Here is a 57,671-nt window from a genome sequence, read left to right on the forward strand (position 1 = left end):
TTCGGCAGCGCGAAGCCGTTTAAATCCTGCATAGTGTAACCTTACGTTTTACCATATAAGTGTTTTGTCTTACCGGTTGTACGCAGACGTATGTATTCAGAAAATCCAGCCCAAAAACCGGGCATGCGCAATATTTGACGCTGGACTCTTTTGGCATCCCGACACAATTCCAGATTATTCGTAGTCGATACGCCGCCCATGGAAAACTCTGACACTAAACCAGTCAGCTTTTTAAAAGCGAACCCGGACTTGTATAATTTTGCTGCCAGCGCATAATCCGATGATACTTTATATTGCAAGTCATAATTCCAGGTTTGCAGGCCCGTCAGCGGGAAAAATATTGCCTGATGACTGGCTGGCAAACTGTGGTAGATATACCAACTGGGTTTAGCCCGGCGCGTCATTTTTTTACCATTGCCAAAATCCAACAAAGCATCGCCAATCACCATCGTTTTATCACTCTGCGTTTTTAACTGGCGAATAAAATGTGCAGAATCAGCATGCAGAATATCTCCAGAGTTGAGAAAGAGTGCAAAACGCCCGTGTGCCATAGCGATACCTTTGTTCATTGCATCGTAGAGACCGTTATCAGGCTCGCTGACAAAACGTAACTGATGCTCTCCATTGAGATTCTCCAGGAACGCCGGCGTGCCGTCTGTAGACCCCCCATCAATAACAATCCACTCAAAGCTGATATCGCGCGCCTGCGCAAGATGCGCCAGTGACGCATGGGTTTTGACGATCCCGTCCAGATTGCGAAAAGCGACGGTGATAATACTCAGCAGCATGTAAATTACCTCGCGATATTCAGCGCTTTGCGCAAAATAAACGGACATACGATTAAAAATGCGTATTCCGGACTAAATACTGAACCGGTGAAAAACAACGACAACGGTGTAAAAAGATAAAGCTGCACCCGATAATTCTGATTATCACCAAACGCATTCATCATCATTTTCGTTACTTTTCCCAGGTACCACAGGGATAATATTACGGCGAACCACGAAAAATAGATAATTAACAGATACAAACCATTGTCTATCGTTTTACCTACATCTGCACCGTTAAAGATTCCGAATGATGCAACATATTCATAAAGTGAGCCAAATCTCACTACACCGTCGACATTCAGTAATGAATATCCAACCATAACCAACGGCCCGACTATGCGATAATAAGATGAAGAGCCTTCAGTGCCTAAATCACCAAGACGCGTCGCGATGTAGGGGAAGGCAAATATCACGCCCACCATAAACACACTCAGTGAGATAATCGCCAGGGGTAACTTCTTTTTTATCGCATCTTTATTCAGATACTGAAACGCCCACTCCAGCAGGTAAAACAAAATAAATGTCATTACCCCTGAAAACGATCCTGACAATATCACCCCAGTCAGAATCATAGCATCGGTCCTTGGCGTTTTGATACCAAACTGTTTGATGCTGAGCCAAATTGAGATTAACGCCAGAGCGAAAAATGCAGGTTCAAAATAGAGTGCAGTGGTACGTTTTCCACCAAATTTAATAAAGTTCAGTACATAGCTATTGCTGTAAATAAGATATTTCGAAATAGCTTCCATTATACTGCTGCCACCGCTGAGAATGATCTGTGCCATTTCCACAGCCGCCAGACCGACTACTAACCCCACCACCAGCCAGAATAAACGCAAAATCTTAGGATAGTTATGCGACGAAATGGTTTTGAAGCGAATGCTCCACACCATGCCAATAATGATCACGGTATAGATAAACAACATGGCAGACGTTACATACTTGCTGGCATCCAGCGATTGGCCAAACAGGTAGTTAAACACCGTCAGCCCCCCACCCACTCCCAACGCAATCAACAGCTTTTTAATATTGATACGGTCGACGAACAGTAGTAGCAACAGCGGTAAAAAAGTGACAACGGTGACAGGGAAACTTTCGCCCAGTTGCGCAAGCTTGACGTTAACCAGCAGATAAAGCAGCGGCAACACCAGATAGCTACAGACCCTGATAGTACGAGACATATTCCTCCAGCATCTGTTGTCCGCTGTATGCTGTCCGGCTCTGCTGGCTAAAGGTAGCCAACGTGGTGTCAAAGACTGCCTGTGCAATTTCTGATTTTTTCAGTTGTACCAGATGCAGAACATCCGCTTCACTGAATGTTTTGCCGCCTGATTTTGCCAGCACTTCCTGTGCCGCCTCACTGTGCGTGGCGATAACCGGTACACCGATAGAAAGCGCTTCGCACAAGATCAGCGGATAGTTATCAACCCGCGAACTGAACACCAGCCCATCCATCTGATTTAGCGACCCCATCAAGGTTCGTTTGTCACTTTCAAACCCATGGTTGACGACGTTTGATCCGGCAAACGGGGAAAACTTACCGAAGGTATGCAGCTCTATTTTGTCACCGAGCGCGATAAGCGCCTGGACCAGTTGCTGGCTGGTTTTGCCGTCATAGCGCAAATCGTGGGCTACCACGGCAATTTTCGGTCTGCCCAGCGGCTCATGCTGAACCGGCAAATCAGCAAGAATCGCTTCCGTCGCCACATCGATACCGTTATTGATGATGTGACAACGCCCGGCGCCGTACAGGCTGTTAAATGCTTCCGCCACATGTTGACTGGGCGAGATAAACTGGCAGCCAAGCGCCAGCATCGTGCGAAACATTTGACGTTTTTCGGGCAGTTGCTGATGTGCTTTGTCAACGTTAACCGGGGGATAGTTGCTTAACGTTGGGCATTTCTGGCAGCCCGTTTTCCAGCCTTCGCAGCCATCGGTAAAGGCGCAGCGTCCGGTAACACTCCAGTGATCGTGCAGCGTCCAGACCAGGGTGATATCGGGCTTATGTGCCTTCACCTTTTGGCAAAACGCCACCACCTCTTCGAGGTTCAGCCAGTAACTGTGCAGCACATGGAAATGCAGAACCAACGGGCCCGCGGTGCGGGTGATTGTGCGGTACATATTGTCGAGATTGCCAAACAGATCGCGGTTTGCGAGGCGAAACAGCGCAATATTCGCCGCCGACGTCAAACGCGGCGCATGTTTAATCACGTGCGGATAATTCCCGTGACTGGCGCTTTTCTTGCCTCCTTTGCCATAGCCGTATACAAACCGCGACGACCACCCTTTTTCCAGCGCGCGCAGGTGTAAATCCAGCGCGACCCCGGCCGCCCCGCCTTCGGCAAGCCGAACATTAAATTGCAGAATATTCATTGCATTACCTTTGCTCTCACATGTTGACTCAGCATACTTAACGTCCTCGCAGACCGTCAGCCAGGCGTTTGCCGTTACGGATGGAAAGCAGCGTCAGCAATGTGCGCCAGTTCATCCGCTTGTTACGAATCTGATAAAGGGTAAACAGCTGATATTTTTTACTCGCCCGGTCAAATTTACCTTTGTGCTTGCGATAGAACTGGAAATAACCGGAGAACTTATGTGGAGAGGAAGTAATGCGCATCTCGCCGTGATTCACATGCAGGATCTGCGTCGCCTCTTTTACCTTCCAGGGTTTACCGTAGGCCACCACCATGCGCAGAAAAATGTCGTAATCCTGCGCGGCTTTTAACGTCGTATCAAACAGGCATGCTTTGAAACGCCAGGCCCAGCTAAAGACCTGATTACCAATGATATTGCGTTTATAGAATCGGCGTCGTGAGTACATCGACTTTGGGTACAACGGCAGACTGGCTGGCTGTGAATAAACCTCACCTTCACAGACATAATCATCAGCATAGAGAAAAGCGTGCGTTACCAGTTGATGACGACACTGAAGGAACGTGCTCAGGCGATTCGGCGTCCACTCATCGTCATCATCAATCCCCGTAATGTACTGCCCACTGGCCTGCATGATGGCCTGATTGCGTACTGCGCACGCGCCGGAGTTAATCTCGTTATGCGTATAGCTCACGCGTGGATCGTTTAACGCCTCAACAAACTGTTGCAGTTGCTCATACTCGCAAGAGCAATCATCGACAATGATCATTTCCCAGTGGCTATAGTCCTGGCGCAGCACCGATTTAATCGCCCGGATAGCCAACTGCTGGCGGTTCCAGGTGGGCATATAAATAGAAATTAGCGGGTTGTCTGTCGTCATTTTTTTGTCCCAGATATCCCCGTCATACTTCAGGTTGCATGTACGTTGGCTTCCTGCAACTCGAATTATTTAGGGTATAAATATGTTTTTGTAGGTCGCCATCCGGCAATGTTGGTTCTTTATTTCGAATCCGAGGTGTACTCATATTCGTAATAGCCATAATCCTGATATCCGCTGGCGCGCCGGAAAATGGAGTTGAGGATCACCCCTTTCACCTGAATACCGTTTTGCCCGAAGCGATTCAGACTGGTTTCCACCTCTTTCAGCGTGTTGACCGCGTAACGCGCCACCATCAGCGTGGTGCCGACGTGGCGCCCTACGATAGCCGCATCGGTCACCGCCAGAATGGGCGGCGTATCGATCAGCACCAGGTCATAGTTCGCACTGGCCCAGGTCATCAGCTCGCCAAAGCGTTCGCTCATCAGCAGTTCTGAAGGATTAGGGGGAACCTGCCCGCGAGGGACCAGGTCAAAATGTGCAATTGAAGTCGGTTTTGCGCAGGAGGGAATGTCACCCTTGCCGCTCAGGATCTCAGACAGACCGTTGATGTTATTGGTCCCGAGCAGCTCATGGGTATAGCCTTTACGCATATCACAGTCGATCAGCAGCACGCGCTTGTCGGTCTGACTGATAACCGCAGCCAGGTTGGCACAGACAAACGTTTTGCCGATCGACGGGCTGACCCCGGTCAGCATCAGCACGTTATTACGTGATTGCATCATGGCAAAGTGCAGGCTGGTACGCAGGCTGCGCACCGCTTCTATTGCCAGGTCAGTCGGATTCCCCACCGCCAACAACTGGCTCTGCTTATAGCGCTTAACGCCTTTAATGGTCTGCACGTTATCACGGGCTTTTTGCCATTCCGACAGGGGAATGCTGGCATACACGCTGATGCCGTGCTCTTCAAGTACCTGCGGGCTTTCAATACCGCGATTGAACAGCGATCGCAGCAGCACGCCAACCACTGAAAGCATCAAGCCAAGAAGGATACTGCCGAGAATAATCAGCGCCGTTTTCGGTTTCAGGACACCGGGCTGGGCAATGGCGGGATCGACAATGCGCACATCGCCAACCGTACTGGCTTCCGTGATCTTCAGCTCCTGCTGTTTATTCAGCAATTGCATATAGACCTGCTGGCCAGACTCCACGTCACGCGTCAGGCGGACAATTTCCTGCTGCGTTTTCGGCATCGCCGTCACGCGCCCGTTCAGCTTGTTTTTTTCATCTTCCAGCGCCTGGCGTTTTTCCAGCAACGTGCGGTACGCAGGGTGCGCTTTGGTGAACAGTTTGGAGATTTCAGCTTCTTTAAAGGTCAGTTCATTTAACTGGGCATCAATATTGACCATCGAGTCCAGCACCGCTTTGGCCTCCAGCGGTAAATCGACGGAGTCTTTATCCTGACGAAATGCATTCAGCTTGTTTTCGGCAACGTCCAGACGGTTGCGCACCTCCGGTAATTGTTTTGCCAGAAACGCCAGGCTTTTAGCGGCCTCTTCAGATTTACGCTCCACATTTTGTTGCAGATAGTTGTGGGTAATACTGTCGAGGATCTGGCGGATTTGTTCACGATCTTCCCCCGTGAAGGTCAGACTCAGCACCCCGGTATCTTTACCTGTTTCCGTCACCATCAGGTTATTTTGCAGATTGTTAATCGTGCCAAGCGTGGAGAACTTGCTGACGGTAAATTCGCTATCCGGACTGGCATGAATCGCCTCAACCCGCATCATTACACCGTCATGGTTCAGTAACTGCCCAACCTGACCACGCGCGCTAAAGCCGCCGTCACTCACCAGTTGATAACTTTTGTCGTTCAGTACGCTCAACGTGAAGGCCTGTTCATTCATTGACGTTGGCAAGGTGAAAGTCTTCACATTGACCGTTTCATTCTGGCGGCCCATCAGACGGTCCCAGCCGGCACCAAAAAGAGGAAATGAATCTTTGGTGACGGAAATATCCAGATTGAGATCGTCTACCGTTTTGCCCAATACTCGTCGTGACTGAATAAGCTGAATTTCCGCTTCAGAAGCAGGTGGCTTGTTGGATAACGCCGAGCCAATATCCTGGACCAACGAGCTGCCGGTGTTTTGCTCAATTTGTACCAGCGCATCGGCACTGTAGATCGGCGTGGCAAACAGGGTGTAGACCGCCGCGCACAGCGCAAATGCGGCGGTTATGCCCAGCACCCACCAGCGTGCTTCGACTACGGTCCCCACCAGACGTCCGATATCGATTTCATCGTTGCCTGTTACCGGCGTGGCAGACTGTTTTTCTTTTTCTGTCATTGTTTTCCCTGCTCCGCATTCAGTGCCTGGGCCCATTGATGGGCAGACCGCTCAAGTAGTGCATACACCGCATCAAACGCATCACGGCTTTTACGATACGGGTCAGGTATTTCGCGTTCGCTGTCCCAATGGCCGAACAGCATCACTTTGCCGCGCATCTCCGGCACCATTTCACACAACGCCGTAATATGGCGTTTTTCCATGGTCAGGATCAGGTCATACTCCCGGCACATCCGTCCCGAAATCTGCCGTGCACAATGGTTTTCCAGCGACAAGTTATGTGCCTGCGCCACACTGATGGCGCACGGGTCGGCGCCCTTGCCTACCAGCGCGCCGAGGCCCGCGGAAGACACCGTCAACGCCGGATGGAATTGCCTTAACAAGCGCTCTGCCGTCGGAGAGCGGCAAATGTTCCCCACGCAGACAACTAAGATTTTGTTAAACATGGCGATTACCAGTTGTGAAGGTCGCTGGCCGTATCCGTCATATAACGAACACCGCTAATGGTCGGCAGCAACTGATTGATCAAACGGTTCCAGCGAGCAACCGGCGCGGTCGTCACATACACCACATCGTAAGGCTGGAGTCGGAAAGAGGTCGCCATCACCAACGATGTCGCATCGGACATATCAAGTTGGTAGATATTGGCTATCTTGCCGTTATGCCCCCCCTCGCCTTTTAATGGACGAATAACAAAGATACCGCTGGCATTGGAGGTGGTCAGGTCGATGCCCTCCGCATTACCCAGCGCTTCGGTGAGTGTCATACCGCTGAAGTCCATCTTGAGGGTGCTCTGTTTTTTCACTTCACCCATCACGAACACTTTCAGGTCGTCATTTCGCGGGACAAACAGAATATCGCCAGGATAGAGCAGACGGTTCTGGCTCAGATCGCCATTTTGCATTAGCGCTTGCAGAGAAATTCGTTGCTCCTGCCCTTTGTGGGTCAGCACAACATTGCGCCAGTCGGCCGCTTCAGTGAGGCCGCCTGCAGCATTAATAGCATCAAGGATAGTAAGAGGTACGTTGGTGATGGCCTGTTGACCGGATTTATTCACCTGCCCGGAGACATACGCCTTCTGCGAGCGGAATGCGGCGATATTAACGTCCACCTGCGGGTCTGCGATGTACTTCGCTAAGCGCCCGGTAATATCACTACGAATTTCTGCCAACGTTTTTCCCACCACGCTAACTTTGCCAATGTAGGGATAAAACATAGTACCGTCAGGTTGCACCCAGTTTCCCGTATCGCTTGAGCTACGATACTGTCCCGCAGGCGTGGTGAGTTCGGGATGATCCCAGACGGTGACATTCAGGACATCGCCGGGGCCGACCCGGTACTGATACCCGGAGATCTCCTGATCCAGCGACATATTAGGTTGAGCAACATTCGGTCGCGGACGCAATTGTTCAACCAGTCGAGGGGTAAGCGGATAAACATTCACCATCCGGTTGATATCAAAATCGGCATCCTGCTGCTTAATCACATCTTTGCCCATGGTAGACATATTGCTGCCCGGAAGCACGGTACAACCGTTGATCAATATTACCGACACCAATACTGGTATCAATTTAAGTTTGGATTTCATCATTGATTATTTATCACTTTGGCAGAGTCATTATCACGTGCGTTTTAAATAGCGATTACGCCTGTTTGCATTTACCTTGCCGTTAATTGAATAGGCATTTAACTGGCATCAGTCCTAAAAAAAATAAATTCATCTGCAGTCTCTTGACAGAATAATTTAGGTTTATCATCAGGCGACCAGGCACGCTACCGCCCCTGGCTTCATTAGCTACCAATGCACTGATTAATTTATATTTTTACCGTCCTCGCAATTTTCATCATATTCATAGCACCTGCCCATCAGAAATAGCATGGTGCGATACTGGCAACATATTTCTCTTTTGATTATTACGGGAAGAATTGTTGCAGCTAACCGAATAGCAGGCAAGATAACAAGTCCTGAAACGTAGTCTTTTAAGATTAATATTAAGCGTGAGATTTTTATATTTTTAGGATTTTATTGATGTTGACAATGTTAATATATAAATATCCAATCTGCGATATTTCCTAAATATAACTGGATGAATAAAGCCATTTCTTGCAGTTACCTTCAGGCTATTTTCTCGCCCCTGTCCTGATATAAAGGGCAGAGAAATCCCTTCTCGCCATTGCATTTTTCGTCGGTTTTACCCATGATCGAATTGTGACAATTGTCATATAACTATGGGTATAGCATTTACTATGGAATGGATTGCCGATCCGTCAATCTGGGCCGGACTCGTCACGCTAATCGTGATAGAACTCGTTCTTGGCATTGATAATCTTGTTTTTATTGCCATCCTCGCGGAGAAACTCCCGCCATCCCAGCGAGATAAGGCGCGTATTACCGGGCTACTATTGGCAATGGTTATGCGCCTGCTGCTGCTGGCGTCAATATCATGGCTGGTGACGCTGACCACGCCTCTGTTCAGCATTCGGGACCTCAGCTTCAGTGCCCGTGACCTGATCATGCTATTTGGCGGCTTCTTCCTGCTGTTCAAAGCGACGATGGAGCTTAACGAAAGGCTGGAAGGGAAAGACAGCGACAATCCCACCCAACGTCGGGGTGCGAAATTTTGGGGCGTGGTCGCGCAAATAGTGGTACTGGATGCCATTTTCTCACTGGACTCGGTGATCACCGCTGTTGGTATGGTTGATCATCTGGCGGTCATGATGGCGGCGGTAATTATTGCCATCAGCCTGATGATGTTGGCCAGTAAATCGTTGACCCGCTTTGTAAACAGCCACCCAACTATTGTTATTCTGTGCCTGAGCTTCCTGCTGATGATTGGTTTCAGCCTGGTCGCGGAAGGCTTCGGTTTTCGCATACCGAAAGGCTATCTGTACGCGGCTATCGGCTTCTCGGTCATGATAGAAGCCCTGAACCAGTTGGCTATTTTTAACCGTCGTCGTTTCCTGTCGGCTAACCACACGTTACGCCAGCGTACCGCCGAGGCAGTGATGCGCCTGATAAGCGGTCAAAAAGAAGATGCCGAGCTGGATGCCGAAACTGCCGCCATGTTGGCGGATCATCATGAAGGTCAGATTTTTGCACCACAAGAACGGCGGATGATTGAGCGCGTACTGAACCTTAATCAGCGAACCGTCAGCAGCATCATGACGTCACGCCATGATATCGAGCACATTGATCTCAATGCGCCGGAAGCAGAAATTCGCACACTACTGGAGAAAAACCAGCATACGCGTCTGGTCGTAACCGGAGAAGATGAGCAGGAAGAACTGCTCGGTGTGGTGCATGTGATTGACCTTCTGCAACAGTCGCTGCGTGGCGAACCGCTCGATTTGCGCGTCTTACTTCGCCAGCCATTGGTATTCCCGGAAACCCTACCGCTTCTTCCGGCGCTGGAACAGTTCCGTAATGCCCGTACGCACTTCGCTTTTGTGGCCGATGAGTTTGGTTCGGTGGAAGGAATTGTGACGCTGAGCGACGTGATGGAAACCATCGCGGGTAACTTGCCAAATGAAGTCGAAGAGATCGACGCTCGTCATGATATTCAGAAAAATGCCGATGGGTCGTGGACGGCGAACGGTCATATGCCGCTGGAAGACCTGGTGCAGTATGTCCCGATCCCATTAGATGAGAAACGTGAGTATCACACCATCGCCGGGCTGTTAATGGAGTATCTGCAGCGCATCCCGAAAACCGGAGAAGAAGTACAGGTTGGTGACTATTTGCTGAAAACCTTGCAAGTAGAAAACCATCGGGTGCAGAAAGTCCAGTTGATACCACTGCGCAGTGAAGAAGAGATGGATTACGAGGTATAAGCGATATGCCGGATGGCGCTAAAGCGACATCCGGCAATAGAGATCAGAGTTTATCCAGCAGCTTTTTAACGTCTTTGCCGTTGCGAGAGTCTTTGTTGCGATCGGCCCAGTCGTTCAATCGGCGTTTTGCTTCATCCTGCATATGCTTACGCAAGAGTTGGTCCACCTGCAGGTTATAGTTCAACGACTGCCACTTACCATAGACCCTGAGCGGAACCGGGGTCGCTTTGAGGAAATCGATTAATTTGCTTTCCCCATGCCATCCGCCCAGCACGCGTACGTTAAACTGAGTATCACAATTTTGCTCAACCAGATCTAACGTGCCCTTACCCGAAAGCGCCAACATGGCAGACTGCCCTTCCATGTTATCCAGCGTAACCTTACCGTTATCCAGCGTCAGATCGGTCACAAAGCGATCCAGCCGCGTCGCATTATCCAAATTCTGTTGTGAGCTTGCATTGCCGCCGCTACGTTCAACCGCCTGTTGCACCAGTTGCTGGAAGTTCATGCCTTCCATACGCGTGCCGCTCATCTCAACATTGGCCTGTCCCTGCCAGCTGTGACGAAATGCCTGCGCATCGATGTCAGAGCCCGAAAAATCGCCAGTCAGTGACAGCTTGCCAGTAAGGGCTATCGGATAGTCAAAGGCTTTCAGGATAGTGCCGATTTCTACGCCTTCCAGCCGTGGGTGAAAGACTGCCCGAGGAGAGCCTTTTCTGGCATCCAGCGAGCCAGGAAGCGAGATCAATCCACCGTCATTTTTTCCCTGCAACTCATTGATATTCAACAAGCCAGCCTGGTTGACGATTTTTGCAGAAACATTATCAAATGCCATTTTCCGCCAGAGAACTTTATCCGCCTGTAGTGCAATATTGGCGGAAAATCCTTGCAGTCCCTGATAAGAGACGGCATCAACCTGCGAGGCAATGACCGGTCGCGCCAGCGTCGACTGGCTCTGACTCTGCTGTGCCCCGGTATCTGTCGCCGCCAGCGCGTCATGCTGTACGATCAGATTATCCAGATTGAGCTGGCCGAATTTCAGATCGACGTCCCATGCGGGTTTCTCCGCCAGCGTCACCTGCGCTTGCCCGGCGAGTGAACTGTCATTGGCAGTTAAGTTAATCTGCGTAAAGTTGAGCTGTTTTTTCTCTTCCTGCCACCGGGCCTGAAGCTGACCCTGGCCGCGGATCCCCTGCGGCGGCAAGTCAGCGCCCTGTAACTGCCAGCTCAGCTGTTCAATGTTAGCGACTAAATCATGCGGATAGTCAGACGCATCGACAGCGCCGCTGATTGACAACGTCAGGTCGCGCTGGTCGCGGTTAACGCGGCCGGTGAAATCGAACGTTCCGCGATGCTGGGCATCCTGTTCCATATTCAGGTGAATATCACGAACCGTTATCTGTTCATCGTCTTCATGCTGGAATACCAGAACGCTGTCAGCCACGCGCAGGCGAGCGATATCGAACGACCATCCACGATCTTCTGCCAAATCCGGCAGTGTATTATCTTTTGGCGCAACAGGGGCATCGACTCCGCGCACAGCCTCGGTTTCAGGTATGAGTTGAATCACCGCGCCTTTGAGCATGACTTGCTTTACGCTGAGTTGGTGACTCAACAACGGCCACAAGGCGACGTCCAGACGCATATTGTCGGCACGAACCAGAGGTTCGCTGGCGCCTTCGGCCGTTAGCACCATACGCCCGGAGAGGATGCTCAACTGGGGCCATACGTGCCAGCGCAGAGGACCATCCAACTGCAGTTGATATCCGCTACGCGCAGCAACTTGCTTCACCATGTATGCGCGAAAATCGTTCGGATTCACCAACAATACTAACGCAGAGAAACCGGCCACCAGCACGACCAGAAGAATCATCAGCGTCGTCAGAAATCGTCTCATGCTATCCCCAATGGACTGAAAAACACTCAGTCTTTATCGATCCGGCTGGCTACCGCGCCCTGCTGATCGCGATACTTCGCATCCTGGCGACGGTTGTAAGGTCGCGCTGCCGGGCCGGAAAGCGGTTCGAAGCTCAGCGCACCAATCGGCATACCGGGGCGCAGCGCCAACGGTAATTTTCCTGAGTTGTAAAATTCCAGGACGATGCAGCCCGACCAACCCGGATCAATACGGTGTGCCGTAACGTGTACCATCAGGCCCAGACGTGCCAGCGAAGAACGACCGTCTAACCAGCCAACAAGGTCGGAAGGTAGCGTAACGGACTCGAAAGTTACCGCCAGCGCTAATTCACCCGGATGCAGGAAAAACGCTTCACCATCTTTGAGGACAATTTCATCACTCATTACGCGGTCAAGCGCAGCGCTGACCTCATCCTTCGGCCCGCTCAAATCAATATACGCCGCCGTATGACCGCGGAACGTACGAAATTTGTTACCAAGACGCACATCTACCGTTGCGCCATTGATACGCTCGACAGGAGGACGTGGATTGATCGACAAACGACCTTCATCCAACCAGGCTTCAATATCTCGGTCACATAAACGCATGGCACTTTCTCCTTTCGTGCTTCAACCCCTTAATGCCAGGCGCGTTAAGGGTGAACCAGGTTATCACTGAACGGTACACAATTCGCTGAACTTATTCAAAGAACTGACTGATTTTCGCCTTCAGAATATCGATAGCAATGCGGTTTTTACCCCCGCGAGGCACGATGATATCGGCGTATTGTTTTGAAGGCTCAATAAATTGCAGGAACATCGGACGTACGGTTTTTTGGTATTGCGCCATCACCGAATCCATTGAACGACCACGTTCATTCACATCCCGCTTGATACGGCGCATCAGGCAAATATCCAACGGCGTATCAACAAAAATGGAGAAGTTCATTTCATCACGCAAACGCGCATCCGTCAGCAACAAAATGCCTTCCAGGATAATGACTTTCTTGGGTTCAATATGAATAGTTTCTTGTGTGCGCGTGTGTTCAACATAGCTATAAACGGGCAATTCAATGGCGGAACCACGCTTAAGTGTTTGCAGATGCTGAAACAGCAAACTGTGATCCATCGCGTTCGGATGGTCGTAGTTCGTTTTTACGCGTTCTTCCATCGACAGATGGCTTTGATCTTTGTAATAGCTGTCTTCGGGAATAACGCCAATATGTTCGTCACCGACTTGTTCACGCAATTCGCGATAAAGGGTACTGGCAATAAGACTCTTGCCGGAAGCCGATGCGCCGGCAATGCCGATAATGACGCACTGATGGGACTGATCAGTCATAAATTTAGCGACCTGATTAACCTGGATGTAAGGAAGGGCGGCGTCGAAACGCCAAACACGGCAATTATAGGGATTTCAGCAGCGCGATGCCAGCCCAGGCTGCACCAATGCTTTCCCTGTCGCAAATTAAAACGGTTAATTTTAAAGCAGGCTCAATTTTTATTCACCCGCCTTAGGAATTAATGGCTTGAGCGTGTTAATTTATGAGCAACTGGCGTATAAATTGTAAATTATTTGTACTAGCATAAACGAAGATTAAACGTGATGCGGCCGGTAACTCTGCTGGCCGACATCGGCTATTTGGGTAAAGTGGTAATGAGTAAACAATTCCAACATGTTTTAGTTACCCTACCCCATCCTCTGCTGCGCCTGGCCAGTTTAGGTCTGGTGGCATTTATCTTTACGCTATTCTCGCTGGAGCTGTCGCGTTTCGGTACCCAACTGGCACCGCTTTGGTTTCCAACCTCAATCATGATGGTGGCGTTTTACCGCCATGCAGGAAAAATGTGGCCCGGGATAGCGCTGGCTTGCGCATTCGGCAGCATCGGCGCGTCTTTGCTGTTTTTTCCTGGCGGTTCGCTTAACTACACTTATACGACCATCAATATTATTGAAGCGGTCGCCGGCGCGATGTTATTGCGCAAACTGCTCCCCTGGTATAACCCCTTACAGAATCTGAATGACTGGGCGCGTTTGGCGTTAGGTAGCGCCGTCATCCCCCCGCTGTTAGGCGGTGTGCTGATGTGGCTACTGCTCCCGGAAGGAACCTCGTTAAATACGTTTCTCATTTGGGTGCTTTCCGAATCCATCGGCGCGCTGGCGCTGGTGCCATTGGGTCTGTTATTCAAGCCTCATTATCTGCTGCGCCACCGCGATCCACGTTTACTGCTTGAGACCCTCATCACGCTGCTCGTCACCTTAACGTTCAGTTGGCTCTCCATGATGTACGTGCCGTGGCCATTTACCTGCGTCATTGTGTTGCTGATGTGGAGCGCCGTCCGTTTGCCACGTATGGAAGCATTTTTAATTTTCCTCAGCACCGTCATGATGGTCTCTCTGATGCTGGCTGCCAACCCATCGCTGCTCTACACGCCAAAAGCGAATGTGATGACCAGTATTCCGTGGCTGCCGTTTTTGATGATTCTGTTGCCAGCCAACATGATGACTATGGTGATGTACGCATTTCGGGCCGAGCGAAAACACATCTCTGAAAGCGAATCGCGTTTTCGTAATGCAATGGAATATTCCGCGATTGGCATGGCGCTGGTCGGTACCGAAGGGCAGTGGTTACAGGCAAACAAGGCGTTGTGTCAGTTTCTTGGCTACAGTCAGGATGAACTGAGAGCGCTGACCTTCCAGCAGCTCACCTGGCCGGAAGATCTGAATAACGACCTCGAACAACTCGGCATGTTGGCCCGTGGTGAAATCGATAGCTACTCCATGGAAAAGCGCTACTACACGCGCGCGGGCGACGTCGTCTGGGCATTGCTGGCCGTTTCGCTGGTACGCCACAGCGACAACACCCCGCTCTACTTTATTGCGCAGGTTGAAGACATAAACGACCTGAAGCACACCGAGTGGATAAATAAGCGACTGATGGAACGCATTACTCTCGCCAACGAAGCGGGCGGTATTGGTATCTGGGAGTGGGAACTGCAACCCGACGTGATCAGTTGGGATAAGCGCATGTTCGATCTCTATGAAGTCCCGCCGCATATCAAACCCAGTTGGCAAGTCTGGTACGAGTGCGTCGTACCGGAAGATCGCGAGCATGCTGAAAATGTGATTCGCGACTCTCTGGCCGCACGAATTCCCTTTAAGCTCGAATTTCGTATTGCGGTAAGTGACGGCGTGCGACACATTCGCTCGTTGGCTAACCGGGTGCTGAATAAAGACGGAGAAGTTGAACGCTTACTCGGCATCAATTTGGATATGACCGAGGTGAAGCAGCTCAACGAAGCCCTGTACCAGGAAAAAGAGCGCCTGCACATCACGCTGGACTCAATCGGCGAAGCGGTGATTTGTATTGATGTCGACATGAACGTGACCTTTATGAACCCGGTTGCCGAGAAGATGAGCGGCTGGCAGCAGGATGACGCGATAGGTATTCCATTACTGACAGTGCTGCGTATTACCTTTGGCGATAATGGCCCATTGATGGAAAACATCTACAGTGCCGATATGTCGCGTACTGCCATAGAGCAGGAGGTGGTTTTGCATTGCCGTAACGGCAACAGTTACGACATTCAGTACAGCATTACGCCACTCAGTACCCTTGACGGCGGCAGCATTGGCTCCGTACTGGTCATTCAGGACGTCACCGAGTCGCGTAAGATGTTACGCCAGCTGAGCTACAGCGCGTCGCATGATGACCTCACCCATCTTGCTAACCGGGTCAGCTTCGAGAACCATCTGAAACAATTGCTACAAGCCGTACACGATACGCATCAACGCCATGTTCTGGTCTTTATCGATCTGGATAGGTTTAAAGCCGTGAACGATAGCGCGGGCCATGCCGCTGGCGATGCCCTGCTGCGCGAACTGGCTTCTCTGATGCTCAGCATGCTGCGTACCAGCGATGTACTGGCACGTCTCGGGGGCGATGAATTCGGCCTGTTGCTGCCTGATTGCAACATCGAAAGCGCTCGCTTTATCTCAGGCCGTATTATCAGCGCCATCAACGAGTATCAGTTCAGGTGGGAAGGCCGTCTGCACCGCATAGGCGCCAGTGCGGGTATTACGCTGATCGATGAGAAAAATCATGTCGCAACTGAGGTCATGTCTCAGGCAGATATCGCCTGCTATGCCGCCAAAAACAGTGGGCGTGGCCGGGTCTGCGTGTATGAACCTCAGCAAAGTCAGACGCACACCTCACGGGAACTGCTGTCGTTTGATGAACAGAAACACATTATTGCACACAACCCGATGCTCATGATCGCCCGGGGTGTGGCCTCTCCACGCATTCCTGAGACATTCAGCTTCTGGCTCCTCTCACTGCGCCTGGGAACAGAGGACGGTGATGTTATCGAAGAGCATATCTTCCGTACCGGGCTCGTTGACCCTGTGCTTAATCATGCGCTTGACCGCCGGGTTTTTAACGAATTTTTCCAGCATGCAGCGACGGCGATTGCCAGTAAGGGGCTCAGTATTGCCCTTCCCCTTTCTGCCGCCGGACTGTTGAGTACCGAACTTGTGGATGAACTGCTGGCGCAGTTGCAACGTAGTTCGCTACCACCACGCTTATTACACCTGACCATTCCAGCCGGAGTGATGAAATCGCATCCAGCTCAGAGCCTATCGGCCATTCAGCGGCTTCGTCACGCGGGTTGTCGGATTATTTTAAGCCAGGTTGGACGCGACTTAGAGATCGTTGAAAATCTGAAGTTTCACACCGTCGATTACCTGTTACTCGACAGTGAGATCAGCGCCAGTGTTCACGGCAACCTGATGGATGAAATGTGGGTTTCTATTATCCAGGGCCATGCACAGCGACTGGATATCAAAACGATCGCCGGCCCCGTGCAAATGCCGCTTATTATGGACGCACTTTCTGGTATCGGTATTGATATGATCTACGGCGACATCATTGCTGATGCTCAGCCGTTGGATCTGCTACTCAATACCAGCAACTTCGCTATCAACTGACGGCTGCCACCCTTCGGTATACCAGATATGCAATAACGCATAGGAGCGCCACGGCTTCCAGCGCTCGGCATAACGCCGGATCTGAGCTGGTGTCATGCCCGGAAAACGTTGTTTGATCAAATAATCGTCAGGAAGAAAAACATCTTTCGCCTGCCAACCGCGTAGCGCGAAATAATTGGCAGTCCAGCGTCCTATACCGGGAAACGTTTGTAAGTGCTTTACGCCTTGCTCAATATCAGCTGGTGCAACCAATGCAAGCCTTCCGGTAAGCGTTGCGCGTGCCAGATGAATGAGCGCTTCGGCGCGTTTGAGCGGCATCCCTAAGGCTTTCAGATGCAAAGGCTCAGCAGCAGCCAGCGCTTGTGGTGTGGGAAAACACACATACTCAGGCGCCTCATCAAGCCTGTCACCGTAGGCGTGTACAACTTTCGCGGTCAGTTTTGCCGCCATGGCAACGCTCACTAACTGGCCTAATATCGCCCTCACACCTTGCTCAAAAGCATCGACAGAGCCCGGCAGCCGCAGGCCAGGACGCGCTGCGCCCAGGCTGCCGAGAGCGTTAACAATATGCTGCGGACAGCAGCCAAGATCGAACAACCGCTCAATTTTGGCCAGGCAGTCTGGCGCAACGGGCTGTAACCCCGGACTTAGCCTGACCTGAAGCTGGTGTGTCTTCAGGTCAGGCACTACACTCACCAGCCCGCGATACTCACCGATTGCCAGGCTCCTGGCGTAATACAGCTCCCCGACGGTTTCGACGCCTTCCACCGCACGGGCCGCAAGAAACCCTAGCATCCAGGACCAGTCATAGGGCGGCTGCCAGCTCAGTGTTAACATTCAGGTGTCCTTTTTAGTTAAACCTACAGCATAAACGGTATTCAATCGATACGCCTTGCTTTCATATTCCAGTTGTCGGGGCGGCAACATTTCGCTAAAGTCACGCCCCTTCTTCACTGGCATGGGGATTTCTACGGTGTTTATTGGTTTTGACTACGGTACGGCAAACTGTTCAGTAGCCGTAATGCGTGACGGGCAGCCACACTTGCTCAAAATGGAAAATAACAGCACGCTACTGCCCTCAATGCTTTGTGCGCCTACGCGTGAAGCGGTGAGCGAATGGTTGTATCGCCATCATGATGTCCCCACGACGGATGCCGAAACACAGGCGCTTCTGAGTCGTGCGATGCGTTATAACCGCGATGAAGACATCGATGTTAGCGCCAATAGCGTGCAGTTTGGTTTGGCGTCACTGGCGCAATACATTGACGACCCGGAAGAGGTTTACTTTGTTAAATCGCCAAAATCATTCCTGGGTGCCAGCGGCCTGAAGCCGCAGCAGGTTGCGCTATTTGAGGATTTGGTCTGCGCGATGATGCTGCATATTCGCAATCAGGCGCAAAAGCAGCTACCTGAAGCCATCACCCAGGCCGTTATTGGTCGCCCGATCAACTTCCAGGGGTTAGGTGGCGATGATGCCAACGCCCAGGCGCAGGGTATTCTTGCGCGTGCGGCAAAGCGTGCTGGTTTTCAGGATGTGGTTTTTCAGTACGAGCCGGTAGCCGCGGGTCTGGATTTTGAAGCAACCTTGCAGGAAGAAAAACGCGTACTGGTGGTGGACATCGGCGGTGGTACCACTGACTGTTCGCTACTGCTAATGGGACCGCAATGGCATCAACGCGCCGATCGCGAAAACAGCCTGCTGGGACACAGCGGTTGCCGCGTGGGCGGTAACGATCTGGATATTGCGTTGGCCTTTAAGCATCTGATGCCACTGCTGGGTATGGGCGGCGAAACGGAAAAAGGCATCGCATTGCCGATTTTACCCTGGTGGAACGCCGTCGCGATCAACGATGTTCCGGCACAAAGTGATTTCTACAGCGCTGCCAACGGACGTTTACTCAACGATCTGATCCGCGATGCACGTGAAGCAGATAAAGTGGCGCTGCTGCTTAAAGTCTGGCGTGAACGCCTGAGTTATCGCCTGGTTCGCAGCGCAGAAGAGAGCAAAATTGCGCTTTCTGACCAGACAAACGTTACCGCGGCACTGCCGTTTATCAGCGATGCGCTGGCCACTGCTATCAGCCAGCAAGGACTGGAAGCGGCGTTAAACCAACCGCTGGCACGTATTCTTGAGCAGGTTCAGTTAGCGCTGGATAACGCGCAGGAAAAACCGGATGTCATTTATCTGACCGGCGGTAGCGCCCGTTCACCGCTGATCAAAAAAGCCCTTGCTGAACAGCTTCCGGGGATCCCTATCGCCGGTGGCGATGACTTCGGCTCTGTCACCGCCGGGCTGGCTCGCTGGGCGGAAGTGGTTTTCCGCTAAGCTGCTCGCAGGCTGAAAAGCGTGCGTATTGACATCATCGTTACTGTGGATTACTTTCAGGAGTGAGGGTTAGGGAGGTTTTACCCTCCCCCTGGTGTCTTAGTAAGCCGAGAAGCTAATGACTAAGAGTATCACCAGTATGATGACCTGCTTCATCATAACCCTTTCCTTTTTTTGGCCCCTTCCTCGGGAGGGGTTTTCCCGTTCCAGCGTCCCGCTGAAATCTCTGGCTTACCTCCTTATTGCCTTGACCACACTCTGGCACACTATTTCGCATTGGTGATTTTCGCTGCTGATTGTTGCGTAATGCCTCGCAAAGCCGCGCCGTCATTCAGACGAATCCCTACAGTGTTTCATAATTCCTCCATTTTTCTCCCTTGTTCACTGGCTAAACTAGTATCATTCCGCGAAACGTTTCAGGATGAGAAACTCATAACAATGAAAGGCCGTAACAAATCCCGCTGGGTGATAGTAATCGTGATCGTCGTGGCCGCCATCGCCGCCTTCTGGTTCTGGCAAAGTCGCAACGAACCTCAGGGAACAGCCCCCGGCGCGACCCGTCAGACACAGCCCGCTCCGGCAACGGGACGGCGAGGAATGCGTTCCGGTCCGTTGGCTCCGGTTCAGGCGGCGACGGCAGTCGAACAAGCCGTTCCACGCTATCTGACCGGGCTGGGTACCATTACTGCCGCGAACACCGCGACGGTACGCAGTCGCGTGGACGGCCAACTCATCGCCATACACTTTCAGGAAGGGCAACAGGTGAAAGCCGGCGATCTGCTCGCCGAGATCGACCCGAGCCAGTTTAACGTTGCGTTGGCGCAGGCGCAGGGACAGTTAGCGAAAGATAAAGCCACGCTGGCCAATGCTCGTCGCGACCTCGCCCGCTATCAGCAATTGGTCAAAACGAATCTGGTCTCTCGTCAGGAACTGGATGCGCAACAGGCGCTGGTCAACGAAACACAAGGGACGATAAAAGCCGATGAAGCCAGCGTCGCCAGCGCGCAATTGCAACTCGACTGGAGCCGGATAACGGCTCCAGTTGATGGTCGGGTAGGCCTGAAGCTTGTGGATGTGGGTAACCAGATATCCAGCAGCGATACCACCGGGATTGTCGTCATTACACAAACCCATCCTATTGATCTGGTTTTCACTCTGCCAGAGAACGATATCGCGACCGTCGTACAGGCACAGAAATCGGGGACGCCACTGAAAGTTGAGGCCTGGGACCGTACCAACTCGCAAAAACTGAGCGAAGGCGTGCTGCTGAGCCTCGACAACCAGATTGACGCCACCACCGGCACCATCAAAGCAAAGGCCCGCTTTAACAACCAGGACGATGCCTTGTTCCCGAATCAGTTTGTTAACGCTCGCATGCTCGTCGATACCGAACAAAATGCCGTCGTGATCCCGACTGCCGCACTACAAATGGGTAACGAAGGCCACTTTGTCTGGGTGCTGAACAGCGACAACAAAGTCAGCAAACATTTGGTTAAACCAGGTATTCAGGACAGCCAGAACGTCGTTATCTCCGCCGGACTGTCCGCGGGCGATCGCGTCGTCACCGACGGAATTGATCGTCTGACGGAAGGGGCTAAAGTCGAGGTCGTGGAGGCTCACACCCCTAGCGACGACAAAGCCGCACCGCGCGGTTATGGCAAAAAAGGAGCGAGCTCCTGATGCAGGTGTTACCTCCCGGCAATACAGGCGGCCCGTCCCGCCTGTTTATTCTGCGCCCCGTCGCCACCACGTTGCTGATGGTCGCGATCCTGCTTGCCGGTATCATCGGCTACCGTTTCCTGCCCATTGCGGCATTACCGGAAGTGGATTACCCCACCATTCAGGTCATAACGCTCTATCCCGGAGCCAGCCCGGATGTCATGACGTCTGCGGTTACCGCTCCGCTTGAACGCCAGTTCGGGCAGATGTCTGGCCTGAAACAAATGTCCTCCCAAAGTTCCGGTGGGGCATCGGTCGTCACGTTGCAGTTTCAACTGACCCTGCCACTGGATGTTGCCGAGCAGGAAGTTCAGGCCGCCATCAATGCTGCCACCAATTTATTGCCGAGTGACCTACCTAACCCACCGGTTTACAGCAAAGTTAATCCAGCGGATCCGCCGATCATGACGCTGGCCGTCACCTCGAGCGCCATGCCGATGACGCAGGTGGAAGATATGGTGGAAACCCGCGTCGCGCAGAAAATCTCCCAGGTTTCCGGTGTTGGCCTGGTGACACTTTCTGGCGGCCAGCGTCCGGCGGTCCGCGTGAAGCTTAATGCACAGGCGATTGCAGCGCTCGGTCTGACCAGCGAAACCATCCGTACGGCGATTACCGGCGCCAACGTCAATTCCGCCAAAGGGAGTCTTGATGGACCAACGCGCGCCGTTACGCTTTCCGCTAATGACCAGATGCAGTCTGCCGATGAGTATCGCCAGTTAATCGTTGCCTATAAAAATGGTGCACCAGTGCGACTTGGTGATGTCGCCACCGTCGAACAAGGTGCAGAAAACAGCTGGCTTGGGGCATGGGCCAACAAACAACAAGCCATCGTGATGAACGTACAGCGTCAGCCTGGCGCAAATATTATCGCCACGGCGGACAGTATTCGGCAAATGCTGCCGCAACTGACGGAAAGTCTGCCGAAATCGGTGAAGGTAACTGTACTTTCGGATCGTACGACCAATATTCGCGCTTCCGTTGCCGACACTCAGTTCGAACTGATGCTGGCAATTGCGTTGGTCGTCATGATTATCTACCTGTTTCTGCGCAATATTCCTGCCACCATCATTCCTGCGGTTGCCGTTCCGCTATCGCTGATCGGGACCTTCGCGGTAATGGTCTTTCTTGATTTCTCCATCAACAACCTGACATTAATGGCGCTGACCATCGCCACGGGTTTTGTGGTGGATGATGCCATTGTGGTTATCGAGAATATTTCGCGCTATATCGAAAAAGGGGAAAAACCACTGACCGCAGCCCTGAAAGGTGCAGGCGAGATTGGTTTTACCATCATCTCCCTGACGTTTTCATTGATTGCAGTATTGATCCCACTGCTATTCATGGGCGATATCGTCGGGCGCTTGTTCCGCGAATTCGCCGTTACGCTGGCGGTAGCGATTCTGATTTCCGCCGTCGTATCGCTAACCCTTACGCCGATGATGTGTGCGCGCATGCTCAGTCAGGCGTCATTGCGTAAACAAAACCGCTTCTCCCGCGCCTCAGAAAAAATGTTCGATCGGGTGATTGCCGGATACGGACACTGGCTGGCAAAAGTACTTAACCACCCGTGGTTAACGCTTAGCGTAGCCCTCGGTACGTTGGCCCTGAGCGTCATGCTGTGGGTGTTTATCCCAAAAGGCTTCTTCCCAATTCAGGATAACGGCATTATTCAGGGTACGCTACAGGCTCCACAATCCAGTTCATTTGCCAGCATGGCTCAGCGCCAACGCCAGGTTTCCGATGTGATCCTCAACGATCCTGCGGTAGAAAGCCTGACGGCCTTCGTGGGGGTTGACGGCACTAACCCCGCGCTGAACAGTGCACGTCTGCAAATTAATCTTAAACCGTTGGATGAACGCGACGATCGCGTACAGAAAGTGATCGCCCGATTACAGGATGAGGTAGACAGAGTCCCTGGCGTTGACCTTTATCTACAGCCCACGCAGGATCTGACGATTGATACCCAGGTCAGTCGAACGCAATACCAGTTTACGTTACAAGCTAACTCTCTTGACGCCCTCAGCACGTGGGTTCCACAGCTGCTTGAAAAACTGCAGCAGTTACCACAATTGTCTGATGTTAGCAGCGACTGGCAGGATCAAGGGTTGGTCGCGTATGTGAACGTCAATCGTGACAGCGCCAGCCGTTTAGGGATCAGTATGGCGGATGTCGATAATGCCCTGTACAACGCCTTCGGACAGCGTTTGATTTCGACTATCTACACGCAGGCAAACCAGTATCGCGTGGTGTTAGAGCATAACACTGACAGCACACCGGGACTTGCAGCGCTGGATACCATTCGTCTGACCAGTAGCGATGGCGGAATCGTACCGCTCAGCGCTATCGCCAGCATTGAGCAGCGTTTTGCCCCGCTATCGATTAACCATCTCGATCAATTCCCGGTAACGACTATCTCGTTCAATGTGCCAGATAATCAGTCGTTGGGCGATGCGGTACAGGCGATTCAGGATGCCGAAAAAACACTTAACCTGCCCGCAAATATCACCACTCAGTTCCAGGGCAGTACGCTGGCCTTCCAGGCTGCCCTGGGCAACACCATCTGGCTGATTGTGGCAGCAGTGGTCGCGATGTATATCGTGCTCGGCGTATTGTACGAAAGCTTTATTCACCCGATTACGATTCTCTCTACGCTTCCCACTGCGGGTGTCGGGGCGTTGCTGGCGCTCATGATTGCCGGCAGCGAACTGGACGTGATCGCGATCATCGGCATTATTTTGCTCATCGGGATCGTGAAGAAAAACGCCATCATGATGATCGACTTTGCCCTTGCCGCCGAACGTGAGCAGGGAATGTCACCACGCGATGCCATTTTCCAGGCCTGTCTGCTGCGTTTTCGCCCTATCCTGATGACCACGTTGGCAGCGCTACTGGGGGCGTTGCCACTGATGCTAAGCACCGGTGTAGGTGCAGAGTTACGCCGTCCATTAGGTATTGGCATGGTTGGCGGTTTGCTGGTCAGCCAGGTCCTGACGTTGTTTACCACACCGGTGATTTACCTGCTGTTTGACCGACTGTCGCTGTATGTGAAAAACCGCTTCCCGCGTCAGCGAGAGGACGCGTAAATGAAATTTTTTGCGCTTTTCATCCATCGCCCGGTGGCGACCATTCTTATTTCCGTCGCCATTACCCTGTGCGGCATACTGGGCTTTCGTCTGTTGCCAGTGGCCCCCCTGCCGCAAGTTGATTTTCCGGTAATCATGGTCAGTGCATCACTACCGGGAGCATCACCAGAAACAATGGCGTCATCTGTAGCAACCCCACTGGAACGCTCGCTTGGGCGGATCGCGGGCGTAAATGAGATGACATCAAGCAGTTCGCTTGGTAGCACGCGCATTATTCTCGAATTTAAATTTGACCGCGACATCAACGGTGCAGCACGGGACGTACAGGCCGCCATTAACGCGGCGCAAAGCCTGCTGCCCAGCGGGATGCCCAGCCGCCCAACGTATCGGAAGGCCAACCCTTCAGATGCCCCGATCATGATCCTGACGCTGACATCGGACATGTACTCGCAAGGTGAATTATACGATTTCGCCTCGACGCAACTGGCGCAGACCATCGCACAAATCAACGGCGTCGGTGATGTGGATGTCGGAGGAAGCTCTCTTCCCGCCGTGCGTGTGGGGCTTAATCCGCAGGCGTTGTTTAACCAGGGTGTATCGCTGGACGCGGTGCGTAGCGCTATCGATAACGCCAACGTACGTAAACCGCAGGGCGCTATCGAAGATGAAACCCATCGCTGGCAGGTACAAACCAACGATGAGCTAAAAACCGCGGCGGAATATAAGCCAGTTATCATCCACTATAACAACGGCGCAGCTGTGCGACTGGGGGATGTTGCATCTGTCAGTGATTCGGTGCAGGACGTACGCAATGCGGGGATGACCAATGCCAAACCGGCCATTCTGTTGATGATCCGCAAACTGCCGGAAGCCAATATTATTCAGACGGTCGACAGCATTCGCGCCAAATTACCGGAGCTACAAACGATGGTCCCGGCCGCTATCGATCTGCAAATCGCCCAGGATCGTTCACCCACTATCCGCGCCTCGCTGGCTGAAGTAGAGCAAACGCTGATTATCTCCGTGGCGTTGGTTATCCTGGTGGTGTTTGTCTTCCTGCGCTCCGGGCGTGCCACCCTGATCCCCGCTGTGGCGGTTCCGGTCTCGCTGATTGGTACGTTTGCCGCGATGTATCTGTGTGGATTTAGCCTCAACAATCTGTCGTTGATGGCGCTAACCATCGCAACGGGTTTTGTCGTCGATGATGCCATTGTGGTACTGGAGAACATTGCACGCCATCTCGAAGCGGGAATGAAACCGTTACAGGCGGCGCTACAAGGCACGCGCGAGGTGGGTTTCACCGTTCTCTCCATGAGCCTGTCGCTGGTGGCGGTGTTTCTGCCACTGCTGTTAATGGGCGGGCTGCCAGGGCGACTGTTACGCGAGTTTGCCGTCACCCTGTCGGTGGCTATCGGTATTTCACTGCTGGTATCGCTGACGTTGACGCCGATGATGTGCGGCTGGATGCTCAAATCCAGCACGCCACGCGAACAATCACGTAAGCGGGGATTTGGCCGTGTACTGGTGGCATTACAACAAAGCTACGCCACGTCGCTGAAGTGGGTGCTACGCCACACACGCATGGTGGGCGTGGTGCTACTCGCAACCATTGCCCTGAACGTCTGGCTCTATATTTCAATCCCCAAAACCTTCTTCCCGGAGCAGGATACCGGCGTACTCATGGGCGGGATCCAGGCCGATCAGAGCATTTCGTTTCAGGCGATGCGGGGCAAACTGCAGGACTTTATGAAGATCATCCGCGACGATCCTGCGGTGAATAACGTCACCGGGTTTACCGGCGGCTCACGCGTCAACAGCGGAATGATGTTTATCACCCTGAAGCCTCGTGGAGAACGTCACGAAACGGCGCAACAGGTGATCGACCGCCTGCGTGTGAAGCTTGCCAAAGAACCCGGCGCAAACCTGTTTCTGATGGCGGTGCAGGATATTCGCGTCGGCGGTCGTCAGGCTAATGCCAGCTACCAATACACTCTGTTGTCAGATGACCTCGCCGCACTACGCGAATGGGAACCGAAAATTCGTAAGGCGCTGGCCGCCCTGCCCCAGTTGGCGGACGTTAACTCCGATCAGCAGGACAACGGCGCGGAAATGAATCTGACCTACGATCGTGACACCATGTCACGTCTGGGAATCGACGTTGAAGCTGCCAACAGCCTGCTGAATAACGCCTTTGGTCAGCGACAAATTTCAACCATCTATCAGCCGATGAACCAATACAAAGTGGTGATGGAAGTCGACCCACGCTACACCCAGGATATCAGCGCCCTGGACAAAATGTTCGTCATTAACAGCGATGGCAAAGCAATACCGTTGTCGTACTTTGCCAAATGGCAACCGGCAAATGCGCCGCTATCGGTGAATCACCAGGGGTTGTCTGCCGCCTCAACCGTATCATTTAACCTGCCGACGGGTTCTTCACTCTCTGAAGCAACGGAGGCCATCAACCGAACCATGACCCAGCTTGGAGTACCGTCGACGGTACGTGGTAGCTTTGCGGGTACCGCGCAGGTATTTCAGGACACCATGAACTCACAGGTGATCCTGATTATCGCCGCCATCGCCACCGTCTATATCGTGCTGGGTATGCTGTATGAAAGCTATGTTCACCCACTGACTATTCTCTCCACGCTGCCTTCTGCCGGCGTTGGGGCCTTACTGGCGCTGGAGCTGTTCAATGCCCCGTTCAGCCTAATCGCCCTGATAGGGATCATGCTATTAATTGGCATTGTGAAGAAAAACGCCATCATGATGGTCGATTTTGCGCTGGAAGCGCAGAGAAATGGCAAGTTGCAGCCGGAAGAAGCGATTTTCCAGGCCTGCCTGCTGCGCTTTCGCCCAATAATGATGACCACGCTGGCGGCCCTGTTTGGTGCGCTGCCGCTGGTATTATCCGCAGGTGACGGCTCTGAACTGCGTCAACCATTGGGGATAACTATTGTTGGCGGGCTGGTTGTCAGTCAGCTACTGACGCTGTACACCACTCCGGTGGTCTATCTCTTTTTCGACCGTCTGCGTCTGCGTTTTTCGCGTAAAAACAGCAAACCGGTAGCAGAGTTATGACAGAACTTCCCGACAGCACCCGCTGGCAACTTTGGATTGTGGCATTTGGCTTTTTTATGCAGTCGCTGGATACCACCATCGTCAACACCGCGCTTCCCTCGATGGCCAAAAGCCTCGGGGAAAGCCCACTGCATATGCACATGGTCATTGTGTCGTATGTACTTACCGTCGCCGTAATGCTCCCTGCCAGCGGTTGGCTGGCCGATAAAATCGGTGTGCGCAATATATTCTTCACCGCGATCATTCTGTTTACGCTGGGATCGCTATTTTGCGCCTGGTCCGGAACGCTGAATGAACTGGTGATGGCTCGCGTGTTACAAGGTGTAGGCGGCGCGATGATGGTGCCCGTCGGCAGGTTGACGGTGATGAAAATCGTCCCACGCGAGCAATACATGGCGGCAATGACATTCGTCACTTTGCCCGGTCAGATTGGTCCTCTTCTGGGCCCGGCATTAGGTGGTATCCTGGTGGAATATGCCTCCTGGCACTGGATATTTCTGATTAACATTCCGGTTGGCATTGTCGGGGCAATAGCGACGTTAATGCTGATGCCCAACTACACTATGCAAACTCGTCGTTTCGATCTTTCTGGATTCATGATGCTGGCTGTCGGCATGGCGGTACTCACGTTAGCGCTCGATGGTAGTAAGGGAACCGGCATTTCCCATATCACGCTGGCAGCGCTGGTTGTCTGTGGCGTACTGGCGATCCTGCTGTATCTGAAACACGCCCACAACAACCCTCGTGCACTGTTTAGCCTGCATCTGTTTCGTACACACACCTTCTCGTTAGGGCTGTTCGGCAGCTTCGCCGGGCGGATTGGTAGCGGGATGTTGCCGTTCATGACCCCGGTATTTCTGCAGATTGGATTGGGGTTTTCGCCATTTCATGCCGGATTGATGATGATTCCGATGGTGCTGGGCAGTATGGGAATGAAACGCATCGTGGTCCAGGTCGTCAACCGGTTTGGCTACCGTCGCGTACTGGTCACCACCACGCTTGGCCTGTCGATGGTCAGCCTGTTGCTGATGAGCACCGCGTTACTCGGTTGGTATTACGCCCTGCCGTTCATACTGTTCTTACAGGGGATGGTCAATTCTACCCGCTTCTCATCAATGAACACGCTGACGCTAAAAGACCTGCCGGATGACCTCGCGAGCAGCGGCAACAGCCTGCTGTCAATGATCATGCAACTGTCGATGAGTATTGGGGTAACCATCGCCGGTCTGTTGTTAGGCATGTTCGGGCAGCAGCATATCGCCATCGACAGCGCGTCTACGCATACCGTCTTTATGTACACCTGGCTGTGCATTGCGTTTCTTATCGCACTGCCCGCCCTCATTTTTGCCCGCGTGCCGAACGACACGCAGACCAACGCGGTGATTTCACGGCGCAAAAGGAGCACCTGATGAAGTTCTGGCGGCCCGGTATCACCGGCAAACTCTTTCTGGCTATTTTCGCCACCTGCATTGTGCTGCTGATCAGTATGCACTGGGCCGTGCGCATTAGCTTCGAACGCGGTTTTATTGACTACATCAAACACGGTAACGAACAACGCCTGCAAATGCTCAGCGATGCGTTAAGCGAGCAGTACGAGCAGCACGGCAACTGGCGATTCTTACGCAATAACGATCGTTTTGTTTTCCAGATCCTGCGCTCTTTTGAACACGACAATGACGATGATAAACCGGGACCCGGCATGCCGCCGCACGGCTGGCGTACGCAATTTTGGGTGGTCGATCAAAGTGCCCGGGTGCTGGTCGGCCCGCGCGGTCCCGTACCGCGTGACGGCATGCGCCATCCCATACGCGTTAACGGTAGCGAAGTGGGCGCCGTGATCGCCTCTCCCGTAGAACGTTTAACGCGGAATACGGATATCAATTTCGACATGCAGCAAAGACGATCCAGTTGGCTTATCGTCGCGCTCTCCACGATCCTTGCCGCGCTGGCGACGTTTACGCTAGCGCGCAGCCTGCTGGCCCCGGTTAAGCGGTTGGTGGAAGGCACACACAAACTGGCGGCCGGCGATTTTACCACCCGCGTGGTCCCCACCAGTACCGATGAACTGGGCAAACTGGCGCAGGATTTCAACCAGCTCGCCAGTACGCTGGAAAAAAACCAGCAGATGCGCCGGGACTTTATGGCTGATATCTCTCACGAACTGCGCACGCCACTGGCAGTTTTACGCGGCGAACTCGAAGCCATTCAGGATGGTGTCCGTCAGTTCACACCCGACTCCGTTGCCTCATTGCAGGCCGAAGTGGGTACCCTCACCAAACTGGTAGACGATCTCCACCAGCTTTCTATGTCTGATGAAGGTGCGCTGGCCTACCAGAAAACCTCGCTGGACCTGATCCCTCTGCTGGAAGTGGCGAGCGGCGCGTTTCGCGAACGCTTCGCCAGTCGTGGACTGACGATCCAACTTTCACTCCCGGACAGCATGACGGTCTTTGGCGACAGGGATCGCCTGATGCAACTGTTTAACAACCTACTGGAAAACAGCCTACGCTACACCGACAGCGGTGGCGGTCTGCATATCAGCGCCGAACAGCGCGAACGGATGGTGTTATTAACCTTCGCCGATTCCGCTCCCGGCGTTAGCGACGAACAGCTACAGAAACTGTTCGAACGCTTTTATCGCACCGAAGGGTCCCGTAACCGGGCCAGCGGAGGGTCCGGGCTGGGGCTGGCGATTTGCGTCAACATTGTCCAAGCGCATAATGGTCTGATCCGCGCCGCCCATTCGCCTTTTGGCGGGGTTAGCATTACAGTAGAGTTACCGCTGGAACGCGACTTACAGAGAGATGTATGACTGAGTTACCCATTGATGAAAACACGCCGCGTATTCTGATCGTGGAAGACGAACCCAAGCTGGGGCAACTGCTCATCGACTACCTGCGTGCGGCAAGCTATGCCCCTACGCTCATCAACCACGGCGATCAGGTGTTGCCTTACGTACGCCAGACGCCACCCGACCTGATCTTGTTAGATCTGATGTTGCCAGGTACCGACGGTCTGACTTTGTGTCGGGAAATTCGTCGTTTCTCTGACGTCCCGATTATGATGGTGACCGCCAAAATCGAAGAGATTGACCGCCTGCTGGGGCTGGAGATCGGTGCAGATGACTACATTTGTAAACCGTACAGCCCGCGGGAAGTCGTCGCACGAGTGAAAACGATCCTGCGCCGGTGTAAGCCACAGCGCGAGTTGCAACAGATGGATGCAGAAAGTCCGCTGATCGTCGATGAAGGCCGTTTTCAGGCATCGTGGCGTGGAAAAATGCTCGACCTGACGCCCGCTGAATTTCGCTTACTCAAAACGCTGTCGCATGAACCGGGAAAAGTGTTCTCCCGCGAGCAATTGCTCAACCATCTCTACGATGACTACCGCGTCGTTACCGACCGCACCATCGACAGCCATATCAAGAACCTGCGCCGTAAACTGGAATCGCTGGATGCAGAGCAGTCGTTTATCCGCGCGGTCTATGGCGTAGGATATCGCTGGGAAGCCGATGCCTGCCGGATTGCTTAATCTGCCAGAAGTCAATCAAGGCCGGGTAAGGCAAAACGCCCCCCCGGCACAATAACTTTACCTGCCCGTCACGCAGCGATACAATGCCCGCCCTTAATATGGGGGCACTCCCCCAACCGTTTCATTCAGTGAAGCGAGTCTGACCTGTCATCAGAACGAGAAAATTATGTTTAAACCGGAACTCCTTTCCCCGGCGGGAACGCTGAAAAATATGCGTTACGCTTTCGCTTATGGCGCAGATGCTGTGTATGCGGGCCAACCGCGCTACTCTCTGCGTGTGCGCAACAACGAATTCAATCACGAAAACCTGCAGCTCGGCATTAATGAAGCCCATGAACTGGGTAAAAAATTCTATGTGGTGGTTAACATTGCCCCGCATAACGCCAAGCTGAAAACCTTCATTCGTGACCTGAAACCCGTTGTGGAAATGGGGCCGGATGCGCTGATCATGTCCGATCCAGGTCTTATCATGCTGGTGCGTGAGAACTTCCCCGATATGGACATTCACCTGTCGGTACAGGCTAACGCCGTAAACTGGGCAACAGTAAAATTCTGGAAGCAAATGGGCCTGACCCGCGTGATCCTGTCCCGCGAACTGTCGCTGGAAGAAATTGAAGAGATCCGCACCCAGGTTCCGGATATGGAGATTGAAATCTTCGTTCACGGTGCGCTGTGCATGGCCTACTCCGGCCGCTGCCTGCTCTCCGGCTACATCAACAAGCGCGACCCTAACCAGGGTACCTGTACCAACGCCTGTCGCTGGGAATACAACGTGCAGGAAGGTAAAGAAGATGTGGTGGGTAATATCGTGCACAAATACGAACCCATCCCGGTACAAAACGTGGAACCGACGCTTGGGATCGGCGCGCCTACGGACAAAGTGTTTATGATTGAAGAAGCCCAGCGTCCGGGTGAATACATGACCGCGTTCGAAGACGAACACGGCACTTACATCATGAACTCAAAAGATTTACGCGCAATTGCCCACGTTGAACGCCTGACCCAGATGGGCGTACATTCGCTGAAAATCGAAGGCCGCACCAAGTCTTACTATTACTGCGCCCGTACCGCACAGGTCTATCGTAAAGCCATTGACGATGCTGCAGCCGGTAAACCGTTCGATCCGCAACTGCTGGAAACACTGGAAGGTCTGGCGCACCGTGGTTATACCGAAGGATTCCTGCGCCGCCACACGCATGACGACTATCAGAACTACGAATACGGTTTTTCTGTTTCCGAACGCCAGCAGTTTGTCGGTGAATTCACCGGCGAACGCAAAGGCGATCTGGCCGCTGTGCTGGTGAAAAACAAATTCACCGTCGGTGACAGTCTGGAGTTGATGACGCCGCAGGGTAACGTCAATTTCACCCTTGAGCAGATGGAAAACGCCAAAGGCGAAGCTATGCCAGTTGCGCCTGGTGATGGTTATACCGTATGGATGCCCGTACCGCAGGATATCGATCTGAATTATGCATTACTGATGCGTAATTTTGCCGGTGAGTCCACGCGCAATCCACATGCTAAGTAGTTAATTACGGTTATTTTTCAGCGTTCGGAAGATTCTTAGAAATCGATCACATACCGTTTCGTTCATTAAGGGTATTATCCCACCCGCTGAAAAACATAACCCATAAATGCTAGCTGTACCAGGAACCACCTCCTTAGCCTGCGTAATCTCCCTTACGCAGGCTTATTTTTTGCCTGCCGTTTAAACTCTTTGAGCCCCCCCAATTCAAATCACGACTTTCAGGCAAAAAAAAACCGGGCATTGCGCCCGGCTTATTATGTGATTAGAAATCAATGTGCAGCTTCTGGCTTGTGCTTTTGCGCACTCTGAAAACCGTAGGTCAGCTCATTTTTTTCTTTATCCAGCGCGACGGTAACCTGACCGCCATCCACCAGCGAACCAAACAGCAATTCGTTGGCCAATGGTTTTTTCAGGTTGTCCTGAACCACTCGCGTCATCGGACGTGCGCCCATTGCGCGGTCGTAGCCTTTTTCCGCCAACCAGTTACGTGCTTCCTGACTCACTTCCAGAGAGACACCTTTCTGATCCAGCTGAACCTGCAGCTCGACAATAAATTTATCCACCACCTGATGAATCACCTCAGTAGAGAGATGATCGAACCAGATAATATTGTCGAGGCGGTTACGGAATTCCGGCGTAAACACTTTTTTGATTTCACCCATCGCATCAGTACTGTTGTCCTGATGAATAAGCCCAATCGATTTACGCTCAGTTTCACGTACCCCGGCGTTGGTCGTCATCACCAGCACCACGTTGCGGAAATCCGCTTTACGCCCGTTATTGTCAGTCAGCGTACCGTTATCCATGACCTGCAGCAGCAGGTTAAAGACATCCGGGTGCGCTTTTTCAATTTCATCCAGCAGCAGTACAGCATGCGGATGTTTGATCACCGCATCGGTCAGTAAACCGCCCTGGTCGAAACCGACATATCCTGGAGGCGCGCCAATCAAGCGGCTGACAGTATGACGTTCCATATATTCGGACATATCAAAACGCAGCAGTTCGATGCCCAGCGCTTTAGACAACTGCACCGTAACTTCGGTCTTACCGACGCCAGTCGGACCGGCGAACAGGAACGAACCGACAGGCTTGTGCTCATGACCCAGACCGGCACGGCTCATTTTGATCGCTTCGGTCAGTGCTTCAATGGCTTTATCCTGCCCGAATACCAGCATTTTCAGACGGTTGCCCAGATTTTTCAGCGTATCACGATCGCTCTGCGACACGCTCTTCTCCGGGATCCGCGCAATGCGGGCCACCACGGACTCGATATCTGCCACGTTGACGGTTTTCTTGCGCTTGCTGACCGGCATCAGACGCGCCCGCGCGCCCGCTTCATCAATCACGTCAATCGCTTTATCCGGCAGGTGGCGATCGTTAATGTATTTCACCGCCAGTTCGACCGCTGCACGTACCGCTTTGGCGGTGTAGCGAACGTCATGGTGCGCTTCGTACTTCGGTTTCAGACCGTTGATGATCTGCACGGTCTCTTCCACTGACGGCTCAGTGATATCGATCTTCTGGAAGCGACGCGCTAACGCACGGTCTTTCTCAAAGATATTGCTGAACTCCTGATAAGTGGTTGAACCTATCACACGAATTTTCCCGCTGGAGAGCAGCGGCTTGATCAGGTTAGCCGCATCCACCTGGCCGCCCGATGCCGCACCCGCACCGATAATGGTGTGGATCTCATCGATAAACAGAATGCTGTTGGTATCCTGTTCCAGTTGTTTCAGCAGCGCCTTAAAGCGTTTTTCAAAATCACCGCGGTATTTGGTCCCCGCCAGCAATGAACCGATATCCAGAGAATACAGCGTACAATCTGCCATCACTTCCGGCACATCCCCCTGGACAATACGCCAGGCGAGACCTTCGGCAATCGCCGTTTTCCCCACGCCGGATTCACCCACCAGCAGTGGGTTATTTTTACGCCGACGACACAGTACCTGAATGGCGCGCTCCAGCTCTTTTTCGCGGCCAATAAGCGGATCAATCCCGCCCACGCGAGCCAGCTGGTTAAGGTTAGTCGTGAAGTTCTCCATACGGTCCTCCCCGCCAGCTTGCTCTTCGTTATTTGGCTGATTCCCGGAGTCAGAAGACTGACTCGGTTCGTCTTTACGCGTGCCATGAGAAATGAAATTCACCACGTCCAGGCGACTGACTTCATGCTTACGCAGCAGATAGGCCGCCTGTGACTCCTGCTCGCTGAAGATAGCAACCAGCACATTAGCGCCAGTCACTTCATTGCGCCCGGAGGACTGAACATGAAAGACAGCACGTTGCAAAACACGCTGAAAACTCAACGTCGGCTGCGTGTCGCGCTCTTCTTCGCTGGCAGGCAATACGGGTGTGGTTTGTTCAATGAAGGCTTCGAGTTCCTGACGGAGCGCCACCAGATCCACAGAACACGCTTCCAGCGCTTCGCGGGCCGATGGGTTACTGAGCAACGCCAGTAACAAGTGCTCGACGGTCATAAACTCATGTCGGTGCTCGCGCGCTCTGGCGAAAGCCATGTTTAAACTGAGTTCCAGTTCTTGATTGAGCATAGGCACCTCCCCCAATATTTATGCCTGCATTCAGGCTTTTTCCAGCGTACACAGCAACGGATGCTCGTTTTCCCTCGCATATTTGTTCACCATCGCCACTTTGGTTTCAGCAACCTCGGCGGTGAATACGCCGCAGATGGCTTTACCTTGATAGTGAACGGCAAGCATCAGTTGCGTTGCACGTTCTACATCATAAGAAAAGAATTTTTGTAACACGTCAATAACAAACTCCATCGGAGTGTAATCATCATTGACTAATATCACTTTATACATAGATGGCGGTTTTAGCGCGTCGCGCAATTTGTCTTCCGCCAGCTGTTCGAAATCCAGCCAGTCGTTCGTCTTACCCATTGTCAGTCGTCATCTTCAGTTACGGTTACCGGCAGAATAACTTGCCGCTGACAAGAGCCTATGCGCACAATCAATCTACCTCAATTATTAGATAACTATCATCTATCAGTGTCATCCGCGACATCTGTCACATATCCGACAATAGCGTTAACTGCTTCAAATTTTGATGCATTTTTACCCTATTCCACCTGCCTGGCGCTTGACGCCTCGCCTGATTTCTCTAAATTGTAGTTTCGAGAGTTGGCGAGGTTTTGAACAGCCCCCACTCCGCCACCGGTTCATTCCATCTTACTTATATAAGATTTACGAAGGATGTCGAAGTATGGAAACGGGTACTGTTAAGTGGTTCAACAATGCCAAAGGGTTTGGTTTCATCTGCCCCGAAGGCGGTGGTGAAGATATCTTCGCCCATTATTCCACCATTCAGATGGATGGTTACAGAACGCTAAAAGCCGGACAGTCTGTCCAGTTTGATGTCCACCAGGGGCCAAAAGGCAATCATGCCAGTCTTATCGTGCCCGTCATTGAAGCAGAAGCTGTCGCATAGCTCTTCTGTCTCATTGTGTACATCCCGCAGACAAAATGCCAGCCCCTGAGGCTGGCATTTTTATTTCTTATGCAATACAACACGTTATTCTCGTGCCAGGGCATCAACGGGATCCAGACGCGCTGCATTACGGGCCGGAAGCCAGCCAAACAAAATTCCGGTGGCGGTCGAACACAGGAAAGCCGTTAACAGCGCGACAGGAGAGAAACCAATTTCCCACCCGGGCAGGAACAGCTGTAGCGTAAAGGCAATTAACATCGACAAACTGATGCCGAGCGCCCCTCCCACCAGACACACCAGCACAGCCTCAATTAAGAATTGCTGTAACACATCGCTGGCCCGCGCCCCCACGGCCATCCGAATACCGATTTCACGCGTACGCTCTGTCACCGATACCAGCATAATGTTCATCACGCCGATCCCGCCCACCACCAGCGAAATCACCGCCACCAGCGTCAGAAAGAGCTGTAATGTACGTGTGGTTTTTTCGGCGGTTTTCAAGATGCCATCCATGTTCCAGGTGAAGAAATCTTTTTTGCCATGACGCAGCGATAACAGACGGGTGAGTTGCTGCTCGGCCTGGGCGCTATCAAACCCCTCTTTTACCCGCACGGTAATAGAGTTTAACCACGATTGCCCCATGATCCGCCCTGACATGGTGCTGTATGGCAGCCAGACGCGCAGGATCTTACTGCTGCCAAACATCGATTGTTTTTCTTCCGCGACGCCAATAACGGTGGCTGGCATATTTCCCACCAAAATGACCTCGCCCACCACTTTCGCTTTGCTGGGGAACAACTGACGTCGGGTATTGCTGTCGAGCACCACCACTTGCGCCCGCCCCGCCAGTTGCTCTGCATTAAAGGTGGCACCCTCACTGAACGTCATACCATAGACGTTGAAGTAATCACCGCTAACGCCGTTTGCGCTGGCGGCAACATCAATATTGCCATAGCGCAGGCGCAGGTTCTTCGATACCGCAGGCGTAACGGAACTGACCCAGGGTTGCTTCTGAATCGCGACTAAATCGTCATACTTCAGCGCCTGCTGATACTGTGGGTCGTCATCACCGAAATCCTTGCCGGGATAGATATCGATAGTATTCGTACCGATAGCACGAATGTCTGCCAGCACCAGCTGTTTTGCCGCATCGCCCACCACCACAATCGACACCACCGACGCGATGCCGATGATAATACCCAGCATTGTGAGCAGTGTACGCATCTTGTTGGCGGCCATGGCCAGCCAGGCCATGGTCAATGCTTCACGAAAACCACTGACAAACTGGCTCCAGCCAGAAGCCGTCGTCACCGTTGGTTCAGCAATATCACGTCCGGTAGCAGGCTTTTGTGGGGGTGGATTACGCACAATCTCGCCATCACGAATTTCAATGACGCGTTCTGCCTGGGCGGCAACCTGGCTGTCGTGCGTGACGATAATGACCGTATGCCCGCGATCGCGTAGCTGATGCAGAATAGCCATCACCTCTTCGCCGGAGTGGCTGTCCAGCGCGCCAGTGGGTTCATCAGCCAGAATGACCTGACCACCATTCATCAACGCACGCGCAATACTGACACGTTGCTGCTGACCACCAGAAAGCTGGGAAGGCTGATAATCAACCCGGTCACCCAATCCCAGGCGCTGAAGTAATTCTTGAGCACGAGCCAGACGCTGCTTACGTTCAGTCCCGGCATACACCGCCGGGACTTCAACGTTTTGTGCAGCCGTTAAATGTGACAGCAAATGATAGCGCTGGAAGATAAAGCCGAAATGCTCACGTCGCAGTTGCGCTAACGCATCGCTATCCAGGGTGGAAACATCCCGCCCCGCAACCCGATAAGTTCCACTGGTCGGCTTGTCCAGACATCCCAGAATATTCATCAGCGTCGATTTACCCGAGCCAGACGCCCCGACAATCGCCACCATCTCGCCGGCCTGAATGCGCAAGGAGACGTCCTTTAATACCTCGACCTGTCCCTCGCCTGACGGGTAACTGCGGCGGATATTTCTCAACTCAAGCAATGCCGTCATTGTGCCACTCCCGCTTTACCCTCACCGGTGATCACTTCATCACCCTCTTCCAACCCTTTCACAATTTCTACGTCGGTATCATTACGGGCGCCGATGACCACTTCGCGTTCACGAGTTTCACCATTGCGCAGCAGCCTGACGTTATAGCGGTTGTTGCCAATAGGATCGCCCAACGCCGACAACGGGATCGTCAGCACATTTTTAACGTCGGTGAGCTGGATGTGCACCTGTGCGGTCATATCAAGGCGCAGGATCCCTTTCGGATTAGGCACTTCGAAGCGCGCATAGTAGAAAATGGCGTCATTCACCTTCTCAGGCGTCGGAAGGACATCTTTGAGCACGCCTTCATACCGTGTCTGCGGATCGCCCAGCACAGTGAACCAGGCTCTTTGACCCGGCTGCAGGTGAATAACATCGGCCTCGGAGACCTGCGCTTTTACCAGCATGGTGCTCATATCTGCCAACGTCAAAATGTTAGGCGCCTGCTGGGCGGCAATCACGGTTTGCCCCTGGAGGGTGGTGATTTGCGTCACTTCACCTGCCATTGGTGCGACGATTCGCGTGTAATCGAGGTTCGTTTTTGCCGTATCAAGGGAAGCCTGATTACGCTTAATTTGTGCATCAATAGTGCCAATCTGTGCCTGCTTGACCGCCATTTCGGTCGCTGCCGTGTCGAGGTCCTGCTGCGAAACCGCCTGCGTTTTCGCCAGTTGTTGCTGACGAGAAAGCGTTACGCGTGCCAGTTTCCACTCAGCTTCAGCCTGTAAACGCTGAGCCCGCAGCTCCATGAGCGTCGCTTCTACTTCTTTGATTTGGTTTTGCGCCTGCTCAGGATCGATAACGCCGAGCAACTGATCTTTTTTAACTTTATCGCCAATGGCTACTGACAGCGTTTTTAACTGCCCACTCACCTGGGCACCAACATCAACTTTGCGTAATGCATCCAGTTTCCCGGTGGCCAGCACACTTTGCTGGAGATCGCCTGGACGTACAATTAACGTTTGATACTGTGGTAGTGGCGCATTAAGCGTTCGCCAAAGTGAAATCATCGCCACAATAATGATGATGGCGATGAGAAAATACCGTTTTTTAATTTTTCCCTTGAGCTTCATAAAATGTCCCAGTGTCCCCCAATACGCCCACCAGAGTGGAGTGATAACCATCAACGATAAATTAACAGACGTTGAAAAGTGCAAAGAATAACAGAGTTATTGATGAACCGTTAAGGTCCACTGTGCTGAAATTAGTATCAGAGTATCTATTGGATTGTTATTATGAGCCAGCTAACAGAAAGCACTTTTCATTCTTCCAGACCCGCCACAAGTTTTAGTCTTTTTTGTCGTCTGACAACCGGACAATGGCGACCAGGTAAATTTTGGCATCAACGCAGCTTTCGCCGTAAGTTTGTATGGCGTTCATTGCTGATGCCACGATTAACACGTGAATGGATGGCTGAGCTGGCGCAATGGCCGGATCTCGAGAAAATTCTCGCGATCCAACCCCGTATACCGGTTCGCCTGCATCGCGCATATCTCGCAGTCAACCTTGACCGTAAAGCAAAACTCGATGCTGTGCGTTTTCATTACAATGTTATCCGCAACGCTTTTTCATCGACAGAATTTAATGATTATTTAAGTGCAGATGGGCTACAACTGGCACAAATTGAAGGCAAAGACAGCGCAATATACACCATTATAATGTCATCATTTATTGCCCTGGATAAAGAAGGTGAAAGTACCATTCTTGTCCGTAATAGTGAGGGCGAGACATTAGCAGAAATGACCTTCACCCTGTGCAACTATGAAGGGCGCAGCGCGCTTTTTATTGGTGGCTTGCAGGGGGGTAACCGATTAATGCCGCACGAAGAAATTCAAAAAGCGACAAAATCATGCCATGGTTTGTTTCCTAAACGTATTGTAATGGAAGCTATTTGTCGTTTTGCAGAACAATTGAATATTGAACAAGTACTGGCCGTCAGCAATGACCAGCATATTTTTCGCAGCCAGCGTTACCATGATAAAAACAAGGTTATTCATTCTGACTACAATTCATTTTGGGAGTCAGTGGGCGGCGAATGTGACCACAATGGCTACTATCATATTCCGCGTACGCTGGCGCGTAAAAGCGAAGCAGATATTGCCAGTAAGAAGCGCGCGGAATATCGCCGCCGCTATCAGTTACTCGACAGTATCCACTCGCAGTTATCAGTCATGTTCCGCCGCTAATCCGCTCGCCCGCGTGCTAACCACAGCACGCGGGAAAACATTTTCCGCAGCAACGTTGGCACCGCTTCAACACCGCGTCGTCCCGCCTCCATCGCCACTTCAATCGCCAGATCAGGTTTTGACGAGCGATGGATCGCCTTCGCTATAATTTTCCGCATATTCATCGGTACATTTTCCGGTATTTGCGCCACCCGATGAAAGACGTCCGAGAACCCCTGGCGGTACATAAAGTGTTCCATATCCAGCGCAGGTAACATGGTCAAATGTTCGCGCTCTTCCTCTTTGTCATCGTTCAGCAGGCTGCGTACCGTGGCCGCATACTTTTTCCCCGCCTCATCGCCATCGACCAGCACATGCCACTCAATTCCCATCCGGCGGGCAAACTTCACCAGGGGTTTAAGCCCTGACTGGGCAAATTCAATGACTTTAATCCCTTCGGCATCAAAGTGATGCCCACACTGACGAGCCAGCTCGTTAATGACCCATGTTTCTGTTTCTCCCTCCACCAACAGCCAGCAACGGGCAAACAGTGAAGACGCCCGATTAAAACGGATATGGAAGGCAATGCGCCGCCCGTCTTCCGCATTGAGTCCTCCCGGTCCCAGTCGCCAGGCGGCGACGCGGGAAGATTCTCGTACCAGACGGACAACATGTTCAACGGGCGTAAGCGATAACAGTTCACCAGAGTTGGTCGTCGTCACCCGCTGGAGGGGAAGCAGATTCAACAGTTGCCAGGCAACGGACAACATAATGGGGTGTAAGCGCGTTTCAGGATCTTCTACCAGTAGCAACGGACGAGCGTCTTTATCCAGTCTTAGCGACCCTTTGGCCTGTAACAGCGTGGAAAACAGCCCCAGCAGAATCACACGGTGCGTACGCCCTCCAGGTTTATCAATCATACGGTTGATAATATCCAGATAACGCCAGCTACGTTGCTCGTTGTTGGAACGTCGGCGCATCAGACGATAGCGGGACTGACCGGAACCTTGTTCTGAAAAGTAGTGCTCCAGCAGTTGAACCATCGCCGACAGCCCCTGGCGAATCTGCCCATCCGTCAGATTCTGCGGTCGGGTGGCCAACTCACGCGCCATAAAATCCAGTTGACGTGCAGTCACTTCAACATCCGCGGAATCCGGCACCGTTCCATTACGGATCCGCCGCATAAAACGCGCATCACGTAAACGTAGTACTGGCATCAAACGCACCAGATGACGCGCCTGATCGTTAATATTGTCGATGGGCAACGGGTGGCCTTCGCCATCAAGAAAACTGCGCAATGTCAGGACGCTGCCGTCATCAGCGCACTCGCCTTCCAGCCGATAAAAAATACGGTGATAGTTATCATGGCACGGCGACCAGCACGCTTCTAACGGGCGATATCGACGCACACGATGGCGACCCGGTTGAGATTCACGAAATGTCAGGACAATATGCAGATGATGTTCCCGGCCCTGAATGTCACCCGGCGGGAACCAGAAATCTTCGCGGTTAAAGTGGTACAAATCCGACTCTGGCGACAACAGCAGGGTTAACGCATCCAGCAGGCTGGACTTACCCCACGCGTTTTCCCCAATCAGCACGTTGTTTTGCTCCAGCATCAACGACAGCCGATTAATACCACGAAACCCAACAATCTCAACGCGTTCGAGAATCATATAGCCTCCGGAAATGCTCACTTTTTCCTTCAAGTTATCAGGAGTATAACGGTAAGCGGGCGCTCAGAACACCCGATATCATCCGCAGATAAATCGAAAGAGTTAAGAATATTCTCTTTAAAAATTACTTTTGAATACAATTTCAGACGTCAATCATCAGATTTCTGATAACTGAACTATGCTTTATTCACCTGAACTCCAAAAAGGATTCGCATCACATTGCCTTAAATCAAATTTTTTTATTAATTTAAGTGGCGAAGGGATGAGATTTTTTTCTAGAATAAGCGCGCTTTAATCATCGTCCCTTTTAGCGATGAAATACCGGGATAGAAAAACTAACCCGGAACTTTTAATTGAGGTGGTTATGTTCAGGAAATTAGCAGCCGAGTTCTTCGGCACGTTTTGGCTTGTTTTTGGCGGGTGTGGTAGTGCCGTTCTGGCCGCAGCTTTCCCGGAGTTAGGTATTGGGTTTGCCGGTGTCGCCCTGGCGTTTGGTCTGACAGTATTAACCATGGCATTCGCTGTGGGTCATATTTCAGGTGGTCATTTTAACCCTGCAGTGACATTCGGTTTATGGGCTGGTGGTCGCTTCCCGGCGAAAGACGTTATTGGTTATGTTATTGCTCAGGTCGTGGGCGGTATTGTAGCAGCAGCGGTACTTTATCTTATTGCCAGCGGCAAAGCCGGTTTTGATGCAGCAGCCAGTGGCTTCGCCTCAAACGGTTACGGCGAGCATTCACCTGGCGGATATTCCATGCTTTCTGCCATCGTAATTGAAATCGTTCTGACCGCAGGTTTCTTATTAGTGATCCACGGTGCGACCGATAAACATGCTCCGGCAGGTTTTGCGCCAATTGCCATCGGTCTTGCATTAACGTTGATTCACCTGATCAGTATCCCGGTCACTAATACGTCCGTAAACCCGGCGCGTAGTACTGCGGTTGCTATCTTCCAGGGTGGTTGGGCATTGCAACAGCTTTGGTTGTTCTGGGTTATGCCGATTATCGGCGGGATCGTCGGCGGTCTTATTTACCGCACCCTGCTGGAAAAACGCGATTAATCGCTAACAACAAGGCCTGATGAACTGTCAGGCCTTTTTTTCCTCGCTATATTTCCTTTTATTTGCAACTTTACTCCCCTCTTTGCTTTCAGTAGTGTGTATATCCGTCATACTTCAAGTTGCAGATGTGTTGACTGCGCTCGCTCCCCCCAGTCACGTACTTATGTACGCTCCCGGGGATTTAATGAGGGACATCCATGTCCCTCACCGAAGGCAGCCTTTGGCTGTTCAAATTCATTCCAGACGAATTTGTCACTCCCTTGCCGCCTTCCTGCAACTTGAATTATTTCGGTTATAGTTGTGCATTTCGTCTTACTTCTCAGCAAGGATCGGGGTTTCATGTTCTCAGGGCTGTTAATCATTCTGGTACCCCTTATTGTGGGCTACCTCATTCCGCTTCGACACAGAGCCGCATTAAAACTCATCAATCGGCTGTTGAGTTGGATCGTCTACCTTATTCTCTTTTTTATGGGGATCAGTCTGGCGTTTCTGGATAATCTCGCCAGTAATCTGTTATCCATTCTTTATTATTCTGCCGTCAGTGTGACGGTCATTCTGCTGTGCAATATCGCAGCGCTGCTGTGGCTGGAGCGCTCACTCCCCTGGCGGCACAGCCACCAGCAAGAGAAGCTCCCCTCGCGAATCGCGATGGCGCTGGAGTCTCTACAGCTTTGCGGCGTCGTGGTGCTGGGTTTTCTGCTGGGCCTTACCGGATTGTCGATACTGCAGCACGCGACCGAAGCCAGCGAATATACGCTGATCTTTTTATTATTCCTGGTTGGGATCCAACTGCGAAACAGCGGTATGACATTAAAGCAGATCGTACTGAACCGTCGGGGCATGATTGTTGCCGTGGTCGTGGTGGCCAGTTCTCTGCTGGGTGGCGTCATTAATGCGCTGATCCTCGGCCTGCCGTTGAAAACAGCACTGGCGATGGCATCGGGTTTTGGCTGGTATTCCCTGTCAGGCATTCTGTTGACCGAATCATTCGGTCCCGTAATTGGCAGCGCCGCCTTCTTTAACGACCTGGCGCGTGAGTTAATTGCCATTATGCTGATCCCTGGACTGGTGGTCCGCAGTCGTTCAACCGCATTGGGTCTTTGCGGGGCGACATCAATGGATTTCACGCTGCCCGTGTTACAACGCAGTGGCGGTCTGGAGATGGTTCCCGCAGCCATTGTGCACGGCTTTATTCTGAGCCTGTTAGTACCACTGTTAATGGCCTTTTTCTCCGCCTGATACACCGACAAATACCTCTCTGGCGGTAGTCAGCTACCGCCAAAATTGCGCTAAATCAATCTCCCTGCAAGTTGTAGCAGAAATCCCTTTAATCCCTTCGCACGCAGGCATAACCTTAAACATGTATATCAAATATAACTTTAAAAGGTGTGACCATGTTTTGTGTGCAATGTGAACAAACCATCCGTACTCCGGCAGGAAACGGCTGCTCTTACGCGCAGGGTATGTGCGGTAAAACGGCTGAAACCTCCGATCTGCAGGATCTGCTGATTGCTTCCCTACAAGGTCTGTCTGCATGGGCTGTTAAAGCGCGTGAATACGGCATCATCGACCATGAAGTTGATAACTTCGCGCCGCGTGCATTCTTCTCCACGCTGACCAACGTGAACTTCGATTCCCCGCGTATTGTTGGCTATGCTCGTGAAGCTATCGCCATGCGCGATGCACTGAAAGCGCAATGCCTGAACATTGATGCTAACGCAACTGTTGAAAACCCGATGGCCGACCTGCAACTGGTCAGCGACGATCTGGGCGACCTGCAACGTCAGGCCGCTGAATTCACCCCGAATAAAGACAAAGCGACCATCGGCGAGAATATCCTCGGTCTGCGTCTGCTGTGTCTGTACGGTCTGAAAGGTGCGGCAGCTTACATGGAGCACGCACACGTTCTCGGCCAGTACGACAACGATATTTACGCTCAGTACCACAAAATCATGGCATGGCTGGGTACCTGGCCTTCCGACATGAACGCTCTGCTGGAGTGCTCAATGGAAATCGGCCAGATGAACTTTAAAGTGATGAGCATTCTGGATGCCGGTGAAACCACAAAATACGGTCACCCAACCCCAACCCAGGTCAACGTGAAAGCAACCGAAGGGAAGTGCATTCTGATCTCCGGTCACGACCTGAAAGATCTGTACAACCTGCTGGAACAGACCGAAGGTACCGGCGTTAACGTTTATACCCACGGTGAAATGCTGCCAGCACACGGCTACCCGGAACTGCGTAAGTTCAAACACCTGATCGGTAACTATGGCAGCGGCTGGCAGAACCAGCAGGTTGAATTTGCTCGTTTCCCTGGCCCAATCGTCATGACCTCTAACTGCATCATCGACCCAACCGTTGGCGCATACGATGACCGCATCTGGACCCGTAGCATCGTCGGTTGGCCGGGTGTGAGCCACCTCGAAGGTGATGACTTCGGTCCGGTTATTGCTCAGGCGCAGCAGATGGCTGGCTTCCCGTACAGCGAAATTCCTCATCTGATCACCGTCGGTTTCGGTCGTCAGACGCTGCTGGGTGCCGCTGATACCCTGATTGACCTGGTGAGCCGTGAAAAACTGCGTCACATCTTCCTGGTTGGCGGTTGTGACGGCGCACGCGGTGAACGTAACTACTTCACCGATTTCGCCACCAGCGTACCGGATGACTGCCTGATCCTGACTCTGGCCTGTGGTAAATACCGTTTCAACAAACTGGAATTCGGCGATATCGAAGGTCTGCCGCGTCTGGTCGATGCCGGTCAGTGTAACGATGCCTACTCTGCTATTATCCTGGCCGTCACTCTGGCTGAGAAACTGGGTTGTGGCGTGAACGATCTGCCACTGTCTCTGGTGCTCTCCTGGTTCGAACAGAAAGCGATTGTCATCCTGCTGACCCTGCTGTCACTGGGTGTGAAAAACATCGTGACTGGCCCAACTGCACCTGGCTTCTTCACACCCGATCTGCTGGCTGTACTCAACGAGAAATTTGGTCTGCGTTCCGTGACCACCGTTGAAGAAGACATGAAGCAGCTGCTGAGCGCGTAAGGAGTAAAGAATGACAATGCCAACCCATCAGTGCCCGTGGCGGATGCAGGTTCATCACATCCATCAGGAAACGCCGGATGTATGGACAATTTCGTTGCTATGCCACGACTATTATCCCTATCGTGCCGGGCAGTATGCACTGGTCAGCGTTCGTAACTCAGCGGATACGCTGCGTGCTTACACCATCTCTTCAACGCCGGGCGTAAGCGAGTACATCACGCTGACCATCCGCCGCATTGACGACGGTGCAGGTTCTCAGTGGTTAACCCGCGACGTGAAGCGCGGCGACTACATCTGGCTGTCCGATGCCATGGGTGAATTTACCTGTGAAGATAAAGCGGAAGACAAGTTCCTGATGCTGGCTGCCGGCTGTGGCGTAACGCCTATCATGTCGATGCGTCGCTGGTTGGCGAAGTACCGTCCACAAGCCGACGTGCAGGTGATTTTCAACGTTCGCTCGCCAGAAGATGTCATCTTTGCCGATGAATGGCGTGAGTATCCGGTGACATTAGTCGCTGAAAACAATGCCACTCAGGGTTTTGTTTCTGGCCGACTGACCACCGAACTGCTGAAGAGCGTCCCGGATCTGACCTCACGAACCGTGATGACCTGTGGCCCGGCCCCGTATATGGATCTGGTCGAAAAAGAAGTGAAAGCGCTTGGCGTAACACGCTTCTTCAAAGAGCAGTTCTTCACTCCGGTGGCCGAAGCGGCAACCAGCGGACTGAAGTTCACCAAGCTGCAACCTGCACAAGAGTTCTATGCGCCGGTTGGCACGACGCTACTGGAAGCACTGGAAAGCAATAAGGTTCCGGTCGTTGCCGCCTGTCGCGCAGGCGTGTGCGGTTGCTGCAAAACCAAAGTGGTTGATGGTAACTACACGGTCAGCAGCACCATGACGCTGACCGATGCGGAAATTGCGGAAGGTTACGTTCTGGCGTGTTCCTGTCATCCGCAGGGCGATCTGGTACTTGCGTAAATAGTCATTGCCGGATGGCATACTTATCCGGCCTACAAGAACCGTTGTAGGCCGGACAAAGTACTAATACCGTCGTCCGGTCATTTATCACCGCCAGGCTGAATTGCCGCCCAGGGCATATTTTCCTGCGCCCAGAAACGCCACCGCCATCGCGCCAACAAAAAAGTACACCAGACTCTCAATCGCCCAGGCGCCGGTTTTGTCCAGAGACCAGGTTTCTCCCATCCCGACCATCAGCCACGCCACAATCATTGTAAACGCCAGCCCTAATGCCGCCGGGCGTGTCAGTATCCCTAGAATAATCAGGCAAGGTGCAACAACCTCCCCCAGCAAGACACCGTAAGCAATAAAGCCGGGGAACCCTTTGGCTATCAGCATGCCACTGATGCCATCAATACCCGCGAACAGTTTATGCAGTCCATGAAACAGCATCAGCCCCCCAACAGCGAGGCGTAACAAAAACTTGCCAAAATCTTCGTGCGTCAGCGTCCGGTTAACTGCATTTAATAGTTTTGTAACCATTTGAATTTATTCCTTGTTTTACCATGTCTTCTGCCAAGCTACGCTTTATCTTCGTGAAATGTAAGCTGCCGAAAATAAGGGGGTAATGAGAAGCATAACTATTATCTTCATCTAAACTTGTAACCGGTATCACATTAAAGGAGATGGAAAACCATGAAACAAACGGTTGCCGCTTTTATTGCTAAAACCCTTGAACAAGCTGGCGTTAAACGTATTTGGGGCGTGACGGGCGACTCACTGAATGGCCTCAGTGATAGTCTGAATCGTATGGGAACGATTGACTGGATGCCAACCCGCCATGAAGAGGTTGCCGCTTTTGCCGCAGGCGCAGAAGCCCAACTGACCGGTGAGCTGGCCGTCTGCGCCGGTTCATGCGGACCGGGAAACCTGCACTTAATTAACGGCCTGTTTGATTGCCACCGCAACCATGTCCCGGTGCTGGCAATTGCTGCACATATTCCTTCTAGTGAGATAGGCAGTGGTTATTTTCAGGAGACTCACCCGCAGGAGTTGTTCCGCGAGTGTAGCCATTATTGCGAGCTGGTTTCCAGTCCCGAGCAGATCCCCCAGGTACTGGCGATTGCGATGCGAAAAGCCGTATTAAACCGCGGTGTCTCGGTTGTCGTCTTACCTGGCGACGTGGCGCTGAAACCCGCGCCGGAAAGCGCCAGTACGCACTGGTATCACGCACCGCTGCCAATAGTTACGCCAGCAGAAGAAGAAATTAAAAAGCTGGCGCAACTGCTGCGTTATTCCCGCAACATTGCCCTGATGTGCGGTAGCGGTTGTGCCGGGGCACATAAAGAGCTGGTCGAATTTGCCGCTAAAATCAAAGCCCCGATTGTTCACGCCCTGCGTGGTAAAGAGCACGTTGAATACGACAACCCGTACGACGTCGGCATGACCGGATTAATCGGCTTTTCTTCCGGGTTCCATACCATGATGAATGCCGACACGCTGATCTTACTCGGCACCCAGTTCCCTTATCGTCCGTTCTACCCTACCGATGCCAAAATTATCCAGATTGATATCAACCCGGCGAGCATTGGCGCACACAGCAAAGTGGATATGGCGCTGGTGGGCGATATTAAATCCACGCTTCGCGCCCTGCTTCCACAGCTAGAAGAAAAAACCGATCGACAGTTTTTGGACCAAGCGCTGGAGCACTATCGCGATGCACGCAAAGGGCTGGATGATTTAGCCAAGCCCAGCGATAAAGCCATTCATCCACAATATCTGGCACAACAGATCAGCCACTTTGCCGCAGACGACGCCATCTTCACTTGCGACGTTGGTACGCCAACGGTGTGGGCCGCACGCTATCTGAAAATGAACGGTAAACGCCGTCTGCTAGGATCGTTTAACCACGGTTCAATGGCAAACGCCATGCCACAAGCGCTCGGTGCGCAGGCGACTGAACCAGGCCGTCAGGTCGTCGCGATGTGCGGCGATGGTGGCTTCAGCATGTTAATGGGCGATTTTCTCTCAGTTGTGCAAATGAAGCTCCCGGTGAAAATAATCGTGTTTAACAACAGCGTACTGGGTTTTGTGGCGATGGAGATGAAGGCGGGTGGTTATCTGACGGACGGAACGGAACTACACGACACCAACTTCGCACGTATCGCCGAAGCCTGTGGTATTACCGGCATCCGCGTAGAGAAATCCTCTGGGGTCGATGAGGCCTTGCAACGCGCCATGTCAATTGATGGTCCGGTGCTGGTCGATGTCGTTGTGGCGAAAGAAGAGCTCGCCATTCCACCACAAATAAAACTCGAACAAGCGAAGGGATTTAGCCTGTATATGCTGCGCGCAATCATCAGCGGGCGCGGTGATGAAGTGATCGAACTGGCGAAAACTAACTGGCTAAGGTAAAACATCCTTATTAAATCACACACAAAATCATTCATGATGCATCAAGGCGGCTAGCCCGAAAATCCCCAGGAGCATAGGCATACTATGTGACTGGGGTTTAAGGGCGTGGCCAACGCCGAGGCAGCTTGAAGGATGAAGTGTAATAAGGAGATACCATGATTGATTTACGCAGTGATACCGTCACCCGCCCGAGTCGCGCCATGCTGGAAGAAATGATGGCGGCCCCGGTCGGGGACGATGTTTACGGAGATGACCCTACCGTTAACGCCCTTCAGCAATACGCCGCCGAACTTTCTGGTAAAGAAGCGGCTATTTTCCTGCCTACCGGCACTCAGGCTAATCTGGTTGCGTTACTCAGCCATTGCCAGCGCGGCGAGGAATATATCGCCGGTCAGGGGGCTCATAACTACTTGTATGAAGCTGGCGGCGCCGCAGTGCTCGGGAGTATCCAACCCCAACCTATTGATGCTGCGCCAGATGGTTCTCTGCCACTGGATAAAGTGGCGGCAAAAATCAAAGCGGATGATATCCATTTTGCCCGCACGCGCCTGCTCAGTCTGGAAAACACCCACAACGGTAAAGTATTGCCACGTGAGTACCTGAAGGATGCCTGGGAATTTACCCGTGAGCGAAACCTTGCCCTGCACGTTGATGGCGCACGTATTTTTAACGCCATCGTCGCCTATGGCTGTGAGTTAAAAGACGTTACTCAATACTGCGACTCGTTCACCATTTGTCTTTCCAAAGGGCTGGGAACGCCGGTGGGTTCACTGCTGGTCGGCAGTCATGACTACATCAAACGCGCGATTCGCTGGCGCAAAATGACCGGCGGCGGGATGCGCCAGGCCGGGATTCTGGCGGCAGCCGGACTGTATGCGCTGAAAAATAACGTCGCGCGCTTACAAGACGACCACGACAACGCGGCCTGGATGGCAGAACAGTTGCGTGAAGCGGGAGCGGACGTCATGCGTCACGACACCAACATGCTGTTTATCCGTGTTGGTGAAGAACATGCCGCAGCACTGGGCGAGTATATGAAGGCACATGATGTGCTGATTAACGCCTCCCCGATTGTACGTCTGGTGATGCATCTGGACGTGTCACGTACACAGCTTGCTGAAGTCGTCGCCCACTGGCGCGCTTTTTTAACCCGCTAAGGAGTCAGGCGTGCCGCAACGGATTTTGGTTCTTGGCGCCAGTGGCTACATTGGTCAGCATCTGGTTCAGGCGCTCAGCCAGCAAGGGCATCAGGTGCTGGCTGCGGCACGTCGCATTGAGCGGCTGGAAAAGCAGCAACTGGCCAACGTTAACTGTCATAAGATCGATTTAAATGTACCGGATACTCTGCCGCCGCTGCTGGCGGGGATTGATACCGTTTACTATCTGGTTCATGGCATGGGCGAAGGGGGCGACTTTATTGCCCATGAGCGCCTGGTCGCAGAAAACGTGCGCGATGCACTGCGTACGACCCCGGTCAAACAACTGATCTTCCTGAGCTCATTGCAGGCTCCCAGACATGAGCAGTCCGATCACCTGCGTGCGCGCCAGATCACCGCAGATACGCTGCGCGAATCCGGTGTACCGGTGACTGAGCTACGTGCAGGCATTATCGTTGGCGCAGGTTCCGCTGCGTTTGAAGTCATGCGCGACATGGTCTATAACCTCCCCGTGTTAACCCCGCCACGCTGGGTACGTTCTCGCACCACGCCTATCGCGCTGGAAAACCTGATGTATTACCTGGTGGCGTTGTTGGATCATCCGGCAAGCAAACACCGCGTACTCGAAGCAGCAGGCCCCCAGGTATTAAGCTACCAGGAGCAGTTTGAGCACTTTATGACAGTCAGCGGTAAGCATCGGCTGTTGGTCCCTATCCCCTTTCCGACCCGCTGGATCTCCGTCTGGTTTTTAAATGTCATTACTTCGGTTCCGCCGACGACGGCGAAAGCGCTAATCCAGGGGCTTAAGCACGATCTGTTGGCTGATGACACCGAACTACGGATGCTGATCCCACAACCGCTGATTGCCTTCGACGACGCGGTTCGCAGTACGCTGAAAGAAGAAGAAAAACTGGTTAACTCCAGCGACTGGGGTTACGACGCTCAGGCTTTTGCACGCTGGCGTCCTGAATATGGGTATTTTGCCAAACAAGCCGGTTTTAGCGTGGAGACCTCCGCCAGCCGGAAAGCGTTGTGGCAGGTCGTGAACCGCCTCGGGGGTAAAGAAGGTTATTTCTTTGGCAATATTTTGTGGAAGACACGTGCGGCGCTGGACCTGCTGGTGGGTCACAAGCTGGCGAAAGGTCGGCCTCAACATCCATTGTTGCAGGTGGGTGATACCGTTGATAGCTGGAAAGTCATCATCGTTGAACCGGAAAAGCAGCTCACGCTGCTGTTTGGCATGAAGGCCCCAGGTCTTGGTCGTCTGAGCTTTACGCTGGAAGAAAAAGGCGATCACCGACGCATTGATGTCCGGGCATGGTGGCACCCGCACGGGATGCCCGGTCTCTTCTATTGGCTGTTGATGATCCCGGCGCACTTGTTCATTTTCAGAGGGATGGCGAAGCGTATTGCCAAACTTGCAGAACAAATCACAAACTAATGATAAAAAGAGACTGTATTCTTTCATGTTTCCCATTGCATACGAGCGTATTTCACGGAAGAATGCGCACGACGTTTTTTAAACACAGTGGATTGATATGAAGGTACTGGTTACCGGAGCCACCAGCGGCTTGGGCCGAAACGCGGTTGAGTTTTTGTGCAGAAAAGGCATCAGCGTCAGGGCCACCGGTCGCAACGAAGCGATGGGTAAGCTGCTGGAAAAAATGGGGGCAGAATTTGTCCATGCGGATCTGACCGAGCTGGTCTCTTCGCAGGCAAAAGTGATGCTCGCAGGTATCGACACACTATGGCACTGCTCCAGTTTCACCTCACCGTGGGGCACGCAGGAAGCCTTCGATCTGGCCAACGTCCGCGCTACCCGTCGTCTGGGCGAGTGGGCCGTTGCCTGGGGCGTGCGTAACTTTATTCATATCTCCTCTCCCTCACTGTATTTTGACTATCACCACCATCGTGATATCAAAGAGGACTTCCGCCCACATCGCTTCGCCAACGAATTCGCCCGCAGCAAAGCCGCTGGTGAAGAGGTTATTGCACTGTTAGCTCAGGCCAACCCGCAGACCCGTTTTACGGTCTTGCGTCCGCAAAGCCTGTTCGGCCCTCATGATAAAGTGTTTATCCCGCGTCTGGCGCATATGATGCATCACTATGGCAGCATTCTGTTGCCGCACGGCGGAAGTGCGCTGGTAGATATGACCTATTACGAGAACGCGGTGCATGCGATGTGGCTGGCAAGCCAGACAACCTGCGATAAACTGCCGTCAGGTCGTGCCTATAACATTACCAACGGCGAGCATCGCACCCTGCGCAGCATCGTGCAGAAGCTCATTGATGAGCTGAATATTGATTGCCGTATTCGTTCGGTTCCTTATCCGATGCTGGACATGATAGCCCGCAGCATGGAACGTCTTGGTAATAAATCGGCTAAAGAACCCAAGCTCACGCATTACGGTGTGTCGAAGCTGAATTTTGATTTTACGCTGGATACAACGCGCGCTCAGGAAGAGTTAGGCTATCAGCCCGTAGTCACGCTGGACGAAGGGATTGAACGTACCGCGGCCTGGTTACGCGACCACGGCAAGTTACCGCGCTAACCCTGCCCGTATTTCTCCAGTAACGCCTCGGCAATCGCCTGGGTTTCAGCATCCGCCACGCCGTTCCACAACGCCGGCCGGAAGTGCATCTGGAACGCCATAATCACCCGCTGTTGTTCACGTGGCGTCATTTCAGGTTTAACGTCGTAGCCATAGCGCGACAACACATCGAGCAACGAGGCGGTGTCTACCGGCGTATGAGGCGCACGTCCAGCGAGATAAAACGTGACGCGCTGCGCATCCGGCCACGCGCCAATACCTTGTGCCGCCAGCTCACGCCACGGGAACAGGGGGCCGGGATCGTCTTTACGCTGTGGCGCGATATCCGCATGAGCCACGACGTTTTGTGGCTTGATGTCGTAACGGGTAATAATATCCTTTGCCAGCGGGATCAACGCCTGGATCTGTGTTGCTTCAAACGGGGTGAAATATTTTGTTCCCGCCGACTTTTGCCAGCCGCGATTTTCCAGCTCAATACCAATTGATGTGTCGTTGATGCGCGTGGCGCCACGCCAGAAGCTAATCCCCGCATGCCAGGCCAAATCTTTTTCCGGGACCAGTTGCCAGATACGTGGCTTGCCGTGATACAACGGCGGCACTGCCGGGATCAAATAATGTGAGCTGACGTTTTTATCCGTCAGCGTAGCCAGTGATGAATCAAAATCATCTGCGGTGTAATGAATAACCAACACCTTAATGCGGGGATAGGCCGCCTGAGCCTGACGGCGGGTATCTAACTGATACCCGTCTTTATCGATAATCCCTTTCTCGCCGGCACACCCGGCCAACAGCAGCGTGAACGCCAGCAACCACAGCAGACGCTTCATCGGCGAGTTTTTACCGCGGTACCGCTGACGCTGACCATCAGCATACTGCTATCTTTCCCGACGGTCTCGTAATCAATATCGATACCGACAACCGCATCAGCGCCCAATGCTTTGGCTTGTTCGCCGAGCTCCTGAAAGGCAATTTCCCGCGCTTTACGTAATTCTTTTTCATACGCGCCGGAGCGCCCACCGACGATATCACGGATACCCGCAAAGAAATCGCGGAAGATATTTGCGCCTAAAATAGCTTCGCCAGTTACCACACCGCAGTATTCCACGATGCTCTGCCCTTCAAGCGTAGGGGTAGTCGAAAACTGCATGGTTAATCTCCTTGTTGCGCTAAGAGCACGATCTCAAAAGCATTATCGAACCGATCCACTATCATTGAAAGGATATATTCTATCAACGTAGAACACTAATCGTAGAAAGCTAATAAGGAAATCATTATGCGCTACTCGAAACTCTCTCTGCTGGTCCCCTGTGCACTTCTTCTCAGCGCCTGTACTACCGTGACGCCGGTCTATAAAGATAACGGCACGCGTAGCGGTTCATGCGTAGAAGGCGGGCCAGACAGCGTGGCCCAGCAATTCTATGATTACCGCATCCAGCATCGTAACAATGACATTACCGCCCTGCGCCCGTACTTAAGCGACAACCTAGCGAAACTGCTGAACGATGCCAGCCGTGATAACGCGCATCGCGAACTGTTTAACAGCGATCCGTTCTCCAGTCGCGCCACGTTACCGGACAGCGCCAGCGTCGCCAGCGCATCAACCATTCCGAATAGTGATGCACGCAATATTCCGCTGCGCGTCGAACTCAAACAAGGCGATCAGAGCTGGCGCGATGAAGTGCTGATGATCCGTGAAGGCCAGTGCTGGGTGGTCGATGATGTGCGTTATCTGGGCGGCAGCGTACACGCGCCAGCCGGGACGCTGCGCCAGTCTGTCGAAAACCGCTAACCGCCCCATTCACCCACCTGAATCATAACCCCCATAAATTGTCTGGCATTCTGCATAGAATGCCGACAATTATTCTTGCCCACTGGTGGCCCCGCTATTTTGTGCTATGTTTAGATAAGAATGCGGTTTGCATTTAACTTTTAACGCATAAATATTGCATAACTATTCTGTCAAAGGTAGTATCTGCGGCTTCAATAGCTATCAGACTGCCAGTATACGAGTGTCAATGAGTATTCAATTAAACGGCATTAACTGCTTCTACGGCGCACATCAGGCGCTGTTCGATATCACGCTGGATTGCCCTCAGGGTGAAACACTGGTGTTACTTGGCCCAAGTGGAGCCGGGAAAAGCTCGCTACTGCGTGTACTCAATCTGCTTGAGATGCCGCGCTCGGGCACGCTCTCTATTGCGGGTAACCGTTTCGACTTCACGAAAACCCCGTCCGATAAAGCCATTCGTGAGCTGCGTCAAAACGTGGGCATGGTCTTCCAGCAATACAATCTTTGGCCGCACCTGACGGTACAGCAAAACCTGATTGAAGCGCCCTGCCGCGTACTTGGTCTGACGAAAGAACAAGCACTGGCGCGTGCTGAAAAACTGCTTGAGCGTCTGCGCCTGAAGCCTTACAGCGATCGCTATCCACTGCATTTGTCCGGTGGCCAACAGCAGCGTGTGGCGATTGCCCGTGCGTTGATGATGGAACCGCAGGTGCTGCTGTTTGACGAACCTACCGCAGCGCTTGACCCGGAAATCACGGCCCAAATCGTCAGCATCATTCGTGAGCTGGCGGAAACCAAAATTACTCAGGTGATCGTCACCCACGAAGTGGAAGTTGCACGTAAAACAGCCAGTCGTGTGGTGTATATGGAAAACGGTCATATCGTCGAGTTTGGGGATGCAAGCTGCTTTGCCAACCCGCAAACCGAAGCGTTTAAAAACTATCTTTCTCACTAAGATTCGGGACAATACAATGAAAAAAGTTCTGATTGCCGCGCTAATCGCAGGTTTTAGTCTTTCCGCTACCGCAGCCCAAACCATTCGTTTCGCTACCGAAGCGTCCTATCCTCCGTTTGAATCCATCGATGCTAATAACAAGATCGTGGGCTTTGACGTTGATCTGGCGAACGCGCTGTGTAAAGAGATCGATGCTACCTGTACGTTTACCAATCAGGCCTTCGACAGCCTGATCCCCAGCCTGAAGTTCCGCCGTTTTGACGCGGTAATGGCCGGTATGGACATCACACCAGAACGTGAAAAGCAGGTCCTGTTTACCACCCCTTACTACGACAACTCTGCGCTGTTTGTTGGCCAGCAGGGTAAATACACCAGCATCGACCAGTTGAAAGGCAAAAAAGTTGGCGTACAAAACGGGACGACGCACCAGAAATTCATCATGGATAAGCATCCGGAAGTGACCACCGTACCGTATGACAGCTACCAGAATGCCAAACTGGATCTGCAAAACGGTCGTATTGACGGCGTCTTTGGTGATACCGCAGTGGTAACGGAATGGCTGAAAGACAATCCGAAACTGGCTGCCGTTGGCGATAAAGTGACGGATAAAGATTACTTCGGTACCGGTCTGGGCATCGCGGTGCGTCAGGGTAATACCGAGCTGCAGCAGAAATTTAACGCTGCGCTGGAAAAAGTGAAGAAAGATGGGACTTACGAGACCATCTACAACAAATGGTTCCAGAAGTAATATTTGATGAATGAATTTTTTCCTTTAGCAAGCGCCGCCGGGATGACCGTCGGCCTTGCCGTTTGTGCGCTGATTATTGGCCTTGCGCTCGCCATGTTCTTTGCCGTCTGGGAGTCTGTAAAATGGCGTCCAGTGGCATGGGCAGGTTCAGCGCTGGTCACTATCCTGCGCGGGCTACCAGAAATTCTGGTCGTTCTGTTTATCTATTTCGGTTCCTCGCAACTGCTGTTGACCCTGGCCGATGGCTTTACGATCAATCTCGGGTTCGTGCAAATCCCCGTTCAGATGCAGATTGAAAACTTCGACGTCAGCCCGTTCCTGTGCGGTGTGATTGCGCTGTCATTGCTTTACGCAGCCTATGCCTCACAAACGCTGCGCGGTGCGTTGAAAGCGGTTCCGCTTGGACAATGGGAATCAGGCCAGGCGCTGGGTTTATCTAAAACCGCGATTTTCTTTCGCCTGGTGATGCCGCAAATGTGGCGCCATGCCCTGCCGGGTCTGGGAAACCAGTGGCTGGTGTTGCTGAAAGATACCGCGCTGGTTAGCCTCATCAGCGTGAACGATCTGATGCTACAAACCAAGAGCATTGCGACCCGTACTCAGGAACCCTTTACCTGGTACATCGTCGCGGCGGCTATTTACCTGGTGATTACGCTGGTGAGTCAGTACATTCTCAAACGCATTGACCTGCGCGCGACACGTTTTGAGCGGAGGCCAGGCTAATGCTTGAGTATTTACCTGAACTACTGAAAGGGCTGCACACCAGCCTGACGCTGACAGTCGCCTCAATTGTGGTGGCACTGGTTCTGGCGTTGGTTTTCACTGTTATCCTGACACTGAAAACGCCGGTACTGGTGTGGCTGGTTCGCGCCTATATCACATTGTTTACCGGTACACCGCTGCTGGTGCAAATATTCCTGATCTACTACGGGCCTGGGCAGTTCCCTACGCTGCAGGAATATCCAGTGCTCTGGCATTTGCTGTCCGAACCGTGGCTGTGCGCGTTAATCGCACTGTCCTTAAACAGTGCGGCCTATACCACGCAACTGTTTTACGGTGCGATTCGAGCAATCCCGGAAGGCCAGTGGCAGTCCTGTGGTGCGCTGGGGATGAGCAAAAAGGATACGCTGGCCATTCTGCTGCCGTATGCCTTTAAACGCGCCCTGTCCTCGTATTCCAACGAAGTGGTACTGGTCTTTAAAAGTACCTCTCTGGCGTACACCATCACACTGATGGAAGTCATGGGCTACAGCCAACTGCTGTACGGCCGTACCTATGACGTCATGGT

General features: G+C 52.5%; 46 protein-coding genes (2 of these 46 cut by a window edge). 25 read left to right on the top strand and 21 right to left on the bottom strand.

The window, feature by feature from the left end; translation table 11 throughout:
* The 8 genes from wcaF to HV261_RS17240 all read right to left on the bottom strand — a co-directional run.
* Positions 1-32 carry the beginning of a colanic acid biosynthesis acetyltransferase WcaF gene (wcaF, locus tag HV261_RS17205; RefSeq protein WP_202038956.1) on the bottom strand. The gene continues 523 nt to the left of window position 1, outside the view, so the window shows 32 of its 555 coding nt (coding positions 1-32); it begins with the start codon at positions 30-32; its stop codon lies beyond the left edge, outside the window.
* Positions 33-41: 9 nt separating this feature from the next.
* On the bottom strand, positions 42-788 hold the full coding sequence (gene wcaE / locus HV261_RS17210; protein ID WP_202038957.1) for a colanic acid biosynthesis glycosyltransferase WcaE: 747 nt from the start codon (positions 786-788) through the stop codon (positions 42-44).
* A gap of 5 nt (positions 789-793) precedes the next feature.
* Positions 794-2,011, bottom strand: coding sequence for a colanic acid polymerase WcaD (gene wcaD, locus HV261_RS17215; protein WP_202038958.1), 1,218 nt, complete (start codon positions 2,009-2,011; stop codon positions 794-796).
* Complete coding sequence (gene wcaC, locus HV261_RS17220; RefSeq protein WP_202038959.1) at positions 1,986-3,203, bottom strand: colanic acid biosynthesis glycosyltransferase WcaC; 1,218 nt, start codon at positions 3,201-3,203, stop codon at positions 1,986-1,988. Before wcaC ends, wcaD begins: the two co-directional genes overlap by 26 nt.
* A 37-nt stretch (positions 3,204-3,240) precedes the next feature.
* Positions 3,241-4,083 (bottom strand): colanic acid biosynthesis glycosyltransferase WcaA, encoded by an 843-nt coding sequence (gene wcaA, locus HV261_RS17225; RefSeq protein ID WP_202038960.1) that lies wholly within the window; start codon positions 4,081-4,083, stop codon positions 3,241-3,243.
* 119 nt (positions 4,084-4,202) lie between these two features.
* Positions 4,203-6,365 (bottom strand): tyrosine-protein kinase Wzc, encoded by a 2,163-nt coding sequence (wzc, locus tag HV261_RS17230; RefSeq protein WP_202038961.1) that lies wholly within the window; start codon positions 6,363-6,365, stop codon positions 4,203-4,205.
* Positions 6,362-6,811 carry a low molecular weight protein-tyrosine-phosphatase Wzb gene (wzb, locus tag HV261_RS17235; protein ID WP_115602254.1) on the bottom strand — a complete coding sequence of 150 codons (450 nt, stop codon included), beginning with the start codon at positions 6,809-6,811 and terminating at the stop codon, positions 6,362-6,364. Before wzb ends, wzc begins: the two co-directional genes overlap by 4 nt.
* 5 nt (positions 6,812-6,816) lie before the next feature.
* Positions 6,817-7,956, bottom strand: coding sequence for a polysaccharide export protein (locus tag HV261_RS17240; protein WP_040231878.1), 1,140 nt, complete (start codon positions 7,954-7,956; stop codon positions 6,817-6,819).
* A 656-nt stretch (positions 7,957-8,612) separates the two neighbouring features.
* On the opposite strand from HV261_RS17240, the gene HV261_RS17245 reads away from it, so the two are divergent.
* Entirely contained in the window at positions 8,613-10,196 is a 1,584-nt protein-coding gene (locus HV261_RS17245; RefSeq protein WP_202038962.1) for a TerC family protein, read from the top strand.
* Positions 10,197-10,239: 43 nt separating this feature from the next.
* Here the strand turns inward: HV261_RS17245 and asmA are convergent, their stop codons facing one another.
* The 3 genes from asmA to udk all read right to left on the bottom strand — a co-directional run bounded on the left by asmA (position 10,240) and on the right by udk (position 13,434).
* Entirely contained in the window at positions 10,240-12,093 is a 1,854-nt protein-coding gene (asmA, locus tag HV261_RS17250) for an outer membrane assembly protein AsmA (RefSeq protein ID WP_202038963.1), read from the bottom strand.
* Positions 12,094-12,119: 26 nt separating this feature from the next.
* Positions 12,120-12,701 (bottom strand): dCTP deaminase, encoded by a 582-nt coding sequence (dcd, locus tag HV261_RS17255; protein ID WP_003036774.1) that lies wholly within the window; start codon positions 12,699-12,701, stop codon positions 12,120-12,122.
* Between the two features lie 91 nt (positions 12,702-12,792).
* The gene (udk, locus tag HV261_RS17260) at positions 12,793-13,434 is read right to left on the bottom strand and encodes a uridine kinase (RefSeq protein WP_005128328.1); all 642 of its coding nucleotides are present in this window, start codon (positions 13,432-13,434) and stop codon (positions 12,793-12,795) included.
* A gap of 315 nt (positions 13,435-13,749) precedes the next feature.
* On the opposite strand from udk, the gene HV261_RS17265 reads away from it, so the two are divergent.
* Positions 13,750-17,079: a diguanylate cyclase gene (locus HV261_RS17265; protein ID WP_202039717.1), complete on the top strand. Its 3,330-nt coding sequence runs from the start codon at positions 13,750-13,752 to the stop codon at positions 17,077-17,079.
* Here the strand turns inward: HV261_RS17265 and alkA are convergent.
* A complete protein-coding gene (gene alkA / locus HV261_RS17270; RefSeq protein ID WP_202038964.1) occupies positions 17,047-17,916 on the bottom strand; it encodes a DNA-3-methyladenine glycosylase 2 in 870 nt (289 codons plus the stop codon). The genes HV261_RS17265 and alkA overlap by 33 nt on opposite strands.
* Positions 17,917-18,052: 136 nt before the next feature.
* On the opposite strand from alkA, the gene yegD reads away from it, so the two are divergent.
* A complete protein-coding gene (gene yegD, locus HV261_RS17275; RefSeq protein WP_202038965.1) occupies positions 18,053-19,405 on the top strand; it encodes a molecular chaperone in 1,353 nt (450 codons plus the stop codon).
* Between the two features lie 99 nt (positions 19,406-19,504).
* Here yegD and HV261_RS17280 read toward each other — a convergent pair whose 3' ends face one another.
* The gene (locus HV261_RS17280) at positions 19,505-19,564 is read right to left on the bottom strand and encodes a type I toxin-antitoxin system Ibs family toxin (RefSeq protein ID WP_137378378.1); all 60 of its coding nucleotides are present in this window, start codon (positions 19,562-19,564) and stop codon (positions 19,505-19,507) included.
* Between the two features lie 279 nt (positions 19,565-19,843).
* Between HV261_RS17280 and HV261_RS17285 the strand changes: the two genes are divergently transcribed.
* The 7 genes from HV261_RS17285 (at position 19,844) to trhP (ending at position 32,347) form a co-directional block, all read left to right on the top strand.
* Positions 19,844-21,085, top strand: a complete 1,242-nt coding sequence (locus HV261_RS17285; RefSeq protein WP_202038966.1) for an MdtA/MuxA family multidrug efflux RND transporter periplasmic adaptor subunit — start codon at positions 19,844-19,846, stop codon at positions 21,083-21,085.
* Positions 21,085-24,207 carry an MdtB/MuxB family multidrug efflux RND transporter permease subunit gene (locus tag HV261_RS17290; RefSeq protein ID WP_202038967.1) on the top strand — a complete coding sequence of 1,041 codons (3,123 nt, stop codon included), beginning with the start codon at positions 21,085-21,087 and terminating at the stop codon, positions 24,205-24,207. Before HV261_RS17285 ends, HV261_RS17290 begins: the two co-directional genes overlap by 1 nt.
* Positions 24,208-27,288, top strand: coding sequence for a multidrug efflux RND transporter permease subunit MdtC (gene mdtC, locus HV261_RS17295; protein ID WP_202038968.1), 3,081 nt, complete (start codon positions 24,208-24,210; stop codon positions 27,286-27,288).
* Positions 27,285-28,697, top strand: a complete 1,413-nt coding sequence (locus tag HV261_RS17300) for an MFS transporter (RefSeq protein WP_202038969.1) — start codon at positions 27,285-27,287, stop codon at positions 28,695-28,697. Before mdtC ends, HV261_RS17300 begins: the two co-directional genes overlap by 4 nt.
* On the top strand, positions 28,697-30,100 hold the full coding sequence (baeS, locus tag HV261_RS17305) for an envelope stress sensor histidine kinase BaeS (protein WP_137382237.1): 1,404 nt from the start codon (positions 28,697-28,699) through the stop codon (positions 30,098-30,100). Before HV261_RS17300 ends, baeS begins: the two co-directional genes overlap by 1 nt.
* Positions 30,097-30,819, top strand: a complete 723-nt coding sequence (gene baeR, locus HV261_RS17310) for an envelope stress response regulator BaeR (RefSeq protein WP_137382236.1) — start codon at positions 30,097-30,099, stop codon at positions 30,817-30,819. Before baeS ends, baeR begins: the two co-directional genes overlap by 4 nt.
* Positions 30,820-30,985: 166 nt before the next feature.
* Positions 30,986-32,347: a prephenate-dependent tRNA uridine(34) hydroxylase TrhP gene (gene trhP, locus HV261_RS17315; protein WP_040231866.1), complete on the top strand. Its 1,362-nt coding sequence runs from the start codon at positions 30,986-30,988 to the stop codon at positions 32,345-32,347.
* Between the two features lie 269 nt (positions 32,348-32,616).
* Here the strand turns inward: trhP and clpA are convergent, their stop codons facing one another.
* Both clpA and clpS read right to left on the bottom strand, forming a co-directional pair.
* Positions 32,617-34,893 (bottom strand): ATP-dependent Clp protease ATP-binding subunit ClpA, encoded by a 2,277-nt coding sequence (gene clpA, locus HV261_RS17320; RefSeq protein WP_040231864.1) that lies wholly within the window; start codon positions 34,891-34,893, stop codon positions 32,617-32,619.
* A gap of 30 nt (positions 34,894-34,923) precedes the next feature.
* Positions 34,924-35,244 (bottom strand): ATP-dependent Clp protease adapter ClpS, encoded by a 321-nt coding sequence (clpS, locus tag HV261_RS17325; protein WP_005128368.1) that lies wholly within the window; start codon positions 35,242-35,244, stop codon positions 34,924-34,926.
* A gap of 322 nt (positions 35,245-35,566) precedes the next feature.
* Between clpS and cspD the strand changes: the two genes are divergently transcribed.
* Positions 35,567-35,791 (top strand): cold shock-like protein CspD, encoded by a 225-nt coding sequence (gene cspD / locus HV261_RS17330; protein WP_005128369.1) that lies wholly within the window; start codon positions 35,567-35,569, stop codon positions 35,789-35,791.
* An 84-nt stretch (positions 35,792-35,875) separates the two neighbouring features.
* On the opposite strand, the gene macB is transcribed toward cspD, so the two are convergent.
* Both macB and macA read right to left on the bottom strand, forming a co-directional pair.
* On the bottom strand, positions 35,876-37,822 hold the full coding sequence (macB, locus tag HV261_RS17335; protein WP_202038970.1) for a macrolide ABC transporter ATP-binding protein/permease MacB: 1,947 nt from the start codon (positions 37,820-37,822) through the stop codon (positions 35,876-35,878).
* The gene (gene macA, locus HV261_RS17340) at positions 37,819-38,934 is read right to left on the bottom strand and encodes a macrolide transporter subunit MacA (RefSeq protein WP_202038971.1); all 1,116 of its coding nucleotides are present in this window, start codon (positions 38,932-38,934) and stop codon (positions 37,819-37,821) included. The genes macB and macA overlap by 4 nt, the downstream gene beginning before the upstream one ends.
* A 162-nt stretch (positions 38,935-39,096) precedes the next feature.
* Between macA and HV261_RS17345 the strand changes: the two genes are divergently transcribed.
* Positions 39,097-40,047: a VirK/YbjX family protein gene (locus HV261_RS17345; RefSeq protein ID WP_202038972.1), complete on the top strand. Its 951-nt coding sequence runs from the start codon at positions 39,097-39,099 to the stop codon at positions 40,045-40,047.
* Here the strand turns inward: HV261_RS17345 and HV261_RS17350 are convergent.
* Positions 40,044-41,702, bottom strand: a complete 1,659-nt coding sequence (locus tag HV261_RS17350) for an ATP-dependent endonuclease (protein ID WP_048212060.1) — start codon at positions 41,700-41,702, stop codon at positions 40,044-40,046. The genes HV261_RS17345 and HV261_RS17350 overlap by 4 nt on opposite strands.
* A gap of 364 nt (positions 41,703-42,066) precedes the next feature.
* On the opposite strand from HV261_RS17350, the gene aqpZ reads away from it, so the two are divergent.
* The 4 genes from aqpZ (at position 42,067) to hcr (ending at position 46,788) form a co-directional block, all read left to right on the top strand.
* Positions 42,067-42,762 (top strand): aquaporin Z, encoded by a 696-nt coding sequence (gene aqpZ, locus HV261_RS17355; RefSeq protein WP_048212061.1) that lies wholly within the window; start codon positions 42,067-42,069, stop codon positions 42,760-42,762.
* Between the two features lie 339 nt (positions 42,763-43,101).
* Positions 43,102-44,001 (top strand): LysO family transporter, encoded by a 900-nt coding sequence (locus tag HV261_RS17360; protein WP_137382231.1) that lies wholly within the window; start codon positions 43,102-43,104, stop codon positions 43,999-44,001.
* 155 nt (positions 44,002-44,156) lie between these two features.
* Positions 44,157-45,809: a hydroxylamine reductase gene (gene hcp, locus HV261_RS17365; RefSeq protein WP_137382230.1), complete on the top strand. Its 1,653-nt coding sequence runs from the start codon at positions 44,157-44,159 to the stop codon at positions 45,807-45,809.
* Between the two features lie 10 nt (positions 45,810-45,819).
* Complete coding sequence (hcr, locus tag HV261_RS17370) at positions 45,820-46,788, top strand: NADH oxidoreductase (RefSeq protein WP_202038973.1); 969 nt, start codon at positions 45,820-45,822, stop codon at positions 46,786-46,788.
* An 87-nt stretch (positions 46,789-46,875) separates the two neighbouring features.
* Here hcr and HV261_RS17375 read toward each other — a convergent pair whose 3' ends face one another.
* Positions 46,876-47,310: a DoxX family protein gene (locus HV261_RS17375; protein ID WP_040231860.1), complete on the bottom strand. Its 435-nt coding sequence runs from the start codon at positions 47,308-47,310 to the stop codon at positions 46,876-46,878.
* A gap of 153 nt (positions 47,311-47,463) precedes the next feature.
* Here HV261_RS17375 and poxB point away from each other — a divergent pair, with 153 nt between their 5' ends.
* The 4 genes from poxB to HV261_RS17395 all read left to right on the top strand — a co-directional run bounded on the left by poxB (position 47,464) and on the right by HV261_RS17395 (position 52,891).
* Complete coding sequence (gene poxB / locus HV261_RS17380; protein WP_202038974.1) at positions 47,464-49,182, top strand: ubiquinone-dependent pyruvate dehydrogenase; 1,719 nt, start codon at positions 47,464-47,466, stop codon at positions 49,180-49,182.
* 155 nt (positions 49,183-49,337) lie between these two features.
* Entirely contained in the window at positions 49,338-50,339 is a 1,002-nt protein-coding gene (gene ltaE, locus HV261_RS17385) for a low-specificity L-threonine aldolase (protein WP_202038975.1), read from the top strand.
* A 10-nt stretch (positions 50,340-50,349) separates the two neighbouring features.
* On the top strand, positions 50,350-51,780 hold the full coding sequence (locus HV261_RS17390) for an SDR family oxidoreductase (RefSeq protein ID WP_202038976.1): 1,431 nt from the start codon (positions 50,350-50,352) through the stop codon (positions 51,778-51,780).
* 97 nt (positions 51,781-51,877) lie between these two features.
* Complete coding sequence (locus HV261_RS17395) at positions 51,878-52,891, top strand: 3-beta-hydroxysteroid dehydrogenase (protein WP_137382225.1); 1,014 nt, start codon at positions 51,878-51,880, stop codon at positions 52,889-52,891.
* Here HV261_RS17395 and HV261_RS17400 read toward each other — a convergent pair.
* A complete protein-coding gene (locus tag HV261_RS17400; protein ID WP_202038977.1) occupies positions 52,888-53,718 on the bottom strand; it encodes an N-acetylmuramoyl-L-alanine amidase in 831 nt (276 codons plus the stop codon). The two genes, HV261_RS17395 and HV261_RS17400, sit on opposite strands and share 4 nt — an antisense overlap.
* A complete protein-coding gene (locus HV261_RS17405; protein WP_001160726.1) occupies positions 53,715-54,038 on the bottom strand; it encodes a heavy metal-binding domain-containing protein in 324 nt (107 codons plus the stop codon). Before HV261_RS17405 ends, HV261_RS17400 begins: the two co-directional genes overlap by 4 nt.
* A 126-nt stretch (positions 54,039-54,164) precedes the next feature.
* Between HV261_RS17405 and HV261_RS17410 the strand changes: the two genes are divergently transcribed.
* From HV261_RS17410 to artM, 5 genes are all read left to right on the top strand, one after another.
* A complete protein-coding gene (locus HV261_RS17410; RefSeq protein ID WP_200000890.1) occupies positions 54,165-54,680 on the top strand; it encodes a lipoprotein in 516 nt (171 codons plus the stop codon).
* Positions 54,681-54,906: 226 nt separating this feature from the next.
* Positions 54,907-55,635, top strand: coding sequence for an arginine ABC transporter ATP-binding protein ArtP (artP, locus tag HV261_RS17415; RefSeq protein WP_137382222.1), 729 nt, complete (start codon positions 54,907-54,909; stop codon positions 55,633-55,635).
* A 16-nt stretch (positions 55,636-55,651) separates the two neighbouring features.
* Positions 55,652-56,383 (top strand): arginine ABC transporter substrate-binding protein ArtI, encoded by a 732-nt coding sequence (gene artI, locus HV261_RS17420; RefSeq protein ID WP_003027298.1) that lies wholly within the window; start codon positions 55,652-55,654, stop codon positions 56,381-56,383.
* Positions 56,384-56,389: 6 nt separating this feature from the next.
* Entirely contained in the window at positions 56,390-57,106 is a 717-nt protein-coding gene (artQ, locus tag HV261_RS17425) for an arginine ABC transporter permease ArtQ (RefSeq protein WP_040231854.1), read from the top strand.
* Positions 57,106-57,671, top strand: the 5' portion of a protein-coding gene (artM, locus tag HV261_RS17430) for an arginine ABC transporter permease ArtM (protein WP_202038978.1). It continues 103 nt past the right edge of the window; the window shows 566 of its 669 coding nt (coding positions 1-566); the start codon lies at positions 57,106-57,108; its stop codon lies beyond the right edge, outside the window. Before artQ ends, artM begins: the two co-directional genes overlap by 1 nt.

It is taken from the genome of Citrobacter sp. RHBSTW-00671 (assembly GCF_014103415.1).
GTDB lineage: Bacteria > Pseudomonadota > Gammaproteobacteria > Enterobacterales > Enterobacteriaceae > Citrobacter.

What these genes read in the sequence shown, in the direction of transcription:
- wcaE (WP_202038957.1), bottom strand. Translation starts at nt 788, where the DNA reads ATGCTGCTGAGTATTATCACCGTCGCTTTTCGCAATCTGGACGGGATC.
- wcaD (WP_202038958.1), bottom strand. Translation starts at nt 2,011, where the DNA reads ATGTCTCGTACTATCAGGGTCTGTAGCTATCTGGTGTTGCCGCTGCTT.
- wcaC (WP_202038959.1), bottom strand. Translation starts at nt 3,203, where the DNA reads ATGAATATTCTGCAATTTAATGTTCGGCTTGCCGAAGGCGGGGCGGCC.
- wcaA (WP_202038960.1), bottom strand. Translation starts at nt 4,083, where the DNA reads ATGACGACAGACAACCCGCTAATTTCTATTTATATGCCCACCTGGAAC.
- wzc (WP_202038961.1), bottom strand. Translation starts at nt 6,365, where the DNA reads ATGACAGAAAAAGAAAAACAGTCTGCCACGCCGGTAACAGGCAACGAT.
- wzb (WP_115602254.1), bottom strand. Translation starts at nt 6,811, where the DNA reads ATGTTTAACAAAATCTTAGTTGTCTGCGTGGGGAACATTTGCCGCTCT.
- HV261_RS17240 (WP_040231878.1), bottom strand. Translation starts at nt 7,956, where the DNA reads ATGATGAAATCCAAACTTAAATTGATACCAGTATTGGTGTCGGTAATA.
- HV261_RS17245 (WP_202038962.1), top strand. Translation starts at nt 8,613, where the DNA reads ATGGAATGGATTGCCGATCCGTCAATCTGGGCCGGACTCGTCACGCTA.
- asmA (WP_202038963.1), bottom strand. Translation starts at nt 12,093, where the DNA reads ATGAGACGATTTCTGACGACGCTGATGATTCTTCTGGTCGTGCTGGTG.
- dcd (WP_003036774.1), bottom strand. Translation starts at nt 12,701, where the DNA reads ATGCGTTTATGTGACCGAGATATTGAAGCCTGGTTGGATGAAGGTCGT.
- udk (WP_005128328.1), bottom strand. Translation starts at nt 13,434, where the DNA reads ATGACTGATCAGTCCCATCAGTGCGTCATTATCGGCATTGCCGGCGCA.
- HV261_RS17265 (WP_202039717.1), top strand. Translation starts at nt 13,750, where the DNA reads ATGAGTAAACAATTCCAACATGTTTTAGTTACCCTACCCCATCCTCTG.
- alkA (WP_202038964.1), bottom strand. Translation starts at nt 17,916, where the DNA reads ATGTTAACACTGAGCTGGCAGCCGCCCTATGACTGGTCCTGGATGCTA.
- HV261_RS17285 (WP_202038966.1), top strand. Translation starts at nt 19,844, where the DNA reads ATGAAAGGCCGTAACAAATCCCGCTGGGTGATAGTAATCGTGATCGTC.
- HV261_RS17290 (WP_202038967.1), top strand. Translation starts at nt 21,085, where the DNA reads ATGCAGGTGTTACCTCCCGGCAATACAGGCGGCCCGTCCCGCCTGTTT.
- mdtC (WP_202038968.1), top strand. Translation starts at nt 24,208, where the DNA reads ATGAAATTTTTTGCGCTTTTCATCCATCGCCCGGTGGCGACCATTCTT.
- HV261_RS17300 (WP_202038969.1), top strand. Translation starts at nt 27,285, where the DNA reads ATGACAGAACTTCCCGACAGCACCCGCTGGCAACTTTGGATTGTGGCA.
- baeS (WP_137382237.1), top strand. Translation starts at nt 28,697, where the DNA reads ATGAAGTTCTGGCGGCCCGGTATCACCGGCAAACTCTTTCTGGCTATT.
- baeR (WP_137382236.1), top strand. Translation starts at nt 30,097, where the DNA reads ATGACTGAGTTACCCATTGATGAAAACACGCCGCGTATTCTGATCGTG.
- trhP (WP_040231866.1), top strand. Translation starts at nt 30,986, where the DNA reads ATGTTTAAACCGGAACTCCTTTCCCCGGCGGGAACGCTGAAAAATATG.
- clpA (WP_040231864.1), bottom strand. Translation starts at nt 34,893, where the DNA reads ATGCTCAATCAAGAACTGGAACTCAGTTTAAACATGGCTTTCGCCAGA.
- clpS (WP_005128368.1), bottom strand. Translation starts at nt 35,244, where the DNA reads ATGGGTAAGACGAACGACTGGCTGGATTTCGAACAGCTGGCGGAAGAC.
- cspD (WP_005128369.1), top strand. Translation starts at nt 35,567, where the DNA reads ATGGAAACGGGTACTGTTAAGTGGTTCAACAATGCCAAAGGGTTTGGT.
- macB (WP_202038970.1), bottom strand. Translation starts at nt 37,822, where the DNA reads ATGACGGCATTGCTTGAGTTGAGAAATATCCGCCGCAGTTACCCGTCA.
- macA (WP_202038971.1), bottom strand. Translation starts at nt 38,934, where the DNA reads ATGAAGCTCAAGGGAAAAATTAAAAAACGGTATTTTCTCATCGCCATC.
- HV261_RS17345 (WP_202038972.1), top strand. Translation starts at nt 39,097, where the DNA reads ATGAGCCAGCTAACAGAAAGCACTTTTCATTCTTCCAGACCCGCCACA.
- HV261_RS17350 (WP_048212060.1), bottom strand. Translation starts at nt 41,702, where the DNA reads ATGATTCTCGAACGCGTTGAGATTGTTGGGTTTCGTGGTATTAATCGG.
- aqpZ (WP_048212061.1), top strand. Translation starts at nt 42,067, where the DNA reads ATGTTCAGGAAATTAGCAGCCGAGTTCTTCGGCACGTTTTGGCTTGTT.
- HV261_RS17360 (WP_137382231.1), top strand. Translation starts at nt 43,102, where the DNA reads ATGTTCTCAGGGCTGTTAATCATTCTGGTACCCCTTATTGTGGGCTAC.
- hcp (WP_137382230.1), top strand. Translation starts at nt 44,157, where the DNA reads ATGTTTTGTGTGCAATGTGAACAAACCATCCGTACTCCGGCAGGAAAC.
- hcr (WP_202038973.1), top strand. Translation starts at nt 45,820, where the DNA reads ATGACAATGCCAACCCATCAGTGCCCGTGGCGGATGCAGGTTCATCAC.
- HV261_RS17375 (WP_040231860.1), bottom strand. Translation starts at nt 47,310, where the DNA reads ATGGTTACAAAACTATTAAATGCAGTTAACCGGACGCTGACGCACGAA.
- poxB (WP_202038974.1), top strand. Translation starts at nt 47,464, where the DNA reads ATGAAACAAACGGTTGCCGCTTTTATTGCTAAAACCCTTGAACAAGCT.
- ltaE (WP_202038975.1), top strand. Translation starts at nt 49,338, where the DNA reads ATGATTGATTTACGCAGTGATACCGTCACCCGCCCGAGTCGCGCCATG.
- HV261_RS17395 (WP_137382225.1), top strand. Translation starts at nt 51,878, where the DNA reads ATGAAGGTACTGGTTACCGGAGCCACCAGCGGCTTGGGCCGAAACGCG.
- HV261_RS17400 (WP_202038977.1), bottom strand. Translation starts at nt 53,718, where the DNA reads ATGAAGCGTCTGCTGTGGTTGCTGGCGTTCACGCTGCTGTTGGCCGGG.
- HV261_RS17405 (WP_001160726.1), bottom strand. Translation starts at nt 54,038, where the DNA reads ATGCAGTTTTCGACTACCCCTACGCTTGAAGGGCAGAGCATCGTGGAA.
- HV261_RS17410 (WP_200000890.1), top strand. Translation starts at nt 54,165, where the DNA reads ATGCGCTACTCGAAACTCTCTCTGCTGGTCCCCTGTGCACTTCTTCTC.
- artP (WP_137382222.1), top strand. Translation starts at nt 54,907, where the DNA reads ATGAGTATTCAATTAAACGGCATTAACTGCTTCTACGGCGCACATCAG.
- artI (WP_003027298.1), top strand. Translation starts at nt 55,652, where the DNA reads ATGAAAAAAGTTCTGATTGCCGCGCTAATCGCAGGTTTTAGTCTTTCC.
- artQ (WP_040231854.1), top strand. Translation starts at nt 56,390, where the DNA reads ATGAATGAATTTTTTCCTTTAGCAAGCGCCGCCGGGATGACCGTCGGC.